General features: G+C 65.1%; 55 protein-coding genes, 2 tRNA genes and 1 riboswitch (2 of these 58 cut by a window edge). Of the genes, 24 read left to right on the top strand and 33 right to left on the bottom strand.

The annotated features are described in order from the left end of the window. From ACS7SF_RS14660 to ACS7SF_RS14645, 4 genes are all read left to right on the top strand, one after another. Positions 1-435 carry the final stretch of an MFS transporter gene (locus ACS7SF_RS14660; protein ID WP_439890451.1) on the top strand. The gene continues 948 nt to the left of window position 1, outside the view, so only the last 435 of its 1,383 coding nucleotides appear in the window; the start codon falls outside the window, past its left edge; the stop codon is at positions 433-435. A gap of 19 nt (positions 436-454) precedes the next feature. Then, on the top strand, positions 455-1,288 hold the full coding sequence (locus ACS7SF_RS14655) for a shikimate dehydrogenase family protein (RefSeq protein ID WP_439890450.1): 834 nt from the start codon (positions 455-457) through the stop codon (positions 1,286-1,288). A gap of 39 nt (positions 1,289-1,327) precedes the next feature. Next, positions 1,328-2,497, top strand: coding sequence for an MFS transporter (locus ACS7SF_RS14650; protein WP_439890449.1), 1,170 nt, complete (start codon positions 1,328-1,330; stop codon positions 2,495-2,497). A gap of 99 nt (positions 2,498-2,596) precedes the next feature. Further along, entirely contained in the window at positions 2,597-3,679 is a 1,083-nt protein-coding gene (locus tag ACS7SF_RS14645; protein WP_439890448.1) for a 4-hydroxyphenylpyruvate dioxygenase family protein, read from the top strand. Positions 3,680-3,708: 29 nt separating this feature from the next. Here ACS7SF_RS14645 and ACS7SF_RS14640 read toward each other — a convergent pair whose 3' ends face one another. The 7 genes from ACS7SF_RS14640 to ACS7SF_RS14610 form a co-directional block, all read right to left on the bottom strand. Beyond that, positions 3,709-4,761 carry an AI-2E family transporter gene (locus ACS7SF_RS14640; RefSeq protein ID WP_439890447.1) on the bottom strand — a complete coding sequence of 351 codons (1,053 nt, stop codon included), beginning with the start codon at positions 4,759-4,761 and terminating at the stop codon, positions 3,709-3,711. A gap of 232 nt (positions 4,762-4,993) precedes the next feature. Continuing rightward, positions 4,994-5,083: transfer RNA gene (locus ACS7SF_RS14635), tRNA-Ser, on the bottom strand. An 80-nt stretch (positions 5,084-5,163) separates the two neighbouring features. Beyond that, positions 5,164-6,480, bottom strand: a complete 1,317-nt coding sequence (gene serS / locus ACS7SF_RS14630) for a serine--tRNA ligase (protein ID WP_439890446.1) — start codon at positions 6,478-6,480, stop codon at positions 5,164-5,166. Positions 6,481-6,559: 79 nt separating this feature from the next. Beyond that, the gene (locus ACS7SF_RS14625; protein ID WP_439892768.1) at positions 6,560-7,867 is read right to left on the bottom strand and encodes a replication-associated recombination protein A; all 1,308 of its coding nucleotides are present in this window, start codon (positions 7,865-7,867) and stop codon (positions 6,560-6,562) included. Between the two features lie 91 nt (positions 7,868-7,958). Further along, on the bottom strand, positions 7,959-8,375 hold the full coding sequence (locus ACS7SF_RS14620) for a hypothetical protein (protein WP_439890445.1): 417 nt from the start codon (positions 8,373-8,375) through the stop codon (positions 7,959-7,961). A gap of 46 nt (positions 8,376-8,421) precedes the next feature. Continuing rightward, the gene (gene lolA, locus ACS7SF_RS14615; protein ID WP_439892767.1) at positions 8,422-9,069 is read right to left on the bottom strand and encodes an outer membrane lipoprotein chaperone LolA; all 648 of its coding nucleotides are present in this window, start codon (positions 9,067-9,069) and stop codon (positions 8,422-8,424) included. A 100-nt stretch (positions 9,070-9,169) separates the two neighbouring features. Further along, a complete protein-coding gene (locus tag ACS7SF_RS14610) occupies positions 9,170-11,512 on the bottom strand; it encodes a DNA translocase FtsK (protein WP_439890444.1) in 2,343 nt (780 codons plus the stop codon). Positions 11,513-11,724: 212 nt separating this feature from the next. Between ACS7SF_RS14610 and trxB the strand changes: the two genes are divergently transcribed. The 3 genes from trxB to ACS7SF_RS14595 all read left to right on the top strand — a co-directional run bounded on the left by trxB (position 11,725) and on the right by ACS7SF_RS14595 (position 14,135). Beyond that, positions 11,725-12,681, top strand: coding sequence for a thioredoxin-disulfide reductase (gene trxB, locus ACS7SF_RS14605; RefSeq protein ID WP_439890443.1), 957 nt, complete (start codon positions 11,725-11,727; stop codon positions 12,679-12,681). Positions 12,682-12,813: 132 nt separating this feature from the next. Continuing rightward, positions 12,814-13,479 carry a Smr/MutS family protein gene (locus tag ACS7SF_RS14600; protein WP_439890442.1) on the top strand — a complete coding sequence of 222 codons (666 nt, stop codon included), beginning with the start codon at positions 12,814-12,816 and terminating at the stop codon, positions 13,477-13,479. A gap of 32 nt (positions 13,480-13,511) precedes the next feature. After that, on the top strand, positions 13,512-14,135 hold the full coding sequence (locus ACS7SF_RS14595) for a trimeric intracellular cation channel family protein (RefSeq protein ID WP_439890441.1): 624 nt from the start codon (positions 13,512-13,514) through the stop codon (positions 14,133-14,135). Positions 14,136-14,187: 52 nt separating this feature from the next. Here ACS7SF_RS14595 and glnK read toward each other — a convergent pair whose 3' ends face one another. From glnK to ACS7SF_RS14580, 3 genes are read right to left on the bottom strand one after another with little or no spacing between them, the layout of a single operon-like run. Then, complete coding sequence (gene glnK, locus ACS7SF_RS14590) at positions 14,188-14,526, bottom strand: P-II family nitrogen regulator (protein ID WP_039597077.1); 339 nt, start codon at positions 14,524-14,526, stop codon at positions 14,188-14,190. Between the two features lie 14 nt (positions 14,527-14,540). Continuing rightward, positions 14,541-15,167, bottom strand: coding sequence for a class I SAM-dependent methyltransferase (locus tag ACS7SF_RS14585; RefSeq protein WP_439890440.1), 627 nt, complete (start codon positions 15,165-15,167; stop codon positions 14,541-14,543). A 19-nt stretch (positions 15,168-15,186) separates the two neighbouring features. Continuing rightward, the gene (locus ACS7SF_RS14580; RefSeq protein WP_439890439.1) at positions 15,187-16,824 is read right to left on the bottom strand and encodes an NAD+ synthase; all 1,638 of its coding nucleotides are present in this window, start codon (positions 16,822-16,824) and stop codon (positions 15,187-15,189) included. A gap of 54 nt (positions 16,825-16,878) precedes the next feature. Between ACS7SF_RS14580 and ACS7SF_RS14575 the strand changes: the two genes are divergently transcribed. Then, a complete protein-coding gene (locus ACS7SF_RS14575) occupies positions 16,879-18,120 on the top strand; it encodes a GNAT family N-acetyltransferase (RefSeq protein WP_439890438.1) in 1,242 nt (413 codons plus the stop codon). 65 nt (positions 18,121-18,185) lie between these two features. Here ACS7SF_RS14575 and ACS7SF_RS14570 read toward each other — a convergent pair whose 3' ends face one another. After that, on the bottom strand, positions 18,186-18,377 hold the full coding sequence (locus ACS7SF_RS14570; protein WP_439890437.1) for a hypothetical protein: 192 nt from the start codon (positions 18,375-18,377) through the stop codon (positions 18,186-18,188). Between the two features lie 300 nt (positions 18,378-18,677). Beyond that, complete coding sequence (gene ppa / locus ACS7SF_RS14565) at positions 18,678-19,205, bottom strand: inorganic diphosphatase (protein ID WP_439890436.1); 528 nt, start codon at positions 19,203-19,205, stop codon at positions 18,678-18,680. A 165-nt stretch (positions 19,206-19,370) separates the two neighbouring features. Here ppa and ACS7SF_RS14560 point away from each other — a divergent pair, with 165 nt between their 5' ends. From ACS7SF_RS14560 to ACS7SF_RS14550, 3 genes are all read left to right on the top strand, one after another. Continuing rightward, positions 19,371-20,807: an aldehyde dehydrogenase family protein gene (locus ACS7SF_RS14560; protein ID WP_439890435.1), complete on the top strand. Its 1,437-nt coding sequence runs from the start codon at positions 19,371-19,373 to the stop codon at positions 20,805-20,807. Positions 20,808-21,108: 301 nt separating this feature from the next. Continuing rightward, positions 21,109-21,867, top strand: a complete 759-nt coding sequence (locus tag ACS7SF_RS14555) for an SDR family oxidoreductase (protein ID WP_439890434.1) — start codon at positions 21,109-21,111, stop codon at positions 21,865-21,867. A gap of 111 nt (positions 21,868-21,978) precedes the next feature. Further along, entirely contained in the window at positions 21,979-23,319 is a 1,341-nt protein-coding gene (locus ACS7SF_RS14550; RefSeq protein ID WP_439890433.1) for an MFS transporter, read from the top strand. A 53-nt stretch (positions 23,320-23,372) separates the two neighbouring features. Here the strand turns inward: ACS7SF_RS14550 and ACS7SF_RS14545 are convergent, their stop codons facing one another. The 3 genes from ACS7SF_RS14545 to hemC are packed head-to-tail and all read right to left on the bottom strand — an operon-like array spanning position 23,373 to position 27,715. Further along, positions 23,373-24,566, bottom strand: a complete 1,194-nt coding sequence (locus tag ACS7SF_RS14545; protein ID WP_426397543.1) for a heme biosynthesis protein HemY — start codon at positions 24,564-24,566, stop codon at positions 23,373-23,375. Positions 24,567-24,568: 2 nt separating this feature from the next. Further along, the gene (hemDX, locus tag ACS7SF_RS14540; protein WP_439890432.1) at positions 24,569-26,683 is read right to left on the bottom strand and encodes a fused uroporphyrinogen-III synthase HemD/membrane protein HemX; all 2,115 of its coding nucleotides are present in this window, start codon (positions 26,681-26,683) and stop codon (positions 24,569-24,571) included. Between the two features lie 15 nt (positions 26,684-26,698). After that, on the bottom strand, positions 26,699-27,715 hold the full coding sequence (gene hemC / locus ACS7SF_RS14535) for a hydroxymethylbilane synthase (RefSeq protein ID WP_439890431.1): 1,017 nt from the start codon (positions 27,713-27,715) through the stop codon (positions 26,699-26,701). 108 nt (positions 27,716-27,823) lie between these two features. Between hemC and ppc the strand changes: the two genes are divergently transcribed. Next, entirely contained in the window at positions 27,824-30,811 is a 2,988-nt protein-coding gene (ppc, locus tag ACS7SF_RS14530) for a phosphoenolpyruvate carboxylase (protein WP_439890430.1), read from the top strand. A gap of 9 nt (positions 30,812-30,820) precedes the next feature. Here the strand turns inward: ppc and ACS7SF_RS14525 are convergent, their stop codons facing one another. Then, the gene (locus ACS7SF_RS14525; protein ID WP_439890429.1) at positions 30,821-32,233 is read right to left on the bottom strand and encodes an MFS transporter; all 1,413 of its coding nucleotides are present in this window, start codon (positions 32,231-32,233) and stop codon (positions 30,821-30,823) included. Positions 32,234-32,358: 125 nt separating this feature from the next. Here ACS7SF_RS14525 and ACS7SF_RS14520 point away from each other — a divergent pair, with 125 nt between their 5' ends. Then, positions 32,359-33,243 (top strand): LysR family transcriptional regulator, encoded by an 885-nt coding sequence (locus ACS7SF_RS14520; protein WP_439890428.1) that lies wholly within the window; start codon positions 32,359-32,361, stop codon positions 33,241-33,243. Between the two features lie 31 nt (positions 33,244-33,274). On the opposite strand, the gene ACS7SF_RS14515 is transcribed toward ACS7SF_RS14520, so the two are convergent. Beyond that, positions 33,275-33,880 (bottom strand): ferritin-like domain-containing protein, encoded by a 606-nt coding sequence (locus ACS7SF_RS14515; protein ID WP_439890427.1) that lies wholly within the window; start codon positions 33,878-33,880, stop codon positions 33,275-33,277. Between the two features lie 201 nt (positions 33,881-34,081). Here ACS7SF_RS14515 and ACS7SF_RS14510 point away from each other — a divergent pair, with 201 nt between their 5' ends. The 4 genes from ACS7SF_RS14510 to ACS7SF_RS14495 all read left to right on the top strand — a co-directional run bounded on the left by ACS7SF_RS14510 (position 34,082) and on the right by ACS7SF_RS14495 (position 38,753). After that, entirely contained in the window at positions 34,082-34,726 is a 645-nt protein-coding gene (locus ACS7SF_RS14510) for an RNA polymerase sigma factor (protein WP_439890426.1), read from the top strand. Continuing rightward, complete coding sequence (locus ACS7SF_RS14505; protein ID WP_439890425.1) at positions 34,726-35,445, top strand: anti-sigma factor; 720 nt, start codon at positions 34,726-34,728, stop codon at positions 35,443-35,445. Before ACS7SF_RS14510 ends, ACS7SF_RS14505 begins: the two co-directional genes overlap by 1 nt. Positions 35,446-35,530: 85 nt before the next feature. Next, complete coding sequence (gene argH, locus ACS7SF_RS14500; RefSeq protein WP_439890424.1) at positions 35,531-36,946, top strand: argininosuccinate lyase; 1,416 nt, start codon at positions 35,531-35,533, stop codon at positions 36,944-36,946. A gap of 427 nt (positions 36,947-37,373) precedes the next feature. Continuing rightward, positions 37,374-38,753, top strand: a complete 1,380-nt coding sequence (locus tag ACS7SF_RS14495) for an NCS2 family permease (RefSeq protein WP_439892766.1) — start codon at positions 37,374-37,376, stop codon at positions 38,751-38,753. Positions 38,754-38,904: 151 nt separating this feature from the next. Here ACS7SF_RS14495 and ACS7SF_RS14490 read toward each other — a convergent pair whose 3' ends face one another. Next, positions 38,905-39,543, bottom strand: coding sequence for a peroxiredoxin (locus ACS7SF_RS14490; RefSeq protein WP_426397524.1), 639 nt, complete (start codon positions 39,541-39,543; stop codon positions 38,905-38,907). Between the two features lie 287 nt (positions 39,544-39,830). Here ACS7SF_RS14490 and ACS7SF_RS14485 point away from each other — a divergent pair, with 287 nt between their 5' ends. The 3 genes from ACS7SF_RS14485 (at position 39,831) to ACS7SF_RS14475 (ending at position 41,207) form a co-directional block, all read left to right on the top strand. Next, positions 39,831-40,157, top strand: a complete 327-nt coding sequence (locus tag ACS7SF_RS14485; RefSeq protein WP_316658313.1) for a DUF883 family protein — start codon at positions 39,831-39,833, stop codon at positions 40,155-40,157. Positions 40,158-40,299: 142 nt separating this feature from the next. Continuing rightward, positions 40,300-40,677, top strand: a complete 378-nt coding sequence (locus ACS7SF_RS14480; RefSeq protein ID WP_426397522.1) for a phage holin family protein — start codon at positions 40,300-40,302, stop codon at positions 40,675-40,677. Beyond that, a complete protein-coding gene (locus tag ACS7SF_RS14475; protein ID WP_439890423.1) occupies positions 40,674-41,207 on the top strand; it encodes a DUF3318 domain-containing protein in 534 nt (177 codons plus the stop codon). The genes ACS7SF_RS14480 and ACS7SF_RS14475 overlap by 4 nt, the downstream gene beginning before the upstream one ends. A gap of 58 nt (positions 41,208-41,265) precedes the next feature. On the opposite strand, the gene ACS7SF_RS14470 is transcribed toward ACS7SF_RS14475, so the two are convergent. After that, the gene (locus ACS7SF_RS14470; RefSeq protein ID WP_439890422.1) at positions 41,266-41,643 is read right to left on the bottom strand and encodes a hypothetical protein; all 378 of its coding nucleotides are present in this window, start codon (positions 41,641-41,643) and stop codon (positions 41,266-41,268) included. Positions 41,644-41,953: 310 nt separating this feature from the next. On the opposite strand from ACS7SF_RS14470, the gene ACS7SF_RS14465 reads away from it, so the two are divergent. From ACS7SF_RS14465 to ACS7SF_RS14455, 3 genes are read left to right on the top strand one after another with little or no spacing between them, the layout of a single operon-like run. Next, positions 41,954-42,628 carry an ABC transporter ATP-binding protein gene (locus ACS7SF_RS14465; protein ID WP_439890421.1) on the top strand — a complete coding sequence of 225 codons (675 nt, stop codon included), beginning with the start codon at positions 41,954-41,956 and terminating at the stop codon, positions 42,626-42,628. Beyond that, complete coding sequence (locus ACS7SF_RS14460) at positions 42,625-43,428, top strand: ABC transporter permease (RefSeq protein ID WP_439890420.1); 804 nt, start codon at positions 42,625-42,627, stop codon at positions 43,426-43,428. Before ACS7SF_RS14465 ends, ACS7SF_RS14460 begins: the two co-directional genes overlap by 4 nt. A gap of 7 nt (positions 43,429-43,435) precedes the next feature. Next, the gene (locus tag ACS7SF_RS14455) at positions 43,436-43,897 is read left to right on the top strand and encodes an NUDIX domain-containing protein (protein ID WP_439890419.1); all 462 of its coding nucleotides are present in this window, start codon (positions 43,436-43,438) and stop codon (positions 43,895-43,897) included. A 3-nt stretch (positions 43,898-43,900) separates the two neighbouring features. On the opposite strand, the gene ACS7SF_RS14450 is transcribed toward ACS7SF_RS14455, so the two are convergent. From ACS7SF_RS14450 to ydfG, 14 genes are all read right to left on the bottom strand, one after another. Then, the gene (locus ACS7SF_RS14450) at positions 43,901-44,806 is read right to left on the bottom strand and encodes a TauD/TfdA dioxygenase family protein (RefSeq protein ID WP_439890418.1); all 906 of its coding nucleotides are present in this window, start codon (positions 44,804-44,806) and stop codon (positions 43,901-43,903) included. 100 nt (positions 44,807-44,906) lie between these two features. Next, positions 44,907-46,079 carry an acyl-CoA dehydrogenase family protein gene (locus ACS7SF_RS14445; RefSeq protein WP_439890417.1) on the bottom strand — a complete coding sequence of 391 codons (1,173 nt, stop codon included), beginning with the start codon at positions 46,077-46,079 and terminating at the stop codon, positions 44,907-44,909. Between the two features lie 101 nt (positions 46,080-46,180). Continuing rightward, the gene (locus ACS7SF_RS14440; protein WP_439890416.1) at positions 46,181-46,672 is read right to left on the bottom strand and encodes a nucleoside 2-deoxyribosyltransferase; all 492 of its coding nucleotides are present in this window, start codon (positions 46,670-46,672) and stop codon (positions 46,181-46,183) included. Between the two features lie 96 nt (positions 46,673-46,768). Beyond that, positions 46,769-46,844, bottom strand: a tRNA-Lys gene (locus ACS7SF_RS14435). Between the two features lie 52 nt (positions 46,845-46,896). Beyond that, complete coding sequence (locus tag ACS7SF_RS14430; RefSeq protein WP_439890415.1) at positions 46,897-48,012, bottom strand: YeeE/YedE family protein; 1,116 nt, start codon at positions 48,010-48,012, stop codon at positions 46,897-46,899. A 6-nt stretch (positions 48,013-48,018) separates the two neighbouring features. Beyond that, positions 48,019-48,693, bottom strand: coding sequence for a 7-cyano-7-deazaguanine synthase QueC (gene queC, locus ACS7SF_RS14425; protein WP_439890414.1), 675 nt, complete (start codon positions 48,691-48,693; stop codon positions 48,019-48,021). 163 nt (positions 48,694-48,856) lie between these two features. Next, positions 48,857-49,654: a tol-pal system protein YbgF gene (ybgF, locus tag ACS7SF_RS14420; protein ID WP_439890413.1), complete on the bottom strand. Its 798-nt coding sequence runs from the start codon at positions 49,652-49,654 to the stop codon at positions 48,857-48,859. A gap of 65 nt (positions 49,655-49,719) precedes the next feature. Then, complete coding sequence (gene pal / locus ACS7SF_RS14415; protein ID WP_426397500.1) at positions 49,720-50,241, bottom strand: peptidoglycan-associated lipoprotein Pal; 522 nt, start codon at positions 50,239-50,241, stop codon at positions 49,720-49,722. A 29-nt stretch (positions 50,242-50,270) separates the two neighbouring features. Next, positions 50,271-51,575 carry a Tol-Pal system beta propeller repeat protein TolB gene (gene tolB, locus ACS7SF_RS14410; protein ID WP_439892765.1) on the bottom strand — a complete coding sequence of 435 codons (1,305 nt, stop codon included), beginning with the start codon at positions 51,573-51,575 and terminating at the stop codon, positions 50,271-50,273. Between the two features lie 23 nt (positions 51,576-51,598). Next, positions 51,599-52,624 (bottom strand): cell envelope integrity protein TolA, encoded by a 1,026-nt coding sequence (gene tolA, locus ACS7SF_RS14405; RefSeq protein WP_439892764.1) that lies wholly within the window; start codon positions 52,622-52,624, stop codon positions 51,599-51,601. Positions 52,625-52,664: 40 nt separating this feature from the next. Continuing rightward, positions 52,665-53,096, bottom strand: a complete 432-nt coding sequence (gene tolR, locus ACS7SF_RS14400) for a protein TolR (RefSeq protein WP_426397498.1) — start codon at positions 53,094-53,096, stop codon at positions 52,665-52,667. 12 nt (positions 53,097-53,108) lie between these two features. Continuing rightward, positions 53,109-53,804 carry a protein TolQ gene (gene tolQ / locus ACS7SF_RS14395; protein WP_426397496.1) on the bottom strand — a complete coding sequence of 232 codons (696 nt, stop codon included), beginning with the start codon at positions 53,802-53,804 and terminating at the stop codon, positions 53,109-53,111. Beyond that, complete coding sequence (ybgC, locus tag ACS7SF_RS14390; protein ID WP_439890412.1) at positions 53,801-54,205, bottom strand: tol-pal system-associated acyl-CoA thioesterase; 405 nt, start codon at positions 54,203-54,205, stop codon at positions 53,801-53,803. Before ybgC ends, tolQ begins: the two co-directional genes overlap by 4 nt. A 69-nt stretch (positions 54,206-54,274) precedes the next feature. Beyond that, positions 54,275-55,027 (bottom strand): bifunctional NADP-dependent 3-hydroxy acid dehydrogenase/3-hydroxypropionate dehydrogenase YdfG, encoded by a 753-nt coding sequence (gene ydfG / locus ACS7SF_RS14385; protein ID WP_439890411.1) that lies wholly within the window; start codon positions 55,025-55,027, stop codon positions 54,275-54,277. Positions 55,028-55,166: 139 nt separating this feature from the next. Next, positions 55,167-55,296: riboswitch (ZMP/ZTP riboswitch) on the top strand. Between the two features lie 124 nt (positions 55,297-55,420). On the opposite strand from ydfG, the gene glyA reads away from it, so the two are divergent. After that, positions 55,421-55,624, top strand: the 5' portion of a protein-coding gene (glyA, locus tag ACS7SF_RS14380; RefSeq protein ID WP_426397490.1) for a serine hydroxymethyltransferase. It continues 1,044 nt past the right edge of the window; the window shows 204 of its 1,248 coding nt (coding positions 1-204); its start codon is at positions 55,421-55,423; its stop codon lies off the right edge, out of view.

Below are 55,624 nucleotides of genomic sequence, written 5' to 3'. Positions count from 1 at the left end.
TCGCTGCTGGCCGGCTTGCTCGCGTTTGGCTATCTGTACGCCATCAGCATCAAGAACGTACCGCTGGCCTTTGGTATGTCGATCCTGATGTGGGGTGTGGTCTATCAGGGCTACAACGCGGTGTTCCCGAGCTTCTACCCCGAGCTGTTCCCGACCCGCACCCGTGTGTCGGCGATGGCGATTTCGCAGAACGTCGGCACCGCTATCACCGCCATGCTGCCGGCCCTCTTCACGGCTGTCGCGCCCCCCGGATCCGCCAACATCTGGCTGACCGTCGGTGCCATCGCCTTTGGTGTGACGGTGGTCGCGGCCATGGCTGCGCTCAGCGCCCGCGAAACCTACCGCATCCACATGGATGACCTGGGCCAGCCGACCGCACAGCCCGTCGACAAGGCCGAATATGCCCGCCAACGGGCCGGAGCCCTGGCCGCCTGAAACCCGTACGCAGAACCCCATGATCTCTGGAAAAACCACCCTCATCGCCCACATCGGCTACCCGACGGAGACCTTCAAGTCGCCGATGATCTACAACCCCTGGTTCGAGTCGAAGGGCATCGACGCCGTCGTCATGCCCATGGGGGTCAAGGCGGAGGACTACGCGCAGAGCTTTCCCGCCATCTGCCGCTTCACCAACTTCCGCGGCGCGCTGGTCACCATGCCGCACAAGGTGACCACGGTGGACATGGTGGATGAAGTGACGCCCGCCGTGCGCATTGCCGGCGCGTGCAACGCGGTGCTCAAGCGCGAAGACGGCACGCTGCTGGGCGATCAGTTTGATGGCGCCGGCTTCGTGCGCGGCGTGTTGCGCAAGGGGCGGCAGCTCGCGGGCGCACGCGTGTTGCTCTCGGGCGCGGGTGGTGTGGGTTCGGCCATCGCGGCCTCGCTGGCGGCGGCGGGCGTGGGCGAACTGGCCTTGTATGACACGCGTGCCGCGTCTGCGGAATCGTTGGCGCAACGCCTGCGCACGTACTACCCCGAGCTGGTCGTGCGCACGGGTTCGAACGACCCGGACGGTTTTGACGTGGTGGTCAACGCCACGCCGGTCGGCATGAAGGAAGACGACCCGCTGCCCTTCGACGTGTCGCGCATCGCCCCAAGCTGCTTCGTCGGCGAGGTAGTCATGAAGGCGGAATACACGCCGCTGCTGCGCGCCGTGCGCGACAAGGGCTGCGAAGTGCAGGTCGGCACCGACATGCTGTTCGAAATGATCCCTGCCTATCTCGAATTCTTCGGCTTCGGCACCGCGACGGCGGAGGAACTCAGGCACACTGCCGCCATTGCGTACTAAGCCATTGCCAACCGAGCACTTGGCGTTGCCTGAACACTGATGATTCGCCGCCCGCTGAGCTTTGCCCTGCTGCTGCCGCTGCTGCTCTCGGCGCAGCCGGTGGCGACCGACAGCTACCTTCCCGCCTTACCCGCCATTGCGCAGGCATTGGGCTCGGCCAGTACCAGCCTCACGGTGTTCGCACTCGCCTTTGGTATTGGGCAATTGCCGATGGGCAGCCTGGCCGACCGCTTCGGGCGCCGGCACGTGCTACTGGTGGGGCTGGCCTGCTACGCCATCGCCGCGCTGGCCGGTGCACTGGCGGTGAGCGCCGCCATGCTGACCGCCGCGCGCGCCCTGCAAGGCTTTTCCATGGCGGCCATCCTGGTGTGCGCGCGTGCCGCGGTGCGCGATCTCCACCCTGCCCGCGATGGCCCACACGTCATGGCGCGGGGCCTCACCGGCCTGGGCTTTGTCGCATTGGTGGCGCCGATTCTGGGCGCCTTTGTCGCGCAACATGCCGGCTGGCGCTGGGTGCTCGCATGCATGAGCCTGTACGCCATCGTGCTGTGGGTCATGTGCTGGCGTGGCTTTGCCGAAACCAAGCAGGCACACCCGCAGCAGGCCGGCGGCGTACGCGAGATTTTTGCCAGCGCGGAATTCCGCCGCTGGGCGCTGGTGGCCGCCACGACCTACGCCGGCATCTTCTGCTTTCTGCTGCTCTCGCCGATGGTCTATATCGGCTATCTGGGCCTCTCCCCCGCGTTGTACGGGTGGATACCGGCCGGCGGTTCGCTCGTCTACATCGTGAGCACCACCGTCTGCCGGCGCCTCTTGCGGCGCCAGAGCCTCGTGCGCACCGTGCAGCAAGGCGCCACACTCAGCCTGTGCGGTGCCGGCATCCAGGGGCTGGGGTGCTGGCTCCTGCCCGGCGAGGCGTGGCCGCTGCTGCTCGGGCATGGTGTCTATTGCATGGGGCACGGCATCCACCAGCCCTGCGGGCAGGCGGGCGCCGTGAGCGATCTGCCACACCTGGCCGGGCGCGCCGTGTCATGGTCGGGCTTCATCATGATGCTGGCGGCGTTCTGCCTGGGACAGACGGCGGCAGCCTTCGACGATGCATCGCACAGCCTCGGCGCCTGGCCGATGGTGGTGCCCATGATGATCGCCGGCACCGCGCTGGCCTATATCGCCTTCTTCAGACTGCCGAAACTGCGGACTGCGGCTTAGTAAGCCCACTGCCGTGTTGCGCAGGGCCTCGCCTGCGCCCCCGCGCCCGTGGTACAAGACACGGTGTTCCATTCATTGTTTCGCCACAGGAGTTCAACCATGGCCCGCGATGCCGACCTGCCCTTCAAGACCGCCGGTCTGGAGTTCATCGAGTTCGCCACGCAAGAGCCGGCCTCGCTCGGCAGCATGTTCGAGTCGCTCGGCTTCAAGGCCATCGCGCGGCACGTCAGCAAAAACGTCACGTTGTACCGCCAGGGCGACATGAATTTCCTCGTCAACGCAGAGCCCGACTCGTTCGCGCACCGCTGGGCCGAGGAATACGGCGTCGGCATCTGCGCGATCGGCATCCGCGTGAATGATGCACAGCACGCCTACGAACGCGCCGTCGAGCTCGGCGCATGGCCGGCCGAAGGCGAGCCCATCGGCCCGGCCGAACTGGTGATCCCTGCCATCCAGGGTGTCGGCGATACGCACCTGTACTTTGTCGACCGTTGGCGCGGCAAGCACGGCGCCAAGGGCGGCCTGGGCGACATCTCCATCTACGACATCGACTTCCGCCCGCTGGACACGGCCACCGCGCATGAAGACTGGCACCACACCGGCGTTGGGCTCGCGCGTGTCGACCACCTCACGCAGACCGTCGGCGCCGGCCGCCTGCAGGACTGGATCGATTTCTACCGCAACCAGCTCGGCTTTCGCGAAATCCACGAATTGCACGCTAACTGGCACGTGGCGCCGGATTCGCGCGTGATGGTGTCGTCGTGCGGCACGATCCGCATTCCGCTGTATGAAGAGGGCACGCACCGCGCCCACCTGATGCACGCCTACCTGCCCGATCACCCCGGCGAAGGCGTGCAGCACATCGCGCTGGCCACCGACGACATCGTGCGCACCGCAGCCGCACTGGCCGCCAACGGCGTCACCTTTGTCGAACCGCCGGCGCACTACTACGACACCATCGACGCCCGCCTGCCCGGTCATGGGCTCGACATCGCCACGCTGCGTCGCTACGGCATCCTGATCGACGGGGAAATCGTCGATGGCGTACCGAAGTTGTTCCTGCAAACCTTCGTCAGGCGCCACCCGGGTGAGATCTTTTTCGAGATCGTGCAGCGGCGTGGTCACCACGGGTTCGGTGAAGGCAACCTCGCCGTGCTGACGGCGGCCATGGGCGGAGCGTAAGCGGCCAGGCGTCCCCTACGACGGCTGCGTCATTCGGTCTGCCCGGCGCGCGCAAAGATGTCCCAGCTCGCCATGAACAGCGCAGCGACCAGCGGCCCGATGACGAAGCCCGTAATGCCAAACAGCTCCATCCCGCCCAGCGTGGATACCAGCACCACCCAGTCGGGCATCTTGGTGTCCTTGCCGACGAGCAGCGGACGCAGCAGGTTGTCCACCAGCCCGATCACGCCGCCGCAGAAGGCCACCAGGATCACGCACTTCCACACCGCACCGATCATCAGGAAGTAGATCGCCACCGGCACCCACACCAGGCTCGCGCCAATCGCGGGCAGCAGCGACAGAAACGCCATCAGCGCGCCCCACAGCACCACGCCGCTGATCCCGAGCGCCCAGAAGATGAGGCCGCCCAGCGCCCCCTGCACCAGCGCCACGACAATGTTGCCCTTGACGGTGGCACGCACCACCGTCGTGAACTTGCTCAGCAGCAGTTGCTTGTGCTCTTCATCCAGCGGCAACGCCCGGCGCACACGGTTGCCGATCTCACTGCCATCGCGCAGCAGAAAGAACACCATGTACAGCATCACCCCAAAGCCGACCACGAACTGGAACGTGTTCTGTCCAATGCTGAGCGCCTGGGCGGCGGCAAACTGGCTGATCTGCGCAGCGCCGTCGGTGAGTTTTTTCTGCAGACCGGCAATGTCGGCCAGCCCCCATTTGGCCAGCAGGTTCTGGACAGACGTCGGCAGCGCCTGCATGCCCTGCTGGAAATACGCGGCGTAGTTCAGCTTTGCGCTCTGGATTTCCTGATAGGCCACCGTGATTTCCTGCACGATGGTCGCCGCCACGAACACCAGCGGCAAAATCACGATCACAACGATCAAGGTCAGCGTGACCAGCGCGGCAAGATTGCGCCGCTTGCCGAAGCGCGCCGCCAGCCAGCGCTGCACGGGCTGAAACAGAATCGCCAGAATCGCCCCCCAGAACACCGCGCCCACAAACGGCGACAGAATCCAGCCGAGACCGATGGTGACGGCGGCGAGCAGGAGGTAGAAGAACTTTTGGCGGTCGGTTTTGCTATCCATGAGGGCCGTCGCGTGAAGGTGGGTCTGATGGCCCGGCACGGCACCGGGCGGTCGAAACGGGAGTGTGCCCGCAAAGCGGGGGTTGTCATAGGTGCCGCAATCAGCGTGCGCGAAGGCGCTGCGGCCCATGGGTAGCGTGCATGCGCCCAATGACGGGGAGATGCGCCCGATTGATGGGCCGGAAAAACAAAAACCCCGTAAGTCGGAGACCTACGGGGTTTTTGGCTACTGCTGGCGGAGAGGGTGGGATTCGAACCCACGGTACCGTCGCCGGTACGCCTGATTTCGAGTCAGGTACATTCGACCACTCTGCCACCTCTCCGGTAACTGGGTCGCTGAATCGCGAAACCGCGACTATAACAGACTTTTTCCGCCGAAATCAAGAGGTGCGGAACAACGTCATCAAATTGCCGGTTTCAGCACTTCCTGGCCGCCCAGATACGGGCGCAGCGCCGTCGGCACCGTCACCGAGCCATCCGCGTTCTGGTAGTTCTCCAGCACGGCCACCAGCGTGCGGCCCACGGCGAGGCCCGAGCCGTTGAGCGTGTGCACCAGCTCCGGCTTGCCCTGCGCGTTACGGAAACGGGCTTGCATGCGGCGCGCCTGGAAATCGCCCATGTTCGAGCACGAGCTGATCTCGCGGTACGTGTTCTGCGCCGGAATCCACACCTCGATGTCGTACGTCTTGGTGCTGCCAAAGCCCATATCGCCCGTGCACAGCACGACGGTGCGGAACGGCAGTTCCAGCTTGCGCAGGATGTTCTCCGCGCAGTTCGTCATGGCGTCCAGCGCGGCGGCCGACGTTTCGGGCTGCACGATCTGCACCATCTCAACCTTGTCGAACTGATGCTGGCGGATCATGCCGCGCGTGTCCTTGCCGTACGAGCCGGCTTCCGAGCGGAAGCACGGCGAATGCGCAGCGAACATCATCGGCAGCGCATCTGCGGCGATGATCTCATCGCGCACCAGGTTCGTGAGCGGCACCTCGGCGGTCGGGATCAGGTAGAAGTTTTCAACGCGCTCGCCGTCTTCGCCCTCGGCACCGTGACCCATCTTGCGCGGCACGCGGAACAGGTCTTCCTCGAACTTCGGCAATTGGCCCGTGCCACGCATCGACGCAGCGTTGACGATGTACGGCACGTACGCTTCGGTGTAGCCGTGTTCCTGCGTGTGCGTGTCGAGCATGAACTGCGCGAGCGCGCGATGCAGACGCGCCACCTGCCCCTTGAGCACCGTGAATCGCGCGCCCGACAGCTTGGCACCAGCGTCAAAATCCAGCCCCAGCGCGGCACCCAGGTCCACGTGATCCTTGACCGGGAAGTCGAACGTGCGTGGCGTGCCTTCGCGGCGCACTTCCACGTTCTGCGTTTCGTCGCGGCCGGCCGGCACGCTTTCGTGCGGCAGGTTCGGGATCGATAGCATCAGGTCCTGCACCTTGGCCTGCACCACGTCGAGCTGCGCGGCGGAGGCCTTCAGCTCGTCACCGATGCCCGACACCTCGGCCATCACGGCCGAGGCATCCTCGCCCTTGCCCTTGAGCATGCCGATCTGCTTGGACAGGCTGTTGCGGCGGGCCTGCAGCTCTTCGGTGCGGGTCTGGATGGCCTTGCGTTCGGCCTCGAGCGCGGCGAAACCGGCCACGTCGAGCACGTAGCCGCGGTCTTTGAGGCGCGCGGCAACGGCGTCGATGTCTTTGCGCAGCAGTTGGATATCAAGCATGGTGGGAGAGAACCGAGGATTGCGAACGATCGATCTGAAAGATCGAAAAGGCCGATTTTATCGTACCGGCCCGTGGGTCTTACTTGTTGCGGGAGGATTTGCCTTGGGCTTCGTGCCACTGCGCATCTAGCTCGCGCAGGTGCCGCAGCTTGTCGCCGATCTTGCCTTCCAGCCCGCGCGGTGTCGGTACGTACCAGTTCTGCGCGGGCAGATCGTCGGGAAAGTAGGTTTCGCCGGCAGCGTAGGCCTCGGGCTCGTCGTGGGCGTAGCGGTAGGCGTGGCCGTAGCCGAGTTCCTTCATCAGCTTTGTCGGCGCGTTGCGCAGGTGCACGGGCACCGTGCGTGACTTGTCCTGGCTGACGAAGGCACGCGCCGCGTTGTAGGCGTTGTAGCCGGCGTTGGACTTGGGGGCGATGGCCAAGTAGATCACCGCCTGGGCCAGCGCCAGTTCCCCTTCCGGTGAGCCAAGGCGCTCGTACGTCTCGGCGGCATCCAGCGTGATGCGCCCGGCGCGGGGGTCGGCCAGACCGATGTCTTCCCATGCCATGCGCACAATGCGGCGCGCAAGGTAGCGCGGATCGGCGCCACCATCCAGCATGCGGCAGAACCAGTACAGCGCTGCATCCGGGTCGGAACCACGCACGGATTTATGCAGCGCGCTGATCTGGTCGTAGAACGCATCGCCGCCCTTGTCGAAGCGGCGCAGGTTTTCGGACAGCGCTGAAGCAAGCAGGGCCTCATCGATGATCGGCACCGCGTCGCCCTCGGCTTGCGCACGCGCGGCACGGGTGACGATCTCGACGTTGTTGAGCAGCTTGCGGCCATCGCCATCGGCAGACGCAACGATGGCGTCGAGCGCGGCGGGCGTCCATTCCAGCCCGCCCAGTTCCTGGCGCGCACGTTCGGCCAACTGCTTGAGCTCATCGTCCGACAGGCTCTTGAGCACGTACACCGCCGCGCGCGACAACAATGCTCCATTCACCTCGAACGACGGGTTCTCAGTCGTCGCGCCGATGAAGGTGAACAGCCCGCTTTCCACGTGCGGCAGGAAGGCATCCTGCTGGCTCTTGTTGAAGCGGTGGACTTCGTCGACAAACACCAGCGTGCGGCGACCGTTGGCGCGGAACTGCTCAGCGCGTTCCACCGCTTCGCGGATGTCCTTCACGCCCGACAGCACGGCAGACAGCGCGATGAACTCCGCGTCGAAAGCGTTCGCCATCAGCCGCGCCAGCGTGGTCTTGCCCACGCCCGGCGGGCCCCAGAGGATCATCGAATGCGGCTCACCGGAGGCAAAGGCCACGCGCAGCGGCTTGCCCGGCCCCAGCAGGTGCTGCTGGCCGATCACCTCATCGGCGGAATGCGGGCGGAGGCGCTCGGCCAGCGGCATATGAGCCGGCGCATCCGGGAAGAGAGAAGCAGAAGCGTTCATGCGGGGATTGTCGCAGAAACCGGGCGCACCCCCGGCGCCCCATTACGCATCAGTTCGACGCGCGCTGCACCAGCCCCATGAATTCCTTGGACGGCAGCGGCCCGTGGCATGACTGCGATCCGTCGGGGGAACGCAGCAGCAACCAGACGCTCTCGCTGGCGGGCGGCTGAACGACGAACGGCTGGCGCGCGGAAGCCTCCGGCAAGCGCGGGTCGACCGGCGCCTGGATCGGCACCACCTGACCGGCATGGCCCTTCACCAGCGCGCTGCATTCGGCGCTCGGCAACTGAGTCGCGCGCAGGAAATCCTTGTTGACCAACGCCTCGGCCAGCACCGTGTCGGGCGCCGTGAGGAAGGAATCGACGTCAAAACGCGATGCGCTGGTCGACGCGCACCCGGAGATCGCTGCCACCACCGCCGCAATGGCAGCAGTCCGTTGCAGCGGCGTGAACGTTGGCAAAGGCATGGTCGGTCTCCCTGTCAAGGACAGTAACGGCGCCGGCCCGCACGCGTCATTGCTTGATCACGTCGGCGCCCTTGGGCGGCGTGAAGCGGAACGCGTTGGCCGGCAGTTGCGGATTCTTCTGGATGTTCGAGAACGTCAGCAGCGTGGTGTTGCCAAAGGCGTCACGCAGCTCCATCCCCTGCAGCTCGCCACCGCGGAAACCGATAGCGATGCGCTCGAATTGCGTGTCCTTGGCCTTGGGCGTCAGTTCGGCCCAGTCGATGCCGTCCTTGGTGCCGCCTTCCTTGAGCGTGAAGTTCTTCGCAAGGTCGTTGCTACCGAATAGGATGGCGGCCGGGCTGGAACCCAGCGATGCATCGAGCTTGCGCTCCGTCACCTGGTTCAGGTCCTTGTCGAAGATGTAGAGCGTTTGGCCGTCAGCCGAAAGTTGCTGATCATACGGTTTCACATAGCGCCAGACAAAGCGGCCCGGGCGCGAGAAAACGAAATCGCCGCTGGACGTACCGGCCACACGCAGCGGATTGCCGTTGGTACCGCCCTTCACTTGCCGCTGCACAAACTCGCCGCGCGCGGTGCTGACATTGCTCACGAAGGCGTTGAGCTGTTCGACCGCACCCGCATAGGCACCGGCCGACCACGCCGCCAGCGATACCAGCCCGGCGGCCATCAGGTGACGTGCTTTCAACACAAACATAGGAATCCCGGTCATCAGTTGATCTTGTCGTTAGTAGCCGGCCGCGCCGGAACATTCCACTGGCGCGGTAACGCGATGTAACCGCAACATGCGGGCAACGTCATTCCTCTTCGACGACGTTGCCGTTGCGGTTGGGCGCCAGGATTTCGCGGTTGCCGTTGCCCGACATGGCGGACACGAGCCCCGCCTTTTCCATGTCTTCCAGCAGGCGTGCGGCGCGGTTGTAGCCGATGCGCAGGTGACGCTGCACCAGCGAAATCGACGCACGGCGGTTCTTGAGCACCACGTCGACGGCCTGGTCGTACAGCGGGTCGGCCTCGCCGCCACCGCCGCCAACAATGCCTGCGCCACCGCCAAACCCATCGCCACCGCCCTCGTCGGCAACACCGCCTTCGAGGATGCCTTCGATGTAGTTCGGCTCGCCCTGCGATTTGAGGTTGTCCACCACGCGGTGCACTTCGTCGTCCGACACGAAGGCTCCATGCACGCGCACCGGCAAACCCGTGCCGGGCGCCAGATACAACATGTCACCCATGCCCAGCAGCGCCTCGGCGCCCTGCTGGTCGAGAATCGTGCGCGAGTCGATCTTGCTGCTGACCTGGAAGGCGATCCGCGTGGGCACGTTGGCCTTGATCAGGCCGGTGATCACATCCACCGACGGACGCTGCGTCGCCAGCACCAGGTGGATGCCGGCTGCACGCGCCTTCTGCGCAATCCGCGCGATCAGCTCTTCGACCTTCTTGCCGACCACCATCATCAGGTCGGCCAGCTCGTCGATCACGATGACGATCATCGGCAGCTTGTCGAGCGGCTCCGGCGCATCAGGCGTGAGGCTGAACGGGTTGGGGATCTTCTCTTCGCGCGCGGCGGCTTCTTCGATCTTCTTGTTGAAGCCGGCCAGGTTCCGCACGCCCATCTTGCTCATGAGCTTGTAGCGGCGCTCCATCTCACCCACGGCCCAGTTCAGGGCGTGGCCCGCCTGGCGCATGTCGGTGACGACCGGGCACAGCAGGTGCGGAATGCCCTCGTAGATGCTCAGCTCCAGCATCTTCGGGTCGATCAGGATCAGGCGCACCGCATCAGCCTTGGCCTTGTACAGCAGAGACAGGATCATCGCGTTGATCCCGACCGACTTACCCGAACCCGTGGTACCGGCCACCATGCAGTGCGGCATCTTGGCCAAGTCCGCCACCACCGGCTTGCCTGCGATGTCCTTGCCCAGCGCCATCGTGAGCTGCGAAGCGCTCTCGTTGTAGACCTGCGAGCCGAGAATCTCCGACAGGCGCACGGCCTGACGCTTCGGATTCGGCAGTTCCAGGCCCATGTAGTTCTTGCCCGGAATCGTCTCCACCACGCGGATCGACACCAGCGACAGCGAACGCGCCAAGTCCTTCGCCAGGTTGACGATCTGGCTGCCCTTCACGCCCGTGGCCGGCTCGATTTCGTAGCGCGTAATGACCGGGCCCGGATAGGCCGCCACCACCTGCACTTCCACGCCGAAGTCCTTGAGCTTCTTCTCGATCAGGCGCGAGGTGAACTCGAGCGTCTCGGCGCTCACGGTTTCCACAACCGGCGGGATCGGGTCGAGCAGCGCCAGCGGCGGCAGGTCGGAGTCGTGGATGTCGACAAACAGCGGCTGCTGCTTCTCGCGCTCCACACGCTCGCTCTTGACCACGGCCGTCGGGCGCACGATCTGCACCGGCGGCGATTCTTCGATGCGCACGCGGCGAGTTTCGACCACCTCTTCGCGCTCGACCTTGGCCGCCTCGCCGATGGCGCGATCCTGCTTGCTCTCGCGGCGCGTCTTGAAGCCGACAAAGAGCATCTCGACGCCCGCGCCGATCTGCTCGGCCAGGTTCAGCCACGAAAAATGGAAGAACAGCGACAGCCCGACCAGGAACGTGAACAGCAACGCCAGCGTGCCGCCGGTAAAGCCCAGCGAATGCTGCATCGCCCCACCAATCACATCGCCCAGCACGCCGCCAGGCGCACGCGGCAGCTTCATGTGCATGCTGTACATGCGAATGGCTTCCAGACCCATGCTGGAGGCCAGGATCAGCGCAAAGCCGATCCACGTGACGCTGGCGTCCACGCGCGGCATGGCAGTACGTGGCAAGCGCTCGTCCGACATCAGTTCGCGCCAGCCACGCCAGACTCGGCGCACCAGCAGCACCGCCCACCAGTAGGCGGACGCGCCAAAGACAAACAGCAGCAGGTCTGCCAGCCACGCACCTACGCGGCCGCCGAGGTTGCGGATTTCGTCGACCTGGCTGGCGTGGGTGAAACCGGGGTCGGCCCGGTTGTAAGACAGAAGGATGATCAGGAAGGCGATGGTCACCGCCAGCAACAGGAACCAGCGGACCTCCCCCAACAGCCGCCCAATGCGGGACGGCAGTGCGGAGGGATCGGTACGGGTTGTCGGAGTGGTGGAAGCTCGAGCCATGCGGGAGACGGGTGCGCCGCTTGGCAGTAGGCCGCGCGGCTTAAAGACAGCACAAATACGATGCCAACGATTGTAACGCGGCCCTATCACCGCCATTGGAATTTACAACCGGGCGGACGAGGGGGGGCCACTTTATAATGGCGGCCGTCACCCTCACCTACCCTGCACGGCGATCGCTTCACCCCACGCGCCGCGCAACTACGGAACGCATCATGGCAAAACACGCAAAAGTGCTGATCCTCGGCTCCGGCCCCGCCGGCTACACGGCCGCGATCTACGCAGCCCGAGCCAACCTGAACCCCGTGCTGGTCACCGGTCTGGCCCAGGGCGGCCAGCTCATGACCACCACCGACGTGGAAAACTGGCCCGCTGACAAGGAACACCTGCAAGGCCCCGAGCTGATGCAGCGCTTCCTGGAGCACGCAGAGCGCTTCAACACTGAGATCGTGTTCGACCACATCCACACGACGCACCTGAACGAAAAGCCGATCCGCCTGGTGGGCGATTCGGGCGAATACACCTGCGACGCGCTGATCATCTCCACCGGCGCCTCGGCCCAGTACCTGGGCCTGCCGTCGGAAGAAAAGTTTGCCGGCCGCGGCGTCTCCGCCTGTGCCACCTGCGACGGCTTCTTCTACAAGGGCCAGGAAGTGGCCGTGGTGGGCGGCGGCAATACCGCCGTGGAAGAAGCGCTGTACCTGGCCAACATTGCCAGCAAGGTCACGCTCATCCACCGCCGCGACAAGTTCCGCGCCGAGCCGATTCTGATCGACCGCCTGCATGAGCAGGAGAAGAAGGGCAAGATCGAGATCAAGACCAACATGGTCCTCGACGAGATCCTGGGCGATGACTCCGGCGTGACGGGCGCCCGCCTGAAGGGCACCAACGAGAACGAAGGCAAGACCGAAGAACTCAAGGTGGCAGGCGTGTTCATCGCCATCGGCCACAAGCCGAACACCGACATCTTCCGCGGCCAGCTCGACATGAATGACACGGGCTATATCACCACGAAGAGCGGTCTGGCCGGCATGGCTACGGCCACCAACATTCCCGGCGTGTTCGCTGCCGGCGACGTGCAGGACCACATCTACCGCCAGGCCATCACCAGCGCCGGCACGGGCTGCATGGCCGCGCTGGACGCCCAGCGCTACCTGGAAAGCCTGGAATAAGCCGCACCTCACCGCAGGTTCTGGCAGCGGCCGATGGGAAACCATCGGCCGTTTTGCGTTGGAACGTTCGGCGTGCGGCCTGCGGCGCATTCGTATAATCCACGCACGCTCGACCCTGATTCGCCTCTCGCCATGAAACGTGCCCCCACTCCCCCTGCCAAACTCAGCCTGACCGATCTGGCCAAGTTGCGCGACCAGCTCAAGGTTGAGACCGAGGCACGTGAGGCCGAACGCCAGCGCGCTGAAGAAGCCAAGCGCAAGGCCGCTGAAGAGGCCAACGTGTTCCGCGCCAGCATCGGTGAAGTGAGCGCGCTGCGCCAGAACAAGCGTGTCGAACATCCACGCAATCCACCCGCGCCCGACCCGGTGCACTCTCGCGCCGAGGACAAACGCGTGCTGGATGCCTCCCTGTCGGACGAATTCGACGTCGACAATCTGCTCGACACCGACGACACCCTCTCCTACCGCCGCCCCGGCATCGGCGAAGACGTGCTGAAAAAGCTGCGACGCGGCGAATGGGCGACGCAAGACCAGATCGACCTGCACGGCCTGCGCCGCGAAGAAGCACGTGAGGCATTGGCAGCCTTTCTGCGCCGGGCGGTGCAACGCGGTATCCGCTGCGTGCGCGTGATTCACGGCAAGGGCCTCGGTTCGCCCGACAAGACACCCGTGCTCAAGGGCAAGGTGCGCTCGTGGCTGGTGCAGAAGGAAGAAGTGATCGCCTTCGTTGAGCCGCGCAACACGGCAGGCGGTGCCGGCGCAGTGCTGGTCCTCCTGCGGCAGCCGCACGGCGCCTGATCGCTTCTCTATCCCAACAACAAGAACATTTCATGCACGTCGGTCGTCTGCAATTGGTCATGCACTGGATGGAGATCCTCGCGGTCTTCTCGTTTGCCATCTCGGGCTTGGCCGAGGCGAAGCGGCGCCGGCTCGACGCCGTGGGCGCCTTCATCGTCGCGTTCCTCACGGCGTTTGGCGGCGGCACGCTGCGCGATCTGCTGCTCGATCGCCGGCCGTTCTACTGGGTGGAGCACCAGGACTATCTGATCGCGCTGTTCGCGATGAGCCTGTTCGCCAACTGGGTGATCCGGCTGGTGAGCCAACTGGTGTCGGATCGCGTGCTGATCGTGGCCGACGCCATCGGCCTGGGCCTGTTTGGCGTGCTGGGCACGCAGCTGGCGCTGGATGCAGGCGTGCCGGTGTTCGTGTCGGTGATGATGGGCGTGATCACGGCGGCCTTCGGTGGCCTGCTGCGCGATGTGGTCTGCAATGAGGTGCCCATGCTGCTGCGCGACAACCACCCATACGCGACTTGCGCCTTTGTCGGGTGCTTCCTCTATGTCGGGCTGACGTTCACGGACCTGCTGCCGAGCGTGGCCGTGGTGATCGCCACGCTGGCGATCGTGATCGGGCGGCTGGTGACGCTGCGCTGGAACATCACCCTGCCGCGTTGATCAATGCTGAATCGACGCTGACCGGCACAGGCGCGCCGGTCATTACGCTCGCTTAAACAGCGGCTTCGTCCTTCTCGCCGGTGCGGATGCGGATCACCTGCTCCACCGGCATCACAAAGATCTTGCCGTCGCCGATCTTGCCGGTCTTGGCAGCCTTGACGATGGTGTCGATGACGTGCTCGACCTGGTTGTCGGCCACCACCACCTCGATCTTGATCTTCGGCAGGAAGTCGACCACGTATTCGGCACCGCGATACAGCTCGGTGTGCCCCTTCTGACGGCCAAAGCCCTTCACTTCGGTGACGGTCAGGCCGGTCACCCCCACGTCGGCGAGCGACTCGCGCACTTCGTCCAGTTTGAAGGGCTTGATGATGGCGGTGATCTGTTTCATGGGTGTCTCGCTAACTAGTTGGTGAGGTATTCAAGCGTCCAATAATACTGGAGCCGGTTAATGCGCACATCGTGGGCGATGCCGGCCACCGCCTGCAGCAGGGTCGGATCATCGGGAAAGTTTTTCAGCACGTCGTGCTCGGTGCCGTCCTGCAGAGGACGACGCTGCCAAGTGTTGCCATGTTCGTCGCGATAGGCGATGGGCGTGCTGGACCCCGGCACATACTGGTTATCAAACCACAACACGCGCACGCCTCGGCCGAGCACGTGGTGCAACTCCTCAACATGCTGACGCAGCTGCTGCAGCGGCACATGCGACCACCAGCAGCCCGCCGTCATCACGTCGAACGTGCCGGTTGCAAACGGCAGCGCGTTGTTGTCGGCCCGCACAAACGATGCGCCGGCAATGCCCTTCGCGTCTGCAATGCGCAGCACGGTGTCGTTGTAATCAGCGCCGACGACGCTGCGCGCATCCGTCATCGCTTCGGTCCAGAAGCCAGTGCCGCACGCCAGGTCGAGCACCCGTGCGCCGCGCGTGAGGTCACGCACGCGGGCCTTCAACCACGCCAAATCGTCCTGCCGCTCCGGCTTCGCATAGATGCGTTCGTATTCGGGGGCGCGTTTGGCGTAGTAATCGAGCATGGGATTTGTCGCTCCTGACTTATTCCTTGAACCGCGACGTGATCGGATACCGCCAGTCGCGCCCGAACGCCCGCTGCGTCACGCGGATGCCCACCGGCGCCTGGCGGCGCTTGTACTCGTTGATCTTGATGAGCCGCACGATCTTCTGCACGTCGCCTTCCGCAAACCCGGCGGCAATGATGTCGGCCACGGGCTGGTTCTGCTCCATGTAGCGCTGCACGATGGCATCGAGCGCGTCGTATTCGGGCAGGCTGTCCTGGTCGGTCTGGTTCTCGCGCAGCTCGGCCGACGGCGCACGCGTCAGGATGCGCTCCGGAATCACCTCCGACAGCGTATTGCGGTAGCGGCACAGCCGGTAGACCAGCGTCTTGAAGATGTCCTTGATGACGGCGAAACCACCGGCCATATCGCCGTACAGCGTGCAGTAGCCGACCGCCATTTCGCTCTTGTTGCCGGTGGTCAGCACGATGCGGCCGGACTTGTTCGATAGCGCCATCAGCAGCGTGCCGCGGATGCGCGCCTGGATGTTTTCTTCCGTCGCGTCTTCGGGCAGGTTGCGGAACTCTTCCGCCAGCGCGCCCTTGAACGCGTCGAACATCGGGCTGATGGCAATCTCGTCGTACTGCACGCCCAGGCGGGCCGCCATGTCGCGCGCATCGACCCAAGAGATATCGGCCGTGTAGCGCGAGGGCATCATCACCGCGCGCACGCGATCGGCGCCCAGCGCATCGACCGCAATTGCCAGCACCAGCGCCGAATCGACGCCGCCCGACAGGCCGATGATCGCGCCTGGGAAGCCGTTCTTGCCGAGGTAATCACGCACGCCCAGCTTGAGCGCCTCGTACACCTGCGCCTCCAGCGAAGCCTCGGGCACGATCGTGCCGGGCAGTGCCCTGCCGCCGTCGAACTGTACAGTGCCGACGCCTTCGGCAAACTGGGCCATCTGCACGACGACCTTGCCCTCGGCATCGAGCACGAACGAGCCGCCGTCGAACACCAGTTCATCCTGCCCACCGACGAGGTTCGTGTACACGTGCGGCAAGCCCGATTCCTTCACCCTCGCGCCGATGATCTGCTCGCGCAGGTCTTCCTTGTCGAGGTGATACGGCGAGGCGTTGGGAATCAACACCACTTGCGCGCCGGCTGCCTTGGCGTAGGCCGTGGCCGTGGGGTACCAGGCGTCTTCGCAGATGATGACGCCGAAGCGCGTGCCATCGACCTCGAACACGAAGGGCTCGGTGCCGGGCTGGAAGTAGCGCTTCTCGTCGAAGACTTCATTGTTGGGCAGCTCGAGCTTGTTGTAGCGGCCGACCAGGCGGCCATCGACTGCCACGGTGCAGCTATTGGTGGGCTTGGGCAGCACGCCGGGCGCGGGCGCTTCCAGCGAGATCTGCGGGTGCCCGATCAGCACGTGCAGGCCGGGGAAGGCCGCCAACTCGGTGATGAGCGCATCGAGCGCACGCGCGCTGGCGTCAAGGAATGCCGGGCGCAGCAACAGATCTTCGGGGGGATAGCCGGTGAGCGACAGCTCCGGCGTGACGAGGATGCGCGCACCAGCCTGGTGCGCTTCGCGCGCAGCAGCGACGATGCGGGCAGCATTGCCGGCGAAATCGCCGACGGTGCAGTTGATCTGAGCGAGAGCGACAGTGACGGTCATGGGGGCAATGTGGATTGCAAGCGCGGCATCCAGGGCTGGAATTAGAATCGGCGCATGACCTCTCGCCCTCTCGTTCCCGAGCCCCAAGTGCGCGCTGGTTCGCGACACGAATTGACCGATTATCGCACGCGACTTGTGACCGATCTGCGCGACATCGGCCGCGATGCGTGGGATGCCCTGCTCGCCCTGCAGCCCGAGGCGACGCCGTTCCTGCGCTTCGATTTCCTGCACAGCCTGCATGCGAGCGGCAGCGCCTCGCCCGATACCGGCTGGTCGCCGCAATACCTGACGCTGTGGGAAGACGGCCCGGATGGCGAAGAAAACGAAGTGCTCGCCGCCGCCGTACCGCTGTATGTGAAGGGCCACTCGTATGGCGAGTACGTCTTCGACTGGGCCTGGGCCAACGCGTATGCGCAGCACGGGCTGGAGTACTACCCGAAGTGGTTGTCTGCGGTGCCCTTTACACCCGTGCAAGGGGCACGGCTACTGGCACGTGACGCCGCCGCCCGAGCCGCGCTGCTCGACACGCTGCTGGCTGTGGCGCGGCAGAGCGGTTTATCGTCGCTGCATGTGCTGTTTCCGACGGCAGACGAGGCCGAACAGATGCGCGCCGCAGGCATGCTGTTGCGACAAGGCGTGCAGTTCCACTGGTGTAACGCGGGCTTTGCCAGCTTTGATGACTTTCTTGCCGCGCTGGAGCAGAAGAAGCGCAAGAACATCCGCGCCGAGCGCCGCCGCGTGCGCGACGCGGGTATCACCTTCCGGCACGTCCCCGGCGCTGCCGCCACCGATACCGACTGGCGCTTCTTCCACCGCTGCTATCGCACCACCTATCGCGAGCACCACTCATCCCCGTATCTGAACTTGGAGTTCTTTCGCCAGATCGGGCAGACGATGCCGGAGAACCTGCTGCTGGTGATCGCCTCGCGCGACGGCAACGACATCGCCAGTGCCCTGCTGGTGGTGGATGCGCGGCCGGAGGCTTCCGTCATGTACGGCCGCTACTGGGGCGCGGTCGAACACCACCCCTGCCTGCACTTCGAGACCGCGTATTACCAGCCCTTGTCGTACTGCATCGAGCACGGCATCCGCACCTTCGAAGGTGGCGCCCAGGGCGAGCACAAGATGGCGCGCGGCTTCGAGCCGGTAGCGACGCTGTCCGCGCACTGGCTCGCGCATCCAGACTTCGCCGATGCGGTGGGACGGTTTCTCGACCGGGAAACGGCCGGCATGGAAGCGTATCTGGACGAGCTGACGGACCGCTCGCCATTCAGGCAACGGCAGGAATCCGATTAACGAGGGAAGAACGGCGAGGGCGGGAAAAACTGCGTCCGCACGAACGGCGGACGCGGGGGCGAAGCTTAGCGCGCAGCGGGCTTTTGCTGGGGAATCACGCAATGCGTCATGTTGGCATCGGTGGATACGGCAGCCGGCGCCACGGCACGCTCACCGGCATGGGCAGCATCCGACGGGCCCACCAGTAGCGCCCAGACGGTAAATGCGGCCATGGCCACAGCGGAAAGCACAGGAACGACAACGGTCTTGTTCAACATCGCAGTACCGAGGGTGGGAGTCAAACTTGACCGGCAGTCTAGAGGCGTCGTTTCCGGCGGGCAAATAAGCGTTTCTTAAATCTCTGTGTAGCGGGATTACGATAGTTGAATTATGCGGAATTCATAATTCCATCAAAAAAATGCATACTTAGCGCCTGATCCCCCGTAGATGCCCATGCCATGCGGGTTGGCAGGGCATCACATTGCGGCAGCGACGGCCGCCTCGCAAAAAAAATCCCGGCGTTCCTTCCGGAAGCCGGGATCTGTCTGACACGCCGTACAGCAAAATCGCCAGATGGCTTACTTCTTATAGTTGGCGACGCCGTTGACGATTTCCTTATGGGCTTCTTCGATACCGCCCCAGCCTTCGACCTTGACCCACTTGCCGGCTTCCAGCGCCTTGTAGTGCTCGAAGAAGTGCTTGATCTGGTCCAGCAGGTTCTGGCCGATGTCCGACAGGTCGGTCATGTGGGCGGTGGCCGGGCTCAGCTTGTTGACCGGCACGGCCACCAGCTTGGCATCCACGCCGGATTCGTCCGTCATCTTCAGCATGCCCAGGGCGCGGCAGCGAACCACGCAGCCGTGGATCAGCGGGAACGGCGTGACGACCAGCACGTCGACCGGGTCACCGTCGCCGGACAGCGTCTGCGGGATGAAGCCGTAGTTGGCCGGGTAGCGCATGCCGGTGCCCACGAAGCGGTCCACGTGCAGCATGCCCGTTTCCTTGTCGGCTTCGTACTTGACCGGATCGCTCTGCGCCGGAATCTCGATGATGACGTTGAAGTCGTTGGGAATGTCCTTGCCCGGCGAGACGTTGTTGAAGCTCATGGAAATGCTCCGGAATGCGCGAAGTGCGTAAAAACGCGACGCAAATGGTTGAAAAAAGGTCAAAAACCGTCGGCGGGCATTATAGCCCCTGGCGCCTCGCCCCCCCCTACCCCCGGCCCGCCCGTGCGAAAATCACGCGTTGCCGATCTTCTGCAGGAACCCCCCATGCACGCCCAGCACTTCATCGCCAACCGCTTGATGTCGCCCGATTCGGGCATGCGCATCAAGGTGTTCGACCCGTCTGACGGCCAGCCCTTTGCCGAAATCGCCCGCGGCAACGCCACCGACATCAACGTGGCCGTGCATGCTGCGCGCCGCGCATTTGATGGCGTGTGGGGCCAGTTGCCCCCCGCCGAACGCGGCCGGCTGCTCATGCGCGTGGCCTTGCGCCTGGCCGATCACGAAGAAGAACTGGCCCGCCTCGAAGCCCGCGACACCGGCAAACCCATGCGCCAGGCCCGCGCCGATGCGCGCGCCATCGCCCGCTACTTCGAGTTCTATGCCGGCGCGGCGGACAAGCTGCACGGCCAGACCATCCCCTATCCGGCGGATACCACCGTGCTCACGATCCGCGAGCCGCATGGCGTGACGGCGCACATCATCCCGTGGAACTACCCGATGCAGATCTTCGGGCGCAGCGTGGGCGCCGCATTGGCGGCGGGCAACGCCTGCGTGGTCAAGCCGGCCGAAGACGCCTGCCTGTCGATCCTGCGCGTGGCCGAACTGGCTGCGGAAGCTGGGCTGCCCGACGGCGCACTCAACGTGGTGACCGGCTACGGCCACGAGGCAGGCGCGGCCCTGGCGGCGCATCCGGGCGTCAACCATGTGTCGTTTACCGGGTCGCCGGAAACCGGCAAGGCCATCGCGCGGGCGGCGGCCGAAAACCACGTGCCCGTCACGCTCGAGTTGGGCGGGAAATCGCCGCAGATCCTGTTTGCGGATGCCGACCTGGAAGCGGCGATTCCCGCCGTGGTCAACGGCATCATCCAGAACGCCGGGCAGACGTGTTCCGCCGGCAGCCGCGTGCTGATCGAGCGCAGCGTGTATGAAACCGTGCTGGACCGGCTTGCCACGGTATTCGAGGCCATCAAGGTGGGCCCCTCGTCGCTGGATCTGGACTGCGGCCCGCTCATCAACCCCAAGCAACAGCAGCGCGTGTGGGATTTCGTCTCGGATGCGCAGCACGCCAACATCCCCGTCATGGCGCAGGGCATGGTCGTGCCGGATGCGCCCGAAACCGGCTATTACCAGGCGCCGATGCTGCTGCGCGACGTGCCGCACACACACCGCCTGGCACAGGAAGAAGTCTTCGGCCCCCTGCTGGCCGCCATGCCGTTCGACACCGAAGCCGAGGCGCTCACGCTGGCCAACGGTACGCCGTACGGTCTGGTCGCCGGTGTCTGGACGCGCGACGGCGCCCGACAAATGCGCCTGGCGCGCAAGCTGAAGGCAGGCCAGGTCTTCATCAACAACTACGGGGCCGGCGGCGGCGTGGAGTTGCCGTTCGGCGGCACAGGCCACTCGGGCCATGGCCGCGAGAAGGGGTTCGAGGCGCTGTACGGCTTCACCACCTTGAAGACCATCGCCATCCGCCACGACTAAAGCCGACCACCACCAACGCAAGCGCCCAGACGGTGTGGCCGTTCCCTGCCCTAGATGGCGCCTTGAATTTATGTTGCAGGGAGGAAAAAGAAGGGAGGCCTGTCTGAGCGCAGCGAGTTTGCCTCCCTTCCCTCCCTGCGACAGAAATTCAAGGAGGGGGTCGCCATCTCGGGCGCGCCTTTCTTTGCTTACTTTCTTTGGCAAGACAAAGAAAGTGAGTCGCCCCCGGCAGGGGGTGAAACAGGGGATGCACCAACAGCATCAACCACCTCACCAATAAGCATTCAGACAAGGAGACACCATGCGGCTCACCGGCAAGATCGCCATCGTCACCGGCGCGGGTTCGGGGTTCGGCGAAGGCATCGCCCATACCTTCGCCCGTGAAGGCGCGCGCGTCATCGTCAATGATCTGAATGCCGAGGCCGGCGAGCGCGTAGCCAATGCCATCCGCATCACGGGAGGCGACGCACATTTCGTGCAGGCGGATGTGTCCAAGGGCGATTCCGTCGCCGCGCTGCTGGGCGAAACGCTGGAGCGCTATGGCGATCTGCACATCGTCGTGAACAACGCCGGCACCACGCACAAGAACAAGCCGATCCTGGAAATCACCGAAGACGAGTTCGACCGTGTGATGGCCGTGAACGTGAAGTCGATCTACTGGACGGCGCACCACATGGTGCCGCATTTCCGCGCGCGCGGCGGCGGCGTGTTCGTCAACGTGGCGTCCACCGCGGGCATCCGGCCGCGACCAGGGCTCGTTTGGTACAACGCCAGCAAGGGCGCGGTCATCACGGCCAGCAAGGCGATGGCGGCCGAGCTGGGACCGGACAAGATCCGCGTGAATTGCGTGAACCCGGTGATGGGCGCCACTGGCCTCATCGAACAGTTCATGGGCATGCCCGATACGCCCGAGAACCGCGCCCGCTTTCTGGCGACGATTCCGATGGGGCGGCTCTCCACGCCGCAGGATGTGGCCAATGCGTGCCTCTACCTGGCGTCGGACGAGGCCGAGTTCATCACCGGCACGTGCCTGGAAGTGGATGGCGGGCGCTGCGTATAAACCCTGTTGCCGGGGCAGCGTGGCGCAGCGCAGAATGCGGTGGCGGTTTTCCGGGCCGAGGTAGGTAACGAGTCGTACTCGGCCTGAACTCACAACAACGCTGGAGACCCGATGGCCACGACGACCCCACCCACCTCACCCACTCCACCGGCCAGCGGCGCAGGCACCCTGCCCCAATCCGCCAGTGCGTTTGAAGAAGCCACCTACCGCAAGGTGAGTTGGCGCCTGATTCCCTTCCTGCTGCTGTGCTACGTGGTTGCGTATCTGGACCGCGTGAACGTTGGCTTTGCCAAGCTGCAGATGCTCAACGACCTCAAGTTCAGCGAGACCATCTACGGCCTGGGTGCGGGCATCTTCTTCATCGGCTACTTCCTCTTTGAAGTGCCGAGCAACGTGATCCTGCACCGCGTGGGCGCGCGCCTCTGGATCGCGCGGATCATGATCTCGTGGGGCCTGATCTCGGCCGCCATGATGTTCGTGACCACGCCGGCCATGTTCTATGTGATGCGCTTCCTGCTGGGCTTGGCCGAGGCTGGCTTCTTCCCGGGCATCATCCTGTACCTCACGTATTGGTATCCGGCGGCGCGGCGCGGGCGCACCACCACGTTCTTCATGACGGCGATTGCGCTGTCGGGCGTGATTGGCGGCCCCATCTCGGGCTGGGCGATGAAGGCATTTGCCGGTGTCTACGGCCTGGCCGGCTGGCAATGGATGTTCCTGATCGAGGGCATTCCGTCGATCATCGTCGGCATTGCCGTGCTGGCCTACCTGGACGACCGCATCACCCACGCCAAGTGGCTGACCGACGAAGAAAAGGCCCTCCTCACGCGCAACATCGCCGCCGAAGACGCCGAGAAGGAAGACCCGCCCATCCGCACCGTCATGGCCAGCCCGCGCGTGTGGCTGATGAGCCTGATCTACTTCACCTTCGTGATGGGCCTATACGGCGTGAGCTTCTGGCTGCCGACGCTGATCAAGCAGACCGGCGTGGCCGATCCGTTTGCCGTGGGCCTGCTGACCGCGATTCCGTATGGGGCGGCCGTCATCGCCATGGTCCTGGTCGCACGCAGTGCCGACCGTCTGCGCGAGCGCCGTTGGCATATCGCCATCCCTGCTGTGGCGGGCGCCATCGGGCTGATCCTGTCAGCCGTGTGGCACACCAACACGACGCTGGCGATGGCCGCACTCACGCTCGGCACCATGGGCATCCTGACCACGCTGCCGCTGTTCTGGAGCCTGCCGACCGCCTTCCTGGCCGGCACGGGTGCGGCCGCCGGCATTGCGCTCATCAACTCGCTGGGCAATCTGGCGGGCTTCCTCAGCCCCTACGCCGTGGGCTGGCTCAAGGATGCGACCAAGAGCACGGACTCAGGCATGTACATGCTGGCCGCGTCGATGGTGCTGGGGGCGATCCTGACGCTGTCGGTGCCGGCGCGCATGGTGAACAAGTAGCCGCGCCGCCGTACCGCCACCAATGAAAAAGGCCGGGTTCCCCCGGCCTTGTTTCATTTCACGGCAAGCAGCGCGCTCTGCCGGTAATGTCGCTGCGCCTCTTCCGGGCGTTCGGTCTGCTCATACATCTGCGCCAGCGCCAAATGCGCATGCGCACGCAGGTTGCCGTGGTGATCGGCGTCGGCATACTTCAGCGCCGATTCCAGGCTCGACTGCGCCTTGCCCCAGAGCTGCTCCTTGAAGCACAGCATGCCCAGCGTGTAGAACAGGTCGGCATCCACCGGATGCTGCGTCAACCATTTCTCGGCCTGCTGAATGAGCGGCAGCGCTTTGCCAGGTACGGCGCAATCGGCATAGCGGCGGATCAGGCGGCCGTCCCAATGCGCTTTCAGGCCATCTTCGACGATGCGCTTGGCGTCGTCCGTGCGACCGAGCTGCGCGAAATACAGTGCAGCCTGTGACGCGATACGCGGCGAGCGGCGTTCTTCGGTGGTCAGCTCGCGCCAGAAGCTGTTGAGCGCATCGGCATCGTGGCGACGCTCGGTCAGCAGGGTCTCGCAGGCCATCTGCTTGAGGCGCGCAGCCAGCACAGCGTGGATGGCGTTGCGCTTTTCCAGCGCGCGCGTCAGACGCAGCACCTCGCTCCAGTTCTTCAGATGCTGGTGCGCGCGCAGGGCAATACGCTGCGCCTGGATCTGGCGAGAACCCTGCGATTGCAGTTGCGCGATCTTCTCCAGCGCGCCTTCGGCATCGCGTGCATCGACCAGCAATTCCGCCATCGACACGAGCTTCGCTTGCTCACGGTCGGGCGAGTTGACCTCGGCCATCCATGCGTCGCGGCGATCGGTTTCTTGCATGCGGTGCGCAGCGCGGGCGCCGATCAGCGCGGCGGTTTCGCGTTGCGCGTCCCACGCCTGTGCTTCGCGCGCGAGGCGCTCGGCGCGGCCGAAGCGGCCCGCGAACAGGCTCTCCATCGCCTCACGCAGCGCAGCCGAGGCCTTCAGGATGCGATTGCGCTCGCGATACGCCGCGGCACGCGCCGGCATGCCCGCCACGTGGTGGAACAAGCGCATCACCAGATGCAGCGCCACGAACGTCGCCAGCAGCACGGCAAGCACGAAATTGAGCGACATCTCCACCCGGTACGGCGGGTAGAACAGCACAACGTTGCTCAGGTTGAGTTCGGTAAACAACGCCAGCCCGACGGCGGCAGCAAACAGCAGCGCGACCCAGAATACCCAGCGCATGCTCACTCCTTACTATCCAAACCGCGCTGGCCGCGGGCGGCCGCAAGGCTGTCAACCAGCGTCGGCACCTGCAGCGTGCCGACCGCCGAGCGCACTTGCGCCAGCTGCGTCTGCACCGTGGTCACGCGCGGCGATTGCACGTCGAAGTAGCGCGCGAGCAGCGTGTCGGCGCGACCGAGGTCTGCGCGGAACACCGCATCGTTGCGCGAAAGCAGTGCCAAACGCGCATTCATCAGACGCAGCTTGAGGTTTTCGCGCAGGAACCACGCTTGATCGGAAGACAGCAGCAGCGCCTCGGTCTGGTCAACGCGGCGCACCTGCACGATCTGGCTCAGCTCGCCGCGCAGGTCGTCCCACAGGCGTCCCCACCAGGCGCGCACGCCCACAGACCATCCCGTGCCTGCCTGTGCCGCTGATGCGGCCGGCGCCGAAGCCGGTGCTGCGTGGGCCTTGGCATTCTTGGCCGATTTTGCTGAGGCGGCATGCGGTGCCTGTGCGGCCTGCTCGGCCTCCAGCGGCTGTGCAGCGGAAACCAACGGCAACGTATCGACGGCGCTGATGGCATCATCCAGGCGCCCGGCGGCGCTCGACAGGTCAATCGACGGCATCGCCTTGAGCTTGGCAATGTCGCGCGCCACAGCACGACGGATGGCAACGAACTGCGGCTTGTCGATGGTGGCCAGACGCGCATCAATGGTCTGCAGCGCAGCCAGTGCACCGGCCACGTTGCCGGTCAACTGCAACTGGTCGGCGGCCACTTCCAGCGAATGTTCGATTTCCGCACGCTGCCAATCGTCGCGATTGCGCAGCAAGTCTTGGCTGGCCTGTTCGAGTGCGGACTGGCGGTCGCGGGTTTCCGTGGTGCGAGCGTCCAGCGCGCCGAATTTTTGCTGCAACTGGGCAACCGCATCCTGGTCCGCGCGAGACAGCACGCGCATTTCCTGCGCCAGGGCTTCATTCTGCTGCGCGCGCTGGCGGATGTCGCGCGCCAGGCGTTCATTGCGCACCTGCAACGCAGCCACGGCGGCCACCACCACAACCAGCACGGTCCAGATCAACCAGCCGCCACGACGCGGCGCGTGGTTGACAGTCATGCTGGGGGCAAAGGCAGCGGGTGTGGGTGCAGGCGTGGGGATCGGTGCCGGGCTCGGCGTGGCGGCCGCGGGCGTCGGCGCCGGAGCGGACGAGGGAACAGGAGTCTGCGTCACGGTGGAGGAAGGAAGAGGAGTATTCGATTCAGTTGGTGCCGGTGCTGCGGACAGCGCCGTCACCGGCCCCGCCCATGCGAGCACGCTGGCGAGCAGGCGGTCGTCACCGGCACCGGTGAGCGTGACATTGCGAAAGCCCAGCGACTGGGCTTGCTCAACGATGCGCGCGTGCGATGCAAAGCAAGGCGCGCCGTGCAGGGTTTCAAGATCAGCGGGCGTCAGGTTGGCGCGCGCCAGGTCGTCCAGATTGCGGACGGCCTCGGAGCTGGTCAGCGTCCACGCATGGCGGCCGGCCAGTACGATCCGCAACGCATTCCATGCCGCGGCATCGGGCACGGGCACGCTGCGGCGATAGGCTTCCACCGCGCGCACCGAGACACCGGCTTCACGCAGTTGATCCGCCAGCCATTCGCGGCCGCCGTTGCCGCGCACGATCAGCACTTCGCGGCCACGCAGCGATGCCACGTCGAGTTGGGCATACAGCGCTTCGGAATCCTGCCGCGCGTCGTCGGCATGCGTGTCGGGCCGAATCACGCGATGCGCGGGCGGCGCAACGCCGTGCGTGGCGAGGGCCTGCGCGCTGGCGGGGCCCACCACGGCCACCGGCACTTCCTGCGGCCAGCGGAACCCTTCCGGCATGGCGGCAAACGCCTGCTGCACGGCATTAGGGCTGACGAACACGACCAGCGCATAGCGCGACGGATCGCTCAATGCGGCGCGCAGATCCTCGAGATTCGGCGTCGGCGCAATATCGAGCAGCGGGAATTGGTGGGTGCGCAGCCCGTGACGCTCCAACGCAGCAACCAGCATGGGTGCCTGCGCGCGCGGGCGCGTCACCACCACCACGGGCGGTTCGGCTGGTTTAGCGGCGGAGGGCGCGCTGGATGAGGGTGGCAAGCGATCGTCCATAGCGTGCCGTAGAGATTAGGTTGCGGGCGGGGTGTCGGCGCCGATCATGGCGAGAATGTCGCGCGCGCCACCGTCCAGCATCTGCTGGGCAACGCGTGCGCCCAGCGCATCGGCTTCGGCCAGCGTGGTGGGCGCGGCTTCGCCGTCGGCGGCCAGCTTGCGCGTACCGTCTTGCGAGGCCACAAACGCGCGCAGGCGCAACGTGCCGGCATCCGACCATTGCGCGAACGCTGCCAGCGGTACCTGGCACGAACCGCCCAGCATGCGCGAGACAGCGCGTTCGGCCGTCACGGCCAGCGCGGTGCGTGTGTCATGCAGCGGTGCGAGCGCGGTCTGTACATCAGCACGGTCGGCGCGGATTTCGATACCCAGCGCGCCCTGCCCGGCGGCCGGCAGCGATTCTTCCGGTGCGATGGTCGAGCGGATGCGATCTGTCAACCCTAAACGCTTGAGCCCCGCAGCAGCGAGGATGATGGCCGCGTAGTCACCGCGATCCAGCTTGCCGAGGCGCGTATCCAAGTTGCCGCGCAACGGCTGAATGACCAGATGCGGAAAGCGTGCACGCAGCGAGGCCTCCCGGCGCAGGCTGGAGGTGCCGACCACCGCGCCCGCCGGCAACGACGCCAGATCAGCGTAGTCGTTGGACACGAACGCATCGCGCGGGTCCTCGCGCTCCAGCAGGGCAGCCAGCACGAAGCCTTCGGGCAGTTCCATCGGCACGTCCTTGAGCGAGTGGACGGCCAGGTCAGCCCGCCCCTCGGCCAGCGCGACTTCCAGTTCCTTCACGAACAAACCCTTGCCCCCTACCTTGGCGAGCGAGCGATCGAGAATCTGGTCACCGCGCGTGGTCATTCCCAGGATGGACACGTCGCACGCGGGATAGTATTTTTGCAATGCAGCACGCACGTGTTCGGCTTGCCAAAGTGCAAGCCGGCTTTCGCGCGAGGCGATGACCAGCTTGGTCGGCGCCTGGGCTGCAGGAGTCGTTGCAAGCTGGGATTCGACGGAAGTCGGGCGGGCATGAGAAGACATGCGGCAATGGTAGCACGCAGCTTTTTCGCCACAGCCGGGCTATCACGTTGAAGTGATGCAGAAAGAAGGGCCGTTCAGGCACCTTACCGATCCAACCTAGGAGACACCATGACGCAGCCCGCCGCGCGCCGCGCTTCCTCGCGCGCGACCCCCGCCCGCAAGGCATCCGCCGCCCCCGCCAAAACCAGCAAGACGCCCAAGGCGGCCACAAAATCGGCTGCAAAAGCCAATGGCGCGGATGAGACCAACGGCGCATCGCTCGGCCCAACCTCGCGCCGCTCATCCGGCAGCGCAGCCGCCAAAGACCAGCCGCTGAAGGAGGACATCCGCTTTCTGGGCCGCCTGCTGGGCGACGTGCTGCGTGAACAGGAAGGCGGCGCCGCCTTCGAAACGGTCGAGACCATCCGCCAGACCGCAGTGCGTTTTCGCCGCGACGGCGACCGCCAAGCCGAGCAGGAACTCGACCGCCTGCTGAAAGCCCTGTCGCGTGAGCAGACCAACTCCGTGGTGCGCGCGTTCAGCTACTTCTCGCATCTGGCCAACATTGCCGAAGACCAGCACCACAACCGCCGCCGTCGCGTGCATGCGCTGGCCGGCTCGCCGCCGCAGCCGGGCAGCATGATGCGCGCGCTGCTGTCGGTGGCTGACGAGGGTGTCTCGGGTGAAGCGCTACGCCGCTTCTTCGATGCCGCGCTGATCGTGCCCGTGCTCACGGCCCACCCGACCGAGGTGCAGCGCAAGAGCATTCTCGATGCGCAGCGTGAAATCGCCCGCCTGCTCGCCGAGCGTGACACGCCACTGACCACCCGCGAGCGCGAACGCAACACGACGCTGCTGCGCGCGCACGTCACCAAGCTGTGGCAGACGCGCATGCTGCGCACCACGCGGTTGATGGTGGCCGACGAGATCGAGAACGCGCTGTCGTACTACCAGACGACGTTCCTGCGCGAGATTCCCGCGCTGTACCGCGAGCTGGAAGAGGACGTCGCTGCCGTATTCCCACGCCGTGGCGCACGTGGCGAGCCCACGCCGTTGGCGCCCTTCTTCCAGATGGGCTCGTGGATCGGCGGTGACCGCGATGGCAACCCCTTCGTCACGGCAGAAACGCTGCGCTACGCCGCCCGCAAGCAGGCCAGCGTGATCCTCGCGTGGTATCTCGACGAGATCCACGCGCTGGGCGCCGAACTGTCGATGTCGACCTCGCAAGTGGATGTGAGCGCCGAATTGCTGGCCTTGGCGGAGCAGTCGCCCGACCATTCGGAGCATCGTTCGGATGAGCCATACCGGCGCGCGCTGATCGGCGTGTATGCGCGCCTGGCTGCGACGTGCCGCGAACTGACCGGTGAAGACGCCGGCCGCCATGCCGTCGGTCCGGCTCCGGCTTATACGAGCGCGGAAGAGCTGCGCGCCGACATCCAGATCGTCACCGATTCGCTGGCGGCACACCACGGCGAGGCACTGGCGGATGCACGCCTGGCATCGCTGGCGCGGGCGATCGATGTGTTCGGCTTCCACCTCTCGTCCATCGACTTGCGGCAGGTATCGGACGTGCATGAAGCGACCGTCGCCGAATTGCTGAAGGTGGCAGGTGTGGAAGGTGCCTACGCGGCGCTGTCCGAAGCGGACAAGCGCACGCTGCTGCTGCGCGAGCTGCAACAGCCGCGTCTGCTGACGCTGCCGTTCCATACATACAGCGAGCAGACCACGCAAGAGATCGACATCTTCCGCGCCGCGCGCGAGGTGCGTGCCCGCTACGGCAACCGCATCGTGCGCAACTACATCATCTCGCACACCGAGACGCTGTCCGACCTGCTGGAAGTGATGCTGCTGCAGAAGGAAGCCGGCATGTTCCGCGCGAACGCCAATGGCGCTGGCGTGGGGCTCGACGTGATGGTGATCCCGCTGTTCGAGACCATCGAAGACTTGCGCAACGCCTCGCAGATCATGGGCGACCTGCTCGCCCTGCCCGGCTTTGATGCCGTGCTGGCGGCGCAAGGCAACGAGCAGGAAGTCATGCTCGGCTATTCGGATTCCAACAAGGATGGCGGCTTCCTCACCTCCAACTGGGAGCTGTACAAGGCCGAGCTGGCGCTGGTGGAGCTGTTCGAGCGCAAGGGCGTGCGCCTGCGCCTGTTCCACGGCCGCGGCGGCACGGTGGGCCGTGGCGGTGGTCCGACTTACCAAGCCATCCTGTCGCAGCCGCCGGGCACGGTGAACGGGCAAATTCGCCTGACCGAGCAGGGCGAAATCATCTCCAGCAAGTTCGCCAACCCCGAAATCGGCCGGCGCAACCTGGAGACCATCGTTGCGGCCACGTTGGAAGCCACGCTGCTGCCCACGCGCAACCGCCCGAAGGGCCTGGAAGAGTTCGAAGCCGCGATGCAGGCGCTGTCGGATAACGCCTTTGCTGCGTACCGCAACCTCGTCTACGAAACCCCGGGCTTCAAGGACTATTTCTTCGCCACCACGCCGATCACCGAGATTGCCGACCTGAACCTCGGCTCACGCCCGGCCTCGCGCAAGCTGATGGACAAGAAGCACCGCAAGATCGAAGACCTGCGCGCGATTCCGTGGGGCTTCTCGTGGGGGCAGTGCCGTCTGCTGCTGCCGGGCTGGTTCGGCTTTGGCAGCGCCGTGCAGCGATGGCTCGACGACGCCGGCAACGCCAAGGCCCGCACCGCACGCCTGGCCACGCTCAAGCGCATGTACAAGCAATGGCCGTTCTTTGCGAACCTGCTGTCGAACATGGACATGGTGCTGTCCAAGGCCGACCTGAACGTGGCCTCGCGCTACGCGCAGTTGTGCGACGACCGCAAGCTGCGCAACGCAGTGTTCTCGCGCATTTCGGCGGAATTCACGTTGACCGAGCAGATGCTGGCGGCCATCACCGGCCACGCTGAACGGCTGGCGGACAACCCACTGCTGGCGCGTTCGATCAAGAACCGCTTCCCGTATCTCGACCCGCTGAACCACTTGCAGGTGGAACTGCTCAAGCGCTTCCGCTCGGGCAACGCCGGCAGCGATGATGCACGTGTCCGGCGCGGTATCCACCTGTCGATCAACGGGATTGCGGCGGGTCTTCGCAATAGCGGTTGAAGCGGTTGATCAAGCCGCCAGCGCGGTGGCGGCCGGCCGACGGCTGATCCAGGCCATCGCCATCGCACCTGCGTAGGACAGCGTCATCAGGCCGAACACGGTGGGCGCGGCGTGCGCCACGTCGGGCACCACCGTCACAACGGCGCCTGCCGCTGCCACGCCCAGCAGGCTGCCGGTCTGCCGCGCGGCGTTGAGCAGGCCCGATGCCGTGCCGGCCAGTTCGCCCGGTGCGGCAGACAGGATGGTCGACGTCATCGGCGCAATCGCCAGCGCGGTGCCGCCGCCGTACGCCACCATCGTCACGCTGGCGAGCCACAGCGGCGCGTGCCCACTTAGCGCAGCCGACGTCGCCATCAAACCCAATGCAGCGATCAGCAAGCCGCTCAGCATCATGCTGTGCGCAGAGAACCGCCCCATCAGTTTGCCTGCAGAGATGTTGCCCGCAGACAGGCTGACTGCCATCGGCAGCATGACGAGCCCGGTCTGGCGCGCAGTCAGGTGCTCCGCGTTCTGCAAGTGCAGGCTCAGCATGAACAGCGCGCCGTAATAGCCGAAGTTCAGCAGGAAACCCATGCCATTGACGGCGCCCAGCGTGCGATGCGCAAACCATGCCAGCGGCACCAGCGGAGCAGGCGCGCGACGCTCAGCCATGACAAACAGCGCGCCGGCCGCCACCATCAACAGCGCGGCGCCCCACACCCACGGGGATTGCCCACCGCGCACCGGCCATTCAATCGCCGCAAAGCACAGCGCCGCGAGCATCACCGCACTGGTCACCTGCCCCGCCCAATCGAACGGTCGGGCACGCGCCGGTTGAGCGTGGCGCACGATCACCCACGTCCCCAGCATGCCCACCACGCCGAGCGGCACGTTGATGAGGAACGCACTGCGCCAGCCGTACGTGTCGACCAGGATGCCGCCCAGCGCCGGGCCTACGGCGGCGGCCGTGGCCACGATGGCGCCCCACAGGCCAATGGCCCAGGCCCGCTCGCGCGGGTCTTCAAATGTGCTGCGGATCAGTGACAGCGAACTCGGCAGGAACATCGCCGCGCCCACGCCTTGCAGGATGCGCGCGGCAATGAGCGTCGCTACCGACGGCGCCAGCCCACAGCCGGCCGACGCCACGATGAACACAGCCATCCCCGCCATGAAGACGGTGCGCGCGCCAATGCGGTCACTCAGCAAGCCGCCCGTGAGGATGAAGGCAGCAAACGCCAGGGTGTAGGCGTCGACGATCCACGCAAGCTCGGCAACGCTGCTGTGCAGGCTGTCGCGCATGGCGATGAGTGCCACGTTGACCACGGTGGTATCGAGCACCGCCATGAACACGCCCGACGTGAGGATGCCCAGCGTAGCGTTGCGGCGCCAGCGGCTGAGGTCCGCCGCCGGCGGTGATACAGAAATGGCGTTGCAGGTAGGCATGGGGGAATCGCTTGGCAATGTCATGCAGCCAAGTGTAGGCTGGGGAATACATGCAAAAAAGCAGCGTTTTTGCATCGCACAACAGCAAAAATGCATCACGCAACGACGAACATTCGGAGCCAACCGTGAACTGGGACAACGCGCGCTTCTTCCTCGCCGTGGCACGCACCGGCACGCTGCGCGGGGCGGCACAGCGCCTGGGCGTGGATCAGGCCACGGTCGGCCGCCGCCTTGCCGGGTTGGAGGACGAGCTGTCGGCCAAGCTGTTCCTGCGGACGTCGACGACGCTGGTGCTCACGCCCGCCGGGGAAGCGTTGATCGGCCCCGCCGAAACGATGGAGCAAGCGGCACACACGATCGAGCGCCGCGTGGCCGGCATCGACGAACAACTGGCCGGCACCATCCGCGTGGCCACGACCGACACCATGGCCGCCACGTTCGTGCTGCCAGCCATCGCACGGTTGCGTCAGCAGCATCCGGGCATCGACGTCATCTGCATGGCGTCCAAGAGCATCGCCAACCTGACCAAGCGCGAGGCCGACGTCGCCGTGCGCACGCTACGCCCGGATTCGCCTGACCTCATTGCGCGGCGCATCGGGCAAATGGAAACCGGTGTCTATGCAAGCCGCAGCTACGTTGCCGCACGCGGCGAGCCGGAAGAAGGTACCGCCTTTGCAGGGCATGACCTCGTGCTCTACCCGCGCAACGAAGTGCCGTGGATGTGGGACGACCTCTGCGGGGAGCCAATCACGCGTGGGCGTGTGGTCCTGCAGAGCAACTCGGCCACAGCGTTGATTGAAGCCGTGGCTGCAGGGATGGGGATGACAGAGCTGGTCTGCCGCAGGGCCGAGGCGTATCCGCAACTGGTGCGCGTGCTGCCCAACCGCCGCAGCCTGCAGGACGTCTGGCTCGTCACCCATGCCGACCTGCACAAGACTGCCCGCGTGCGCGCCTTGCTCGATTGCATCGTCGAGGCGTTTGACGCGCACAAAAAAACCGCCGCGCCGTAGCGCGCTTCCAGCGTGGCGGCGCGACAAACCGCTAGCCGATAAAGGCGACTGGGACGGGGTCCTCACCCAGCACCGAGAGCAGCACGGCCCAGTGCATTGCCTCGTCGCCCAGGATGCTGGCGGCGGCCTTGGTCAGATCGCGTGTGTAGAAATTCGGCATCACACCCAGGTAGGCGGAGGTCGCGCCCTTCTCCAGCCCGGCCGCAAAGCGCAGCACGTCGGCCTGCGTTTTCAACTGGCTGACCGGGAAGTTGTATTCCGCCACCTTCTTTTCCATGACCGGCGTGCCGCCCAGCTTGGACACCGTGCCCGCCAGCACCGACGCATGCGCCTTGTGGTGGCCCTGAAACTTCACCGCCGTCGCCAGCACGGGCTTTTGCAGCAGGCCGCTTTCGGCGCCCACCTGATACGCGGCGATGGCCTGGTACTCCAGCCCGAGCGCCACGTTCAGGATGTTGATGTCGTCTTTCACACTGCCCGATTGGGTCTGTGCCCAGGCCGGCATCGACTGCCCCAGCGACACCGCCGCCAGCGAGCCCAGCGCCATCAGCCCCGGCGCGCGTAACAGCACGCGGCGGCGTGCGTCGATGTGCGGGTTGTCTCCATCGAACAGCGCCATCTCTTTGCTCGTATCCATCGTCGGTCTCCTTGCATGTGGGGAAGAAGCACGACCCGCGTGATCCCACATCGTGCGGATCGCCGGCGTTTGTCCAGCGCCTGACCGCTTATACGAAGGGCGCGTTCGATTGGATGCAAACCGCGGCGCCGCCCACGTGAATTCCCACAACGGCCCCGGTTTCTTCCTACACTTTGGGCACACCCCTCCACAAATCGCCCTGTGCTCACCTTCCAGCGCACCGCCGAAAACCACGCCGCGCAAGACGCCGATCCGCCGTCGACGGCGGCAGGCCGCCCGCAAAGCACCGACGCTGAAGCGCTGGCCGCGCTGCTGCAACGCATCGGCCTGGGCGAGCGCGACGCCCTGCGCACGCTCTACACACGCTGCGCGCCGAAACTGTTTGGTCTCGCGCTGCGTATCTTGGTCAGGAAGGATTGGGCCGAGGACGTCTTGCAAGAAAGCTTCGTCAACATCTGGCGCCACGCCGGCGATTACCGCCCGCATCTGGCCGCCCCCATGACGTGGATGACCACCATCGTGCGTAACCGTGCACTCGATTGCCTGCGCCGGCAGCATGCTGAACGCGTGCAGGAATCGGTGCCACTGGACGAGACGCACGCCGAGGTGCTGGCCGACCACGCCCCCGGGCCGGCCGACCTTGCGCTCGCCGGCCAGCAGGCACGCGCGCTGGCCGAATGCCTCAAGCGCCTGGACCCGAAGCAGCGCGAAGTCATCTCGCTCGCCTATCTGCGTGACCTGTCGCACAGCGAGCTGACACAAGCGCTTTCGCTGCCGTTGGGCACCGTCAAATCCTGGATGCGGCGCGGGCTCGACCGCCTGCGTGAATGCCTGGGAGCGCCGTGATGGACCTACGCCGCTACCCCGATCTCGTCGATAAGCTGGCCGCCGAATACGCGGTCGGCACGCTGCGCGCGGGCGCCCGCCGCCGGTTCGAGCAGTGGATCCGCCGCCATGACGACGTCCGCGCGACGGTTGAGCGCTGGCAGCGTTACCTGGCCGACCTGCCCGCCTTGCAGCCCGCCACGGCGCCGTTGCCGGAAATCCTCTGCCGCGTCGAAGTACAACTCGGCTGGCGCGAACCCGCACCCTCGCCAAAAGCCCTCTGGCAAAAGCTTTGGCAAGGTACCGGCTTCTGGCGCGGTGCCACGGCAGTCGCGGCGATTGTCGCGGCGGTGGCGGTTGGGCTGAACCTGCGGCTGTCGGAGCAGTTGCGCGATGCGCCCATCGCCAACGCCGTGGCCGTGCTGCAGGACGCGCAGGCGCAGGCTGCTGTCCTCGTCACCTGGGATGCGCGCACCGGCACGCTATCGCTCAAGCGGCTGGATGCGACGCCGCTCACCACCGAGCAAGCGCTGCAACTCTGGGCACTGTTTCCGAATGGGAAGCCCCAGTCACTTGGCCTGATCGGGCACCAGCGTGCGGTCCGGCTGACGGTCGCTCAGCCGCTGCGGCAAGTGCCCGCTCTCGCCATCAGCGTGGAACCGCGCGGCGGCTCGCCCAATCCAGACGGGCCGACCGGGCCGGTGGTCTTCAAGGGCGCGCTGATCGACAGCACCCTGTAGGCCCAAGGGGCCTAGCGATATAATCGCGGTTTCCTGAATTTGCGGCCGACGCCCCTGTTTGGCCGCCTTCCTCCAGCTGTCCGCCATGACCTCCCAACTCGCCAAGAAGGCCGAAGCGTGGTCCGCCCGCTTTAACGAGCCGGTGTCCGATCTCGTCAAGCGCTATACCGCGTCGGTGTTCTTCGACAAGCGCCTTGCGCTGTTCGATATCCAGGGCTCGCTCGCGCATGCGGCCATGCTCGCCAAGCAGGGCATCATCGCCGAAGCCGATCGCGCCGCGATTGAGAAAGGCATGGCGCAGATCCGCCAGGAGATCGAAGCCGGCACGTTCGAGTGGAAGCTGGACCTAGAAGATGTGCACCTGAACATCGAAGCGCGCCTGACCGCCATGGCGGGCGACGCCGGCAAGCGCCTGCACACCGGCCGCTCGCGCAACGACCAAGTTGCGACCGACATCCGCCTGTGGCTGCGCAGCGAGATCGACAACATCGTCGGTCTGCTCAAGGCCCTGCGCGGCGCGCTGCTGGACCTGGCCGAGCAGCACACCAACACCATCGTCCCGGGCTTCACGCACCTGCAGGTCGCGCAACCGGTGGTGTTCGGCCACCACCTGCTGGCCTACGTGGAGATGTTCACGCGCGACACCGAGCGCATGCTCGATTGCCGCAAGCGCGTCAATCGCCTGCCGCTGGGCGCCGCCGCGCTGGCCGGCACGAGCTACCCGATCGACCGCGAATTCGTCGCGCAGCAACTGGGCTTTGACGGCGTGTGCCGCAACTCGCTGGATGCCGTGTCCGACCGCGACTTCGCCATCGAATTCTGCGCCGCGGCCGCGCTCGTCATGACGCACATCTCGCGCTTCTCGGAAGAGCTGGTGCTGTGGATGAGCCCGCGCGTCGGCTTCATCGACATTGCGGACCGCTTCTGCACCGGCAGCTCGATCATGCCGCAGAAGAAGAACCCCGACGTGCCCGAACTGGCGCGCGGCAAGACCGGCCGCGTCAACGGCCACCTGATCGCCCTGCTCACGCTGATGAAGGGTCAGCCGCTCGCGTACAACAAGGACAACCAGGAAGACAAGGAACCGCTGTTCGACACCGTGGATACCGTGGTCGATACGCTGCGCATCTTTGCCGACATGGCGACCGGCATCACCGTCAAGGCCGACGCCATGCGCGCCGCCGCGCTGCAGGGTTACGCCACTGCTACCGATCTGGCCGACTACCTGGTCAAGCGCGGCCTGCCCTTCCGCGACGCGCACGAAGCCGTGGCCCACGCTGTGCGTGCCTGCGACGATCTGCGCTGCGATCTGGCGGATCTGTCGGTTGCGCAACTGCGTGACATCAGCGGTCTGGGTGACAAGGCAACGCTGATTGGCGACGACGTGCACGCCGTGCTGACGCTGGAAGGCTCGGTCGCCTCGCGTAACCACATTGGCGGGACCGCGCCGGAACAAGTGAAGCAAGCCATCGCGTTTGCACGCGCGGCGCTGGCGGAATAATCGGCAGCACGCTCCAATACAAACGCCGCGCAATCACTCGCGCGGTGTTTTGTTTTGGGGCGAACGGATGCACACCCGTGCGCCGCTCGTCGCATCGTTTGCCCATCCTGAGCACCGTGGTTCTCTTCCCCTCGCGTTATACAAGTTTGCAAATGACCGGGATACGCCCTGCCGCATGAATCGGCCGCGGGTGCCCGTCTATGCTTCGCTCCAACATCCCTCACACCGATAAAACGCGCGCCGCCCACACGCAGGCTGCAGCGCTGCGAAAAAACCAATCGCGAGACAACGGTCTGGAGAATGCCCGCGCGCGCATGCGGGCACCCGCACCGATAGCAAAACCAGAACAGTGCCCCTCACGCTACCGGCCGTTCGGACCACACCGATCGGCCAGCGCGGAGCCCTGCCAGGAGACAAACCACCATGGCTGAACAGTCCATTCCGTCGAACGACGGATCTTGGCGCCGCCGGCTTTGCCGACGCACGCGCCATCGATCGCTATTTCCAGATTTCCGCGCGTGGCAGCACGCAACGCCGTGAGGTGGTAGCGGGCATCACCACCTTCATGGCGATGGTGTATGCCGTGTTCGTCGTGCCCGGTATGTTGGGCAAGGCGGGGTTCGACACCAGCGCCGTGTTCGTTGCGGTGTGCCTGACGACCGCCTTCGGCTCGCTATTGATGGGTCTATGGGCCAAGCTGCCCATCGCCATCGGCTGCGCGATTTCGCTGACGGCGTTCATGGCATTCGGCTTGGTGCTCGGGCAAAAGCTCTCGCCGGAAGTGGCCCTGGGCGCGGTGTTCCTGATGGGCGTGGTCTTCACCGCCATCTCGGCCACCGGCGTGCGCTCTTGGATTTTGCGCAACCTCCCGTCGGGCGTGGCGCACGGCACGGGCATCGGCATTGGCCTGTTCCTGCTGCTGATCGCATCGAACGACGTCGGACTCGTCGTCAAGAACGCCGGGGCGGGCCTGCCAGTGGCGCTGGGTCACGTCACCGCCTTCCCGGTGATGATGTCGGTGCTGGGGCTGGCAGCCATCTTCGGCATGGAGCGCCGCCGCGTGCCGGGCGGCATCCTGATCGTCATCGTCGCCATCTCGGCCCTGGGCCTGATCTTTGATCCGCAGGTCAAATTCACCGGCATTTTTGCGCTGCCGTCGCTGGCCACCGCGGGCCATGCTTCGTTGATCGGCGCGATGGACATTCGCGGCGCCCTCTCCGCTGCCGTCCTACCGGCCGTGCTGGCGCTGGTGATGACCGCCGTGTTCGACGCCACCGGCACCATCCGCGCCGTGGCGGGCCAAGCGGGGCTGCTCAACGACAAGGGCCACATCATCAACGGTGGCCGCGCACTGACGGCCGATTCAATCAGCTCGATCTTCTCGGCATGCTTCGGCGGCGCCCCGGCAGCGGCTTACATTGAGTCGACCGTGGGCGTGGCGGCTGGCGGCAAGACCGGCCTGACCGCAGTCGTCGTCGGTGTGCTGTTTCTGGCGGTGATGTTCTTCTCGCCGCTGGCGGGCCTGGTGCCGTCCTACGCAACTGCACCCGCGCTGATGTACGTCGGCCTGTTGATGCTCTCCAGTGTGAGCAAGCTGCACATGGACGATATGGTCGATGCGCTGTCCGGCCTGGTCTGCGCCGTGTTCATCGTACTGACCTGCAACATTGTCACCGGCATCATGCTCGGCTTCGCCACGCTGGTGATCGGCCGTCTGGTCGCTGGCGAATGGCGCAAGCTGAACGTTGGCACCGTTGCGATTGCCGTGGCGCTGGTTGCGTTCTATGTAGGCGGCTGGGCGATCTGACCACGCACTGAACCGTCTTCACAAGAGACAAACCGGCCAGACCCGCAAAGGGTTGGCCGGTTTTGTTTTTGCGCCGCGCGTTATCGTTTGCACGAACGCAAAAAACGCCCGGCACCAGGGCCGGGCGACAATCACACTACCAAGGAGCCGGTTACTTATTGGGCTGCGGCGTCAGGCGCAGATACGGACGCAACGCTTTGTAGCCCTTCGGGAATTTCTGCTTGATGACCTCTTCATCCTTGAGCGACGGCACGATGACAACGTCATCGCCGTCCTGCCAGTTACCGGGCGTCGCCACGCTGTGGTACTCGGTCAACTGCAGCGAGTCGATCACGCGCAGCACTTCATTGAAGTTGCGCCCCGTCGATGCCGGATACGTGATGATCAGCCGCACCTTCTTGTTCGGGTCAATCACGAACAGCGAACGCACGGTAAAGGTTTCGCTCGCATTCGGGTGAATCATGTCGTACAGCTGCGAAACCTTGCGATCCGGGTCAGCAATGATCGGGAAATTGACGCTGGTGTTCTGCGTCTCGTTGATGTCGTTGATCCAGCCCTTGTGCGAATCAACCGAATCCACCGACAGCGCGATCACCTTCACATTGCGCTTGGCAAATTCGTCCTTGAGCTTGGCCGTCAAGCCCAGTTCAGTGGTGCAAACCGGCGTGTAGTCTGCCGGGTGCGAAAACAGCACGCCCCAGCTGTTGCCCAGCCACTCGTGAAACTTGATGCGGCCTTCGCTGGAATCCTGCTCGAAATCCGGGGCGATATCGCCCAAACGTAGAGACATCGTGTCCTCCATACACTGATTGGGAACCACTATAGCCAGATTGCCATCCAACCAAAACGACTATAAATTCACAACAACATCACTTTTTGTCATTTGGCGCGGCATTTGCTGACGAAACGGTGGAAGGCATGCGCACGTTGCCGGACAATGGCCAAGGCTTTGATCCATCGCAGCATGCGCCACACGGGCGCTTGAAGTTTCACAAGGCCCACACATATGCTAGCGAATAAGCGCGTCGATAGATTGACGATCGAATTTCCCCATCCCAAGTACCAAGGTGCCCGACCATGACGAACACATCCCCCAACCTGGCCGACCCCGTCAATAAGGAGAAACTGATGACCGACGTGAAGACTGTTCTGTCCGACGCTGAAGCCCTGCTCAAGCAAGCTGCGTCCACCAGCGGCGAAAAGGCCGCCGAGCTGCGCGAGCGTGGCATGGGCCTGCTGCGCCAAGCCAAGGAGAAGGCGCAAGACCTGCAAGACGCCGTGGTCACCAAGAGCAAGGCCGCCGCGCGTGCCACCGACGACTACGTCCACGATCACCCGTGGCAAGCCGTGGGCGTGGCAGCCGGCGTGGGTCTGCTGATCGGCCTGCTGCTCAACCGCAAGTAACCTGCCGCACCCTTTCTGGCCGATGGCGCGCCCTATGTGGATCGCGCCATCGGCCAGTCGCATTCTGGCGGCACCGCCCGGGCACAGTGCGTGCTGCAACGGCGGTGCCGCCCTCGCCTCGTCCCATCCCCCCGGAACCAACATGTCTGATGACACCAGCCCAAAGCTGTTCGCCTCCCTGAAGACACTGGCCGGCACAGTCGTCTCGATGCTGCAAACGCGGCTTGAGCTGGCAAGCGTTGAGCTGGCCGAAGAAAAAGAGCGTCTGCTCGGTGCCGCCTTCCTCGGCATGCTGGCGGTCAGCCTGATCGGCCTGGCCATCATGACGCTGACCGCGCTGGTGGTGATCCTCTGCTGGGATACCTACCGCTGGCAGTCGCTGGCCATCATGGCTGCGCTCTATGCACTGGGCGCGGTAGCGTGCTTGTGGAAGGTCCGTGCGTCGCTGCGCAGCGGGCCGCCGCTGTTCGAGGCCACGCTGGCCGAACTCGACAAAGACCGTGAGATCCTGCGCCGATGACCGATCCGACCCAACACAACCCGTCGACCGACGCAGCCTCGGCTCATGAATCTGGGCACAACGCACGCCATCACGTGCGGCCGTCTCGCCGCGGCAGCGAGGCGCGCTTGCCGCTGTCCGTGCGCAAGGAGCTGCTGCTCACCCGCGCCGCGCTGGAGCGTTACGACTACGCGCAGGCCCGCAGTGATGTCCATCGCGCGGCCAGCCGCACGTTCAGCCTGGGCGGGCTGGGCGCGCTGCTGCCGAGCCTGATCCGCCCGCTGGCGCGGCCGAACAGCCTGATGCGCACACTGGGCATCGCCCGGGAATATCCGCTGGTCGGTACCGCACTTTCGCTGGCATATGCTGGGCTGCGCCGCACCTTCATCGGGCGCATCACGCGCCGGCTCGGCAAGGTTGGGCTGGTAGCGGGCGCGGCATGGTGGGGCTATCAGAAATGGCAGGAAAGCCAGAGCGATCAGGTGCCTCATCCGTCTACCGCGCCTTCCCAAACCGACGCGAACGAGATCATCCCAGGCAGCACGTCCTGAGCGCGCCCAACGAAGAAAGGCCGGAGCAATCCGGCCTTTTGTGTTTCACACGCGCACCTCAGTGCAGCGGAATGGGGTGCCGCACGCGCTCCCAGCGACGAGCCATGCTCTGGCGCCAAGCGGAGAACCCATGCGCGGGCGGTGTAGATTCTGCAACCGAGGCGGTATCGAAGCGGGCGGGCTGCGCCGATGTATCGGCGTCATGTCGTACGTGGCGGCGACCATGCCACAGCAGCGCGCCGCTGGCCGTCCAGCCGATTACAAACAAGGCGTCGCCCACGTGCATCAGTGAGTCGGGGGACGTGCCCGCATGGAAGATGGCGCCAAGCATGTCGGGCGGCAACTCCGCGCAGACCCAGAGGAAAATTGCCGGCGCTGATGCGAAAACGCCAGGCTGCCACCATGGGTGGGCTACCTGAACTTGGCTGGTCTCCATGGCGTCCTCCATCGCTCTTGTAATGATGTTTTGATGCTAAGCCCGGTATGCGCAAATGGCGACCCGCCCGGCGCTGAACGGGCTGTCGGATTCCTCCGACACGCGCTGCGTGACAACGTTTTCGCGCTGATCCGTTCGAACTAGGGATCACTCAGGGTGGCATGGAGATCGCGTTGCCATGCGGGGCGCAGCGTTTGCACGCCAGAACAACATCGGGAATTCGATGGAGCCGAGGCCCGCAAACTCATATGCATAATGCATAGACGGGCTGTATTGATGCCGTATCGTACGCAACACACTTTCCCACGCCATGCTGGTTGCCACCGACCTCCTCCGCCGCGACGCTCGCTCGGGTGCTACGTTGTTGCACCCGGCCACGCTTGCGGTTCGCCCCGGCGATCGCATTGCGCTGACCGGCCCTTCCGGTGCGGGCAAGAGCGTGCTGCTGCGCGCGCTGGCGCTGCTGGATCCGCTCGATGGCGGTCATGTGACATGGCGGGGCGAACGGATAACGCCACGCGCCGTCCCCGCATACCGCTGTCAGGTAGCGTATGTGCGCCAGCGCCCCGCGCTGCTGCCGGGCACGGTGGAAGACAACCTGCGCTTGCCGTACCAACTGCGTGCCCGACGGCACAACACTGCATTCAACCGCGATACGGCCCTTGCGCTGCTGGCCGGCGCCGACCGCAGTGCGACATTCCTCGACAAATCGGCCGCTGACCTGTCTGGCGGCGAAGCGCAGATCGCGGCACTCGTCCGCACGTTGCAGACGGAGCCGACGATCTTGCTGCTCGATGAGCCGACCGCCGCACTGGACCCTACCTCCGCGCGCGCCATCGAAGCCCTGTTGCAGCACTGGTTTGCGCAGGCCCCCGAGCGACACGCGTGGGTATGGATTACACACGATCCCGCGCAGGGTGCACGCATCGGCCAGCAGCATTGGCGTGTGGAAGCCGGCCGACTTCAAACGGAGGCCAGCCGATGAACGGGCAGGCCCTCACGCTCTCCGCCTGGCAGGTTGGCATTGCGGCGGCGCTGATCCTCGTGAACGGCGCGCTGTCGGTGGCGCTCGGGTTGGGGCTGGAGCGGCGCCTGGCGTGGGCCGGCGTGCGCACCGTGGTGCAGTTGCTGGCGATCGGCTTTGTACTCGAATGGGTGTTTGCCCACGCGCATTGGGCAGTAGTGCTGGCCGTCGTGGCCGTCATGACGCTGATTGCCGGGCATGCCACCGCCAGCCGTGGCGCGCGTGGTTATGCGGGGCTACGCCTCGACGGCACGTTGTCGGTATTCGGCAGCACGTGGCTCATCGGGGCGATCGGGCTGACAGTCGTGCTGCACGCGCAGCCGTGGTACGAGCCGCAGTTCGCCATTCCGATCATGGGGATGATTCTCGGCAACACGCTCACCGGCGTGGGCTTGGCGTTGGAGCGCATGACGGGCGAGCTGATTGCCACGCGCGATCAGGTGGAAACCGTGTTGGCACTCGGCGGTACACGGTGGGAGGCGGCGCGCAATGCCGCCCGCGCCGCGGTGCGCGCCGGCATGACGCCGATCATCAACCAGATGTCAGTCGTAGGCGTGGTCAGCCTGCCGGGCATGATGACGGGCCAGGTGCTGGCCGGACAATCGCCGCTGGAAGCCGTGCGCTACCAGATCGTCATCATGTTCTTGCTGGCGGCGTCTTCCGGGCTGGGGACGGTGGCGGCGGTGCTGCTAGCCTACCGCCGGCTGTTCAGCAGCGAACATCAACTGCTGAGCGCGCGCATCACGCAGCGAGGAGGCTGAACCCCACATGGTGATCGCCCTGTCTTGCGGCCTGGTGCTGCTCAATGAAGACGCCGAAGTGCTGCTCGCACACGCCACCGAAACACGCCACTGGGACATCCCCAAAGGCGCTGCCGAACCCGGCGAATCGTGCCGCGACACCGCCTTGCGCGAAACGCGCGAGGAAACCGGCCTCGTGCTCGACGGCCACACGTTGATCGAACTGGGGCGCTTCCCCTATCGGCGCGACAAGGCACTGCACCTGTTCGCCACGCGCCTGCGCCGCGCTGACGTGGCACTGGACACGTTGGCGTGCACGTCGATGTTCAACAGCTACCACACCGGCCGGCTGATCCCCGAGATGGACGCATACCGCTGGGCCAGCGCCAATGAGGTGCCGCAGTATGCGAGCCAGTCTCTCACGCGGCTGTTTGCGCAGGCGCTGACGCTGGCGAGCGTTGATGCGCGACTGCGCGAGGCGGGGCTTTAGCCCTCAAACAGGCACATCGCCCTCGATGGTAGTGCGATGCAGCGTGCGCCGATATTGATCCGGGCACCCGGGCGCGAAATGGATGGTGGACCGGTTGTCCCAGAACAGCATGTCGCCGGCACGCCAACGGTGCGTGTAGACGTTGTCCGGGCGGACGCTGTGAGCGAAGAGCTGCTCGAGCACGGCGGTGCTCTCGTCTTCCGGCAAACCGACGATGTGCGAGGTGAAGCCCTCGTTGACGAAGAGCGCGCGCTTGGCCGTCTCCGGATGCGTGCGGACGACCGGGTGGTTGACCGGCGGCACTGCATCGCGCTGCGCCTGCGTGAGCGGCGGCCGCCACGTCGATAGCGCGCGCAACCGCTCGTAGCGGTACACGTACGAATGCACCGCGCGGCGGCCCTCGATCACGCGCTTGAGCTCCGCCGGCAGGGTCTCATAGGCGCGGACCATGTTGGCGAACAGCGTGTCGCCGCCCTCTTGCGGCAACTCCCGCGCCAGCAACATCGAACCGAGACTCGGCAGCGGCTTGTACGACAGGTCCGAATGCCAGTCGCGGCCTGCATCACCCAAGCCGATCGGCTGACCGTTTTCGACCACGTTGGAGACGACGAGGATTTCCGGATGCCCCGCCAGATGGAACTGGTTCAGCACATGCACCTGCTGCGGGCCGAACCGGCGACTGAAAGCGACCTGCGCCGCTGGCGTGAAGTCAACGTCGCGAAAAACGAGCAACCCGTCGTGCGCAAGCCACGCCTGGCGGATCGCCGCGATGTCGTCGTCGGAAAGCCCGGCGGCATCGCCCAGGCCAAGCACCTCGGCGCCCAATGGCGCCCCGGGCAAGCGGCGGATGTGAAAGCGAGCGGTGTGAACAGCAGGCGCCTCAGGCGCAACGGTAACGGCGTCGGACATGATGCAAGCGCGCGGTAGCAGACGGGTAGCGAATGAATTTCACATTACACCGCTCGCGCATAACCTACGCCAACGAAGGAAACCGCAGATCGATACGCGCTCAGCTGTAGACAGTGGCGTCGGGCAGCAGGCCTTCCAGCGCGTAGCGGCCGATGGCGCGCAGTTTGTAGTCGATCGGATCGTGCAGCGTATGCGTGCGTGCGTTGCGCCAGAAGCGGTCCAGCGCGAGTGCCGCCTTGGTGGAGCGGGCCCCAGTGGCCTCGAACAGTTCCTGCCCGATGAAGAGCGCGGCACGATGTGCTACGACTTTCGCCTCAGCGGTGGCGAGCGATACCTCGGCGCGTTCATCGGCGGTGAGCGCCGGGCCTTTGCGCCAGGCGCGGTCCAGGCGTTGGATGGCGCGATCGGCGAGCGCCTCGGCGGCGAGCCATTGCACGCGCATTTCGCCGAAGCGGTGGATCTGGTAGGGGTCGTCCGCCACGCGCTCCACGCCGGAAGTGAACCATGGCCGCGACGATTGCAGCGTGTGCTTGCGCGCTTCGTCCAACGCGCCAGCGGCGATGCCCGTGTAGAGATTGACCAGCACGTTCTGCGCGAGGCACGAGCGCAGGGTCTGATATGGCGCGAAGACGGTCTCGGGGCCAGCCAGCACTTCGTCTTCCGCCACCTGCACGTGGCGGAACTGCACGCTGGCGCTGTCGGTCTGACGCTGCCCGATCGGGTGCCAGTCATCCCGCACGGTGATGCCGTAGCGCGCGGTCGGCACCACGGCGATCACGGGCTTACCGGTCGTCTCGTCATGCGCCGACACGACCATCATGTTGGAGCCGAGCGTGCCCGAACAGAACCCCTTCTCGCCATCGAGCACCCAGCCGCTGCCCGAGCGCTGCGCGCGCAGGCGGTGGTCAAGCGGATTGACGGCGTTGCCCCACCACCACCCAAGTTCAGCGGTAGGGCGTAAAAAGCGCTCACGCTGCGCATCGGAGGCATACAGATAGACCGTGGCGGTTTGCAGATACTGAAACGCCAGCAGATGTCCCAGCGAGCTATCCACCGCCGCAATGCTGCGCACAGCGGCAAACGCATCCGCCCAGCTCGCTCCAGCGCCGCCGTACTGCGGCGGAATCACCAGCGGCAACAAGCCCGCGCGCGCAATCGCTGCCTTCTCATGCGCGGCGTGGCCACCCTGTTGATCACGCTGCGCCGCCGTGGCAGCCAGTTCAGCCAGCAGAGGGGTGAGGTCGGGAAGTTGATGCAGATCGTCGAGCTTCATGCACGTGCCTTTTGCCGGGGGTGTTAGACGGTGCAGGCACTATACGGAGGCGCCTGGCCACCCTGAAGGAAGCAATCCGCATACGCATATTGACCGCGCGACTATGCGCGGGCGTAGTGCGCGCGCATGCGCTCCAGACACGCGCGTGCATCACCCACGACCAGCCGGCTGCTGCAGGCGATCATGAGATTGCGCGGCAGGCCAAAGTCCTCCACGGCCCAGCCGTCGGCATCGTTGCCATTGGCGTTCGGCACTTGGGCGATGAGCGGCACGGCGGGCACGTGGTAGCACCACACGTCCTTGCCACGCGCGATGGCATAGCCAATTTCAAAGCACGTGCCAGAGTCGGGTTCGTGGCCACGGAAATCAGCCACGTTGGCCATCACCGCGTCAGCCGAGTCGATCAGCGCGATGTTTTGGCGGTAGATCTCGGCAGCGGTTGATGGGCCGTCTGCCTGCGGGGCGATCGCGTTGTCTAGCGGGTATAGGCCGATGAAGTCGAATGCGGCGCACAACGCCTTGAGCGCTTCGCCATGCGTCGCAGGTTGCGGACGGAAGACATCGGGGCCGGCGAGGTAGAGGCGCAGGGACATGGGCGTAGACCGGAGAGTGACACGCGCAGGATAGCGCCGCATGTACGCGACACAAAAGACAAAGGGCCCGACATTGCTGTCGAGCCCTCTGAATTTTGGTGGGTCCTGCGGGATTCGAACCCGCGACCAATAGATTAAAAGTCTACTGCTCTACCGACTGAGCTAAAGACCCGAAAGACCGCGATTATAGGGAGATTCTTACGCCCCTGTCAACGCTTGCCGAATCAAACCAAGCGTTCCATCCGCCACATCTGATAACGGAACGCCAGCACCGCGCCGATCAGGATGCCTGTCAGCGCGATGAACGAGCCGATCGCCAGCGTTGACACGCCAGACAGTCCCTGCCCGATCGTGCAACCCAGCGCCGTCACGCCACCCACGCCCATCAGCATGCCGCCGACGATGTGGTTGCCGGTGTCTTCGGCATTGGCAAAGCCTTCCCAGCGGAACGTGCGCGTGGCCAGCGCCACCACGGCCGAACCGGCAATCACGCCCAGCACGCTTACGATGCCGACCGTCAGCACCTTCGACGTATCGCTGAAGAACATCAGCCATTCGAGCGTGTACGACACCGGGGCCACAAAGCTCAGCGCTTCCATGCGGCCGCTGTTGGTCGCGACAAACGCTTCTTGCAGCGTATTCGGATCTTCCTGCACGTAGCCGAGGTGGCCCGACACGTACCACATGCCCACGATGATGAGCCCGACGCCGATGCCGCCCAGCAGATTGTCGCCCGTGCGGAAATCGCGCCCCAGTAGCGCCCACAACGACAGCGCCCCGCCAATCACCAACGCCAGCACCAGACGCAGCGTGCGCACATCCACCGACAACGCATGGCCCAGCACGCTGGGCAAATCCTGCGAGGTCGGCAATATCACGGCGACGCTATCGACCGTCGCCACACGCACCACGCCAAACACGCCCTTGAGCGTCATGTACGCCGCCAGCCCAAGGAACACGAACACCACCACAGATTTGAGGTTACCGCCACCAATGCGCACCAGCGTCTTGCTGCCGCAGCCCGAGCCCAGCACCATGCCGAAGCCGAACAGCAGGCCGCCCACCAGCGACGACAGCCACAGCAGCTTGCTCGCCGTGTAGATCGTCTTGCTCGTATCAATCAGGCCCAGCCAACTCAGCACGCCCGTGCCGATCATGGCCACGCCGATGGCGAGCGCCCACATGCGCAGGCGGTTCCAGTCGCCGATGTTGATGGCGTCGGACACCGCGCCCATCGTGCAGAAGTGCGTACGCTGCAGAATCGCGCCAAACACGAACGTGAGCGCGAACGTGGCCCACAAAACCGTATGCGACAACGCGTTGAGGTCAATCTCTGGCATGGCGCGTCAAACGTATCGGGTCGGGTCGGGTACACCAGCGGCCTCAAAGCCCGCCTTGCGGATGCGGCACGAATCGCACACGCCGCAGGCGCGGCCTTCATCGTCAGCCTGGTAGCACGACACGGTCAGGCCGTAGTCCACGCCCAGGCGCACGCCGGCCTGGATGATCTCGGCCTTGGTCATGGCGATGATGGGTGCGTTCACGCGAATGCGGTCGCCCTCCACGCCGGCCTTGGTGGCCAGGTTAGCGAGCGTCTCGTAGGCGGCAACGTATTCGGGGCGGCAGTCCGGGTAGCCGGAGTAGTCCACCGCATTGGCACCGAAGAACAGATCGCGCGCGCCCACGGCCTCGGCCCAGCCGAGCGCCAGCGACAACATGATCGTGTTGCGCGCCGGCACGTAGGTGATGGGGATGCCCGATTGCGCGCCGTCGGTCGGCACGTCGAGCGTGTCGTCGGTGAGCGCAGAGCCGCCGAACTTGCGCAAATCCAGGTCAACGATTTCATGGCGAACCGCGCCCAGCGATGCGGCCACCTTCTTGGCCGCTTCCAGCTCGGACGAATGGCGCTGGCCGTAGCGCATCGACAGCGCGTAGGTCTCAAAGCCATCGGCATTGGCCATGGCGAGCACGGTGGCGGAGTCCAGCCCGCCGGAGAGCAGGACGATGGCGCGTTTTTTCATGGGCGGAGCCTTGGGAAGCCAATCAGGGAAGGCCGCATTTTAGCGCGCCGTCACCCCGGTAGCGCCGCACGCAGAGCATGACGACCATTCCGGCCGCACCATGAAAAACGCCCGCCGGTGCAATCACGGCGGGCGCCTGGTGCGGCAGAGGATGACGCGTCGATCAATGCATCGTCTTCAGCCGGCTTTGTGCGGTCTTGGCCTGCTCAGAGTTGGGGTACTGCGCAACCACGGCTTCCAGCGTCTTGCGCGCAGCTGCCTTCTGGCCGGATTCGCCCTGGTTGGTGGCCACCTGCAGCAGCGCGTCCGCCGCCTTGGGATGCTGCGGGTTCGTGCGTGCCATGTTCTCCAGCACATAGCTGGACCCCTTGTAGTCGCGCTGCGCGTACAAGGCATTGCCCAGCCAGAATTGCGCCAACGGCAAGTACGGGCTCTGCGGATACTTCTTCACGAACGCCGAAAACTGGTTGCCCGCGCCCTTGAAATTGCCCGTCTGGAAAGTCTTCAGCGCAGCGTCGTATTCGTCCTTCTCGCCGGGCTGGACCGGGCCTTCGCGGCCTTCCACCGTGGCTTGCTGCGGCTCGAACTTCTTCAGGCGCGCATCCAGGTCGGCATAGTAGTCCTTCTGCTGCTTGGCCAGCGTGTCGACCGCGTTCTGCAGCACTTCATTCTGCCCACGCAGGCGCGCCACTTCAGACTTGAGCGTCTCGATCTGGTTTTGCGCGTCGATCAGGTTCTTGCTGTTCTGGTCGATGCGCTGCGCTGCGCTGGATTGGAAGTTGTTGAACTTGTCGCGCATATCGATGATGGCGCGGCGCGCCTCATCGTCGTCAAACACCCCCGCTGCCGCCGGCGCGGCCAGGGTCAAAGCTCCACCCGCGACAAGCGTCATCGTCAGGATGGCCCGGCGCAGGGCCCCGAGCGTGGCCCCTTCGGCGCGCTGTTTCATCATCGTATTCATGGGATTCCAACGTAAGAACGCCGGCCACGACAACACGGCCGGCGTATGCGACTTCAAACGGCCGATCAATACACGATGTCGGCGCGGCGGTTCTGCGCCCACGACTCTTCGTCATGGCCGGTAGCCTGCGGCTTTTCCTTGCCCAGGCTCACGGCTTCCATCTGGCTGTCAGGCACGCCCATCGACGACAGCGCGCGGCGCACGGCCTCGGCACGCTTCTGGCCCAGTGCGAGGTTGTACTCGCTGGTGCCGCGCTCATCGGTATTGCCCTGGATCAGCACCTTGCGCTGGTTGTGCGACTGCAGATAGCGCGAGTGCTGGCCCAGCAGGCCTTGGTACTCCGACTTGACCGAGTAGCTGTCGAAATCGAAGTAGATGCTGCGCTTGGCCAGCGGGCTGTTCGGGTCGGTCAGTTCGTCACGGCCCACATCCACCGGGGTGACTTGGCGAGCATCAGCGCCCGTGCCGGCGGCACCGCCCGTACCGTTCTTGGCGGTGTCATCGAGCTTCACGCCCGAGCTGCAAGCGCCCAAGGCCAGCAGCGCGGCAATGGCTGCGAGTTTGATCATGGTTTGAGGCTTCGACATGTCCGATTTCTCCTAAAGGAACGGCCGCGTTATTGCGTGAAAGGACCCCACGCCGGCTCGCGAACCTCGCCGGCTTGGAGGGAAAGAATCTGACGCGTGCGGCCATCGGTCGACACCGCGGCCAGCACCGTCTTGCCACCCACGCGCGTGGAATACAGGATGAACTTGCCGTTGGCGGCAAAGCTGGGGGACTCATCGTAGGACGTATCCGTGAGCGCGTTCACATCGCCGTTCGTCAAATCTTGCGTATACAAGCGGAACGCCCCGCCCACGCGCGAGATGTACGCCAGCAGCTTGCCGTCCGGCGACACGCGCGGGCTGGTGTTGTAGCTGCCCTTGAAGGTCACACGCTGCGCACCGCCCGCCTCTTCACCGTCGGCCGACATGCGATAGATCTGCGGCGCACCGCCACGATCACTGGTGAAGTAGACCGAGCGGCCATCGGGCGAGAACGACGGTTCCGTGTCGATTGCGCTGCTGCGAGTCAGCCGACGCAGACCCGAGCCATCAGCGTTGACCACGTAGACCTGCGTATTGCCGTCACGCGAGAGCGCCACGGCCACGCGGCGGCCATCGGGCGACCACGACGGCGCCGAGTTGTTGCCCTTCTGATTCGAGATCACGGTGCGGCGACCGGCCACCAGGTCATGCACGTACACCACCGGCTTCTTGAGCTCGAACGACACATAGGCGACCTTGGTGCCATCCGGCGACCAGGACGGCGAGATGATCGGCTCGTTGCTCGTCAGCGCGATTTGCGGATTCGCACCATCCGAATCGGAAATCTGCAGCTGGTAGCGGCGGCCCACCTTCGACACGTACGACAGGCGCGTCGCAAACACACCGCGCTCACCAATCAGCTTCTGGTAGATGTAGTCGGCAATCTCGTGACCCGCCAACCGCAGTTGGCCCGGGCCCCGCGTGAGCGAAAGACCGCCCAAGCTTTCGCCCTTGGCCGTGTCATACAGGCGGAAGCGGATTTCGTAGCGGTCGCCGTTACGGGTGACGGTGCCACCCACGAAGGCGGCGGCGCCACGGGTCTTCCAGGCACCCAGGTCCGGCGCAGGACTGTCTGGCACCACGGCGCCGGCGACATCCACGTTGGAGAAGCGCCCACTACGCACCAAGTCCGCACGCACGATCGCGGAGATGTTCTGCGGGATACCCGCTTCGCCCTGGAAGTTGGCAATCGCAATCGGGTACTGGCTGGCGCCAACGCCCGAAATTTCCACGTTGAGCTGGGCGTGGGCAACGCCAACACTCGCCGCGGTGAGCAAAAGCGCCTGCGCGGCTCGTCGGAAGATCTGAATCCACATCTTGCGCATCATATTCATCATCCGTATTCGAATCTGGAAGCTTATTGCCTGTCCTTGGGCTTGAACGTCAACGTGACACTGCGCATGCCCTCGGGAGGATTGGGTAACGGGTCGGAGCGGTCAACAGCTCGCAGCACGGCTTCGTCATACGCGTCGTTGCCACTGGACTTGGTCAGGCGCTTGGACAGGATGGACCCGTCTGGCGCCATCTGCACCGCCACCACCGCCGTTGGGTTGCCGCTGACGGCTGACGGGTCGAACACGATATTCGGCTTGACCTTGGCGCGCACGCGCTCGGCATAACCTGCCGCTGCCGTGCCGCCAGTGCCCTGGCCCGTACCAACGCCGCCGCCGGAGCCCGCCACCTTGCCACCGCCAGCCGGCGAGCCACCCGCCAGCGCTTGCAGATGCGCCAGGTTGGCGTTGCGCTGCGCATTGGCCTTGGTTTCCGCCGCCTTGCGTTCGGCCTCGGCTTTCAACTTAGCCTCTGCCGCAGCCTTCGCCTTCTGCTCCTTCTGCTTGGCCTCGGCTTCCGCCTTCGCCTTGGCTTCTGCCTGGGCTTGCAGTTGCGCGTTCTTGCGCGCCTGCGCCTCGGCCGCAGCCTTGTCCTTGGCCTGCTGCTCAGCCAGCGCCTTGCGCTGCAGATCAGCCTGACGGGCCTGTTGTTCCTTCAACTGCGCCTGGCGCTTGGCTTCCGCGCGCTCAGCGGCGGCGCGGCGCGCCAACTCGGCCTCGCGGGCTGCGGCGGCCTCTTGTTCGCGTTTGCGCTTCTGCTGCTCCAGCGCGATGTCGGCCTCGTCTTCCACCTTGGCGGGGGGCGCCTTGATGACCGGTTCCGGCTTCACCTCCGGCGGCGGCGCCGACTGCACGGCCTGCTGGACGGCAGCTTCATCCCACAGCTCCGCCTCTTCGCCGCGCGGTGTGCTGCTCTGCCATTGCACGCCGAAATACAGGAAGGCGATCAGCAGCAGATGCGTGAGCACCGCCAACCCGAACGCGCGCAGCGTGCCGCGCTCGCGCACAGGCTCATACCGATGCAGCTTGGAGTGCAACGCCGTCGTGGCCATGACGCTCAACTTGCCTCGCCTCGGTTCATCCGCGTGCCCATCACGATTTCACCATCAGGCCGACGCGCTTGACGCCGTCGCCCTTGAGCACGCTCATCACGGTCAGCACGCGGTCGTATTGGACCGCCTTGTCGGCGGCAATCACGACAGGCTGATCGGGGTTTTCGTCGGTACGCTGCTTCACAAAAGCGCGCAACTCGTTGTTATTGGCAAGCTTTTGCTCGGTCGCCCCTGAACCTGTTTTGACGCGAGCAAGGATCGTGCCGTCGCTCTTGATCGTCACCACAATAGGCGGCTGGGTCTGCTGCGGCGTGGCATTGGCCACCGACGGCAGGTTGACCACGCCGGGGTTCACCACGGGTGCGGCCACCATGAAGATGACCAGCAGCACCAGCATCACGTCGATGTACGGCACGACGTTGATGTCAGCCTTGGCCCGTCGGGCGCGGCGCGTTCGCTGGATGGTCGCCATACGCTCGGCTCCTTAGCGCGTCTGGCGCTGCAGGATGTTCGAGAACTCTTCCATGAAGCTCTCGAAGCGGTTGGCCAGACGATCGATCTCGGTGGCGTAGCGGTTGTAGGCAATCACCGCCGGAATGGCCGCAAAGAGGCCGATGGCCGTGGCGACCAGCGCTTCGGCAATACCGGGCGCCACCGCCGACAGCGTGGCCTGCTGCACGTTCGACAGGCCGCGGAAGGCGTTCATGATCCCCCACACCGTGCCGAACAGGCCGATGTACGGGCTTACCGAACCGACCGACGCCAGGAACGGCAGATGCGATTCAAGCGAATCCATCTCGCGCTGATACGCGGCACGCATGGCGCGCCGGGCCGCATCCAGAATGGCGCTCGGGTCTGAAATGGCACCACGCTGCTGCTCACGCGTCTTGAGGTATTCGCGCATACCGGCTTCAAAAATGCGCTCCAGCGCCCCCGTGGTGTGGCGGTTATTGGCGGCACTCTGATACAGCGCCTGCAGGTCGCCGCCGGCCCAGAAATCGCGCTCGAACGATTCGGTCTGGCTGCGCGCGGCACGCAGCGCAAAGGCTTTGCGGAAGATGTACGTCCAGGAGAACAGCGACATCACCAGCAGCAGGCCCATAACAAATTGGACCAGGACACTGGCGTGCAGCACCAGCGAGACGATCGACAGATCTTGAGTGACCTCGACGGGATTCATGCGGCAGCTTTGATGGTTGCGAGTACGGGAGCGGGAATCGGGGTCGGACGGAATGTGAGCCGGTTGACACATCCGACACGAATCGTGCCGGTGGCGAGCAAGATATCGCCGCGCCAGCTTTCCTGGGCGAATTGGACCGATGCCGGGCCGACGCGTTCCATACGCGAACGGATCTGCAACAGATCGTCCAGGCGGGCGGGTGCGCGATAGTCCACAGCGGTGTTGCGCACGACAAAGATGGCCCCTGTCGTGTCAGCCAGCGCCTGCTGGTCGACCCCTAGCGCGCGGAGCCACTCGGTGCGGGCGCGCTCGAAGAATTTCAGGTAGTTGGCGTAGAACACCACGCCGCCTGCGTCGGTATCTTCCCAATACACGCGCAGGTTCCAATCAAAAGAAGACATTGGGCAATTTTACCAAGGCGCATGTGACGGCCAGCCATCCACCGGCTGGCCGAGGGCTTGCGTTGGCGCTCAGGCCATGCCTCGCGTCACGCTGGTGGCCGAAAACGACTGGCAAACGGGCATCAACTCCATCGCGTTGACATTGAAGTGCGCCGGCAGCGCCGCCATCCAGTAGACGGCCTCGGCGATGTCGTCTGCTGTCAGCGCTTCCGTGCCTTCGTACACCTTCTCCACACGGGCATCGTCGCCCTTGAAGCGGACATTGGAAAACTCAGTGCCCGAGCACAGGCCCGGCTCGACGTTCGATACACGAACGCGGGTGCCCGTCAGGTCCGCCCGCAGGTTCAGCGAGAACTGGCGTACGAATGCCTTGGTGGCGCCATACACGTTGCCACCCGGGTACGGATACGTCCCGGCGATGGAGCCAATGTTGATAACGTGACCGCGGTTGCGCTCGACCATGCCAGGAAGCAGCGCACGCGTCATGTGGACCAGGCCCGAGCAGTTGGTACCGATCATGCGGTCCCAATCCGTCAGGTCGGCGCGCTGGGCGGGTTCCAAGCCCAGCGCCAAGCCGGCGTTGTTGACCAGCACATCGACTTCGCGCCAGCCCTCGGGCAGCGAGCCCGGCAGCGCGGCAACGGCATCGGCGTCGAGCACGTCCAGCACGATCGGCAGCAGCGCATCGCCCAGTTCGGCCTTGAGCGTATCGAGACGGTCCTGACGGCGGCCGGCCGCGATCACGCGGTGGCCTTCTCCTACGAAACGCCGCGCAATGGCCGCGCCAAAGCCGGCCGTGGCGCCGGTCACGAATACGATCATGGGAGTGTCTCCGAGCCTGAAAAAAACGAAGGTCTGAGTTTACCTGAAGCGTTGGAGGCTGTTGCGCCGCAATGTGCGCTGCGACGCGCCCGGTGCCTTGCGGCGGTCATGGGCCTGTCGTACACTCGCGGGCAACCATTCCACCTTGCGCGACTGGCGAATCCTGAGGCTGCTCCCGGCAGCCTCGATATGTGGGCAGCGACCACGAGGAAGCGCAAGGTTTCTGGCGTCATGCACAACGACGCCTGCCGCTCGCCTGGGCAGCGAATGGGAAGCAGGGTGACTTGGGTCCCCACTGCTCTGTCTCGACAGAACGGTGTCCAAGCCGCGCGCGTTTCCCCCGCCTCGCCCGACCACCGCCAATTCCGTTTCATTTCAGACCAGACACTCGCCATGTTCGAACGCAGCCGCTATACGATCGACCAGATCGACCCCGAAGTCTTTGCCGCCATCCAGAAGGAAAATCAGCGTCAGGAAGACCACATCGAGCTGATTGCCTCCGAGAACTACACCTCGCCGGCCGTGATGGCCGCCCAGGGTTCGCAACTGACCAACAAGTACGCCGAGGGCTACCCCGGCAAGCGTTACTACGGCGGT

This window comes from Ralstonia sp. 25C, from assembly GCF_051904805.1.
Taxonomy (GTDB): Bacteria; Pseudomonadota; Gammaproteobacteria; order Burkholderiales; family Burkholderiaceae; genus Ralstonia.
Note: the sequence above shows the minus strand (reverse complement) of the source record. Positions and strands in the feature narration are given on the sequence as shown.

Excerpts from the sequence above, each read along its gene's own strand:
- lolA (WP_439892767.1), bottom strand. The coding sequence starts at position 9,069 with ATGTTTGTGTTGAAAGCACGTCACCTGATGGCCGCCGGGCTGGTATCG.
- ACS7SF_RS14655 (WP_439890450.1), top strand. The coding sequence starts at position 455 with ATGATCTCTGGAAAAACCACCCTCATCGCCCACATCGGCTACCCGACG.
- ACS7SF_RS14560 (WP_439890435.1), top strand. The coding sequence starts at position 19,371 with ATGCACGCCCAGCACTTCATCGCCAACCGCTTGATGTCGCCCGATTCG.
- ACS7SF_RS14645 (WP_439890448.1), top strand. The coding sequence starts at position 2,597 with ATGGCCCGCGATGCCGACCTGCCCTTCAAGACCGCCGGTCTGGAGTTC.
- ACS7SF_RS14585 (WP_439890440.1), bottom strand. The coding sequence starts at position 15,167 with ATGCTCGATTACTACGCCAAACGCGCCCCCGAATACGAACGCATCTAT.
- ACS7SF_RS14525 (WP_439890429.1), bottom strand. The coding sequence starts at position 32,233 with ATGCCTACCTGCAACGCCATTTCTGTATCACCGCCGGCGGCGGACCTC.
- ACS7SF_RS14575 (WP_439890438.1), top strand. The coding sequence starts at position 16,879 with ATGACCTCTCGCCCTCTCGTTCCCGAGCCCCAAGTGCGCGCTGGTTCG.
- trxB (WP_439890443.1), top strand. The coding sequence starts at position 11,725 with ATGGCAAAACACGCAAAAGTGCTGATCCTCGGCTCCGGCCCCGCCGGC.
- ACS7SF_RS14445 (WP_439890417.1), bottom strand. The coding sequence starts at position 46,079 with ATGAAGCTCGACGATCTGCATCAACTTCCCGACCTCACCCCTCTGCTG.
- ACS7SF_RS14480 (WP_426397522.1), top strand. The coding sequence starts at position 40,300 with ATGTCTGATGACACCAGCCCAAAGCTGTTCGCCTCCCTGAAGACACTG.
- ybgC (WP_439890412.1), bottom strand. The coding sequence starts at position 54,205 with ATGTCTTCTTTTGATTGGAACCTGCGCGTGTATTGGGAAGATACCGAC.
- ACS7SF_RS14430 (WP_439890415.1), bottom strand. The coding sequence starts at position 48,012 with ATGCCAGAGATTGACCTCAACGCGTTGTCGCATACGGTTTTGTGGGCC.
- ACS7SF_RS14600 (WP_439890442.1), top strand. The coding sequence starts at position 12,814 with ATGAAACGTGCCCCCACTCCCCCTGCCAAACTCAGCCTGACCGATCTG.
- ppc (WP_439890430.1), top strand. The coding sequence starts at position 27,824 with ATGACGCAGCCCGCCGCGCGCCGCGCTTCCTCGCGCGCGACCCCCGCC.
- ACS7SF_RS14570 (WP_439890437.1), bottom strand. The coding sequence starts at position 18,377 with ATGTTGAACAAGACCGTTGTCGTTCCTGTGCTTTCCGCTGTGGCCATG.
- ACS7SF_RS14610 (WP_439890444.1), bottom strand. The coding sequence starts at position 11,512 with ATGGCTCGAGCTTCCACCACTCCGACAACCCGTACCGATCCCTCCGCA.
- ACS7SF_RS14580 (WP_439890439.1), bottom strand. The coding sequence starts at position 16,824 with ATGACCGTCACTGTCGCTCTCGCTCAGATCAACTGCACCGTCGGCGAT.
- ACS7SF_RS14545 (WP_426397543.1), bottom strand. The coding sequence starts at position 24,566 with ATGCGCTGGGTATTCTGGGTCGCGCTGCTGTTTGCTGCCGCCGTCGGG.
- ACS7SF_RS14455 (WP_439890419.1), top strand. The coding sequence starts at position 43,436 with ATGGTGATCGCCCTGTCTTGCGGCCTGGTGCTGCTCAATGAAGACGCC.
- hemC (WP_439890431.1), bottom strand. The coding sequence starts at position 27,715 with ATGTCTTCTCATGCCCGCCCGACTTCCGTCGAATCCCAGCTTGCAACG.
- ACS7SF_RS14650 (WP_439890449.1), top strand. The coding sequence starts at position 1,328 with ATGATTCGCCGCCCGCTGAGCTTTGCCCTGCTGCTGCCGCTGCTGCTC.
- queC (WP_439890414.1), bottom strand. The coding sequence starts at position 48,693 with ATGAAAAAACGCGCCATCGTCCTGCTCTCCGGCGGGCTGGACTCCGCC.
- glnK (WP_039597077.1), bottom strand. The coding sequence starts at position 14,526 with ATGAAACAGATCACCGCCATCATCAAGCCCTTCAAACTGGACGAAGTG.
- ACS7SF_RS14450 (WP_439890418.1), bottom strand. The coding sequence starts at position 44,806 with ATGTCCGACGCCGTTACCGTTGCGCCTGAGGCGCCTGCTGTTCACACC.
- ACS7SF_RS14640 (WP_439890447.1), bottom strand. The coding sequence starts at position 4,761 with ATGGATAGCAAAACCGACCGCCAAAAGTTCTTCTACCTCCTGCTCGCC.
- ACS7SF_RS14475 (WP_439890423.1), top strand. The coding sequence starts at position 40,674 with ATGACCGATCCGACCCAACACAACCCGTCGACCGACGCAGCCTCGGCT.
- hemDX (WP_439890432.1), bottom strand. The coding sequence starts at position 26,683 with ATGGACGATCGCTTGCCACCCTCATCCAGCGCGCCCTCCGCCGCTAAA.
- tolR (WP_426397498.1), bottom strand. The coding sequence starts at position 53,096 with ATGGCGACCATCCAGCGAACGCGCCGCGCCCGACGGGCCAAGGCTGAC.
- ACS7SF_RS14490 (WP_426397524.1), bottom strand. The coding sequence starts at position 39,543 with ATGTCTCTACGTTTGGGCGATATCGCCCCGGATTTCGAGCAGGATTCC.
- ACS7SF_RS14555 (WP_439890434.1), top strand. The coding sequence starts at position 21,109 with ATGCGGCTCACCGGCAAGATCGCCATCGTCACCGGCGCGGGTTCGGGG.
- ACS7SF_RS14485 (WP_316658313.1), top strand. The coding sequence starts at position 39,831 with ATGACGAACACATCCCCCAACCTGGCCGACCCCGTCAATAAGGAGAAA.
- tolQ (WP_426397496.1), bottom strand. The coding sequence starts at position 53,804 with ATGAATCCCGTCGAGGTCACTCAAGATCTGTCGATCGTCTCGCTGGTG.
- tolA (WP_439892764.1), bottom strand. The coding sequence starts at position 52,624 with ATGGCCACGACGGCGTTGCACTCCAAGCTGCATCGGTATGAGCCTGTG.
- ACS7SF_RS14470 (WP_439890422.1), bottom strand. The coding sequence starts at position 41,643 with ATGGAGACCAGCCAAGTTCAGGTAGCCCACCCATGGTGGCAGCCTGGC.
- ACS7SF_RS14515 (WP_439890427.1), bottom strand. The coding sequence starts at position 33,880 with ATGGATACGAGCAAAGAGATGGCGCTGTTCGATGGAGACAACCCGCAC.
- ACS7SF_RS14595 (WP_439890441.1), top strand. The coding sequence starts at position 13,512 with ATGCACGTCGGTCGTCTGCAATTGGTCATGCACTGGATGGAGATCCTC.
- argH (WP_439890424.1), top strand. The coding sequence starts at position 35,531 with ATGACCTCCCAACTCGCCAAGAAGGCCGAAGCGTGGTCCGCCCGCTTT.
- ACS7SF_RS14550 (WP_439890433.1), top strand. The coding sequence starts at position 21,979 with ATGGCCACGACGACCCCACCCACCTCACCCACTCCACCGGCCAGCGGC.
- serS (WP_439890446.1), bottom strand. The coding sequence starts at position 6,480 with ATGCTTGATATCCAACTGCTGCGCAAAGACATCGACGCCGTTGCCGCG.
- ACS7SF_RS14460 (WP_439890420.1), top strand. The coding sequence starts at position 42,625 with ATGAACGGGCAGGCCCTCACGCTCTCCGCCTGGCAGGTTGGCATTGCG.
- ybgF (WP_439890413.1), bottom strand. The coding sequence starts at position 49,654 with ATGAATACGATGATGAAACAGCGCGCCGAAGGGGCCACGCTCGGGGCC.
- pal (WP_426397500.1), bottom strand. The coding sequence starts at position 50,241 with ATGTCGAAGCCTCAAACCATGATCAAACTCGCAGCCATTGCCGCGCTG.
- tolB (WP_439892765.1), bottom strand. The coding sequence starts at position 51,575 with ATGAATATGATGCGCAAGATGTGGATTCAGATCTTCCGACGAGCCGCG.
- ACS7SF_RS14465 (WP_439890421.1), top strand. The coding sequence starts at position 41,954 with ATGCTGGTTGCCACCGACCTCCTCCGCCGCGACGCTCGCTCGGGTGCT.
- ACS7SF_RS14440 (WP_439890416.1), bottom strand. The coding sequence starts at position 46,672 with ATGTCCCTGCGCCTCTACCTCGCCGGCCCCGATGTCTTCCGTCCGCAA.
- ACS7SF_RS14625 (WP_439892768.1), bottom strand. The coding sequence starts at position 7,867 with ATGCCGCTGGCCGAGCGCCTCCGCCCGCATTCCGCCGATGAGGTGATC.
- ACS7SF_RS14505 (WP_439890425.1), top strand. The coding sequence starts at position 34,726 with ATGGACCTACGCCGCTACCCCGATCTCGTCGATAAGCTGGCCGCCGAA.
- ppa (WP_439890436.1), bottom strand. The coding sequence starts at position 19,205 with ATGAGCTTCAACAACGTCTCGCCGGGCAAGGACATTCCCAACGACTTC.
- ACS7SF_RS14620 (WP_439890445.1), bottom strand. The coding sequence starts at position 8,375 with ATGCCTTTGCCAACGTTCACGCCGCTGCAACGGACTGCTGCCATTGCG.
- ydfG (WP_439890411.1), bottom strand. The coding sequence starts at position 55,027 with ATGATCGTATTCGTGACCGGCGCCACGGCCGGCTTTGGCGCGGCCATT.